This window comes from Tabrizicola soli, assembly GCF_015999335.1.
Lineage (GTDB): Bacteria > Pseudomonadota > Alphaproteobacteria > Rhodobacterales > Rhodobacteraceae > Tabrizicola > Tabrizicola soli.
Map to the genome: position 1 here is coordinate 1 of NZ_JAEACP010000025.1, position 54,496 is coordinate 54,496.

General features: G+C 67.3%; 60 protein-coding genes and 1 pseudogene (1 of these 61 cut by a window edge). 40 read left to right on the top strand and 21 right to left on the bottom strand.

The window, feature by feature from the left end; all coding sequences use genetic code 11:
• On the top strand, window positions 1–132 hold a 132-nt coding region (locus tag I7S92_RS23550), incomplete at its 5' end, for an integrase core domain-containing protein (protein WP_197641424.1).
• Here I7S92_RS23550 and I7S92_RS19635 read toward each other — a convergent pair.
• Window positions 129–938, bottom strand: a pseudogene (locus I7S92_RS19635) (IS5 family transposase). The gene I7S92_RS23550 and the pseudogene I7S92_RS19635 sit on opposite strands and share 4 nt — an antisense overlap.
• Window positions 939–1,195: 257 nt before the next feature.
• Between I7S92_RS19635 and smc the strand changes: the two are divergent.
• From smc to I7S92_RS19665, 7 genes are all read left to right on the top strand, one after another.
• Entirely contained in the window at window positions 1,196–4,651 is a 3,456-nt protein-coding gene (gene smc, locus I7S92_RS19640) for a chromosome segregation protein SMC (RefSeq protein ID WP_197647212.1), read from the top strand.
• A gap of 359 nt (window positions 4,652–5,010) precedes the next feature.
• Complete coding sequence (locus I7S92_RS23395; protein ID WP_277922984.1) at window positions 5,011–5,136, top strand: hypothetical protein; 126 nt, start codon at window positions 5,011–5,013, stop codon at window positions 5,134–5,136.
• Between the two features lie 84 nt (window positions 5,137–5,220).
• Window positions 5,221–6,471, top strand: a complete 1,251-nt coding sequence (locus I7S92_RS19645; protein WP_197647213.1) for a sarcosine oxidase subunit beta family protein — start codon at window positions 5,221–5,223, stop codon at window positions 6,469–6,471.
• 12 nt (window positions 6,472–6,483) lie between these two features.
• Window positions 6,484–6,768: a sarcosine oxidase subunit delta gene (locus I7S92_RS19650; protein WP_197647214.1), complete on the top strand. Its 285-nt coding sequence runs from the start codon at window positions 6,484–6,486 to the stop codon at window positions 6,766–6,768.
• Window positions 6,765–9,707: a sarcosine oxidase subunit alpha family protein gene (locus tag I7S92_RS19655; RefSeq protein ID WP_197647215.1), complete on the top strand. Its 2,943-nt coding sequence runs from the start codon at window positions 6,765–6,767 to the stop codon at window positions 9,705–9,707. Before I7S92_RS19650 ends, I7S92_RS19655 begins: the two co-directional genes overlap by 4 nt.
• Window positions 9,700–10,263 (top strand): sarcosine oxidase subunit gamma, encoded by a 564-nt coding sequence (locus I7S92_RS19660; RefSeq protein ID WP_197647216.1) that lies wholly within the window; start codon window positions 9,700–9,702, stop codon window positions 10,261–10,263. The genes I7S92_RS19655 and I7S92_RS19660 overlap by 8 nt, the downstream gene beginning before the upstream one ends.
• A gap of 71 nt (window positions 10,264–10,334) precedes the next feature.
• On the top strand, window positions 10,335–10,994 hold the full coding sequence (locus I7S92_RS19665) for a helix-turn-helix domain-containing protein (protein ID WP_242070300.1): 660 nt from the start codon (window positions 10,335–10,337) through the stop codon (window positions 10,992–10,994).
• 51 nt (window positions 10,995–11,045) lie between these two features.
• Here I7S92_RS19665 and I7S92_RS19670 read toward each other — a convergent pair whose 3' ends face one another.
• Genes I7S92_RS19670 through I7S92_RS19695 form a run of 6 tightly spaced genes read right to left on the bottom strand, consistent with a single transcriptional unit; the run spans window position 11,046 to window position 14,289 of the window.
• On the bottom strand, window positions 11,046–11,321 hold the full coding sequence (locus tag I7S92_RS19670; protein ID WP_197647217.1) for a hypothetical protein: 276 nt from the start codon (window positions 11,319–11,321) through the stop codon (window positions 11,046–11,048).
• Window positions 11,318–11,989, bottom strand: coding sequence for a hypothetical protein (locus tag I7S92_RS19675; RefSeq protein ID WP_197647218.1), 672 nt, complete (start codon window positions 11,987–11,989; stop codon window positions 11,318–11,320). Before I7S92_RS19675 ends, I7S92_RS19670 begins: the two co-directional genes overlap by 4 nt.
• Before the next feature lie 45 nt (window positions 11,990–12,034).
• Window positions 12,035–13,471 (bottom strand): APC family permease, encoded by a 1,437-nt coding sequence (locus I7S92_RS19680; RefSeq protein WP_242070301.1) that lies wholly within the window; start codon window positions 13,469–13,471, stop codon window positions 12,035–12,037.
• Window positions 13,471–13,641 carry a hypothetical protein gene (locus tag I7S92_RS19685; RefSeq protein WP_197647219.1) on the bottom strand — a complete coding sequence of 57 codons (171 nt, stop codon included), beginning with the start codon at window positions 13,639–13,641 and terminating at the stop codon, window positions 13,471–13,473. The genes I7S92_RS19680 and I7S92_RS19685 overlap by 1 nt, the downstream gene beginning before the upstream one ends.
• A gap of 9 nt (window positions 13,642–13,650) precedes the next feature.
• Window positions 13,651–14,028, bottom strand: a complete 378-nt coding sequence (locus I7S92_RS19690; RefSeq protein WP_197647220.1) for a hypothetical protein — start codon at window positions 14,026–14,028, stop codon at window positions 13,651–13,653.
• A gap of 3 nt (window positions 14,029–14,031) precedes the next feature.
• The gene (locus I7S92_RS19695; protein ID WP_197647221.1) at window positions 14,032–14,289 is read right to left on the bottom strand and encodes a hypothetical protein; all 258 of its coding nucleotides are present in this window, start codon (window positions 14,287–14,289) and stop codon (window positions 14,032–14,034) included.
• A 265-nt stretch (window positions 14,290–14,554) separates the two neighbouring features.
• On the opposite strand from I7S92_RS19695, the gene I7S92_RS19700 reads away from it, so the two are divergent.
• From I7S92_RS19700 to I7S92_RS19755, 12 genes are all read left to right on the top strand, one after another.
• The gene (locus I7S92_RS19700) at window positions 14,555–15,451 is read left to right on the top strand and encodes a class II glutamine amidotransferase (protein ID WP_197647222.1); all 897 of its coding nucleotides are present in this window, start codon (window positions 14,555–14,557) and stop codon (window positions 15,449–15,451) included.
• A 4-nt stretch (window positions 15,452–15,455) separates the two neighbouring features.
• Window positions 15,456–16,145 carry a GltB/FmdC/FwdC-like GXGXG domain-containing protein gene (locus I7S92_RS19705; protein ID WP_197647223.1) on the top strand — a complete coding sequence of 230 codons (690 nt, stop codon included), beginning with the start codon at window positions 15,456–15,458 and terminating at the stop codon, window positions 16,143–16,145.
• A gap of 8 nt (window positions 16,146–16,153) precedes the next feature.
• Window positions 16,154–17,482: an FMN-binding glutamate synthase family protein gene (locus tag I7S92_RS19710; protein WP_197647224.1), complete on the top strand. Its 1,329-nt coding sequence runs from the start codon at window positions 16,154–16,156 to the stop codon at window positions 17,480–17,482.
• A gap of 53 nt (window positions 17,483–17,535) precedes the next feature.
• Window positions 17,536–18,843, top strand: a complete 1,308-nt coding sequence (gene glnT / locus I7S92_RS19715; protein ID WP_197647225.1) for a type III glutamate--ammonia ligase — start codon at window positions 17,536–17,538, stop codon at window positions 18,841–18,843.
• 231 nt (window positions 18,844–19,074) lie between these two features.
• Complete coding sequence (locus tag I7S92_RS19720; protein ID WP_197647226.1) at window positions 19,075–19,488, top strand: universal stress protein; 414 nt, start codon at window positions 19,075–19,077, stop codon at window positions 19,486–19,488.
• A gap of 182 nt (window positions 19,489–19,670) precedes the next feature.
• Entirely contained in the window at window positions 19,671–21,014 is a 1,344-nt protein-coding gene (locus I7S92_RS19725; RefSeq protein WP_197647227.1) for a trimethylamine monooxygenase, read from the top strand.
• Between the two features lie 312 nt (window positions 21,015–21,326).
• On the top strand, window positions 21,327–23,111 hold the full coding sequence (locus I7S92_RS19730) for a trimethylamine N-oxide permease (protein ID WP_197647228.1): 1,785 nt from the start codon (window positions 21,327–21,329) through the stop codon (window positions 23,109–23,111).
• Between the two features lie 155 nt (window positions 23,112–23,266).
• Window positions 23,267–24,406, top strand: coding sequence for an aminomethyl transferase family protein (locus I7S92_RS19735; RefSeq protein ID WP_197647229.1), 1,140 nt, complete (start codon window positions 23,267–23,269; stop codon window positions 24,404–24,406).
• 58 nt (window positions 24,407–24,464) lie between these two features.
• Window positions 24,465–25,091 (top strand): dimethylamine monooxygenase subunit DmmA family protein, encoded by a 627-nt coding sequence (locus I7S92_RS19740; RefSeq protein WP_197647230.1) that lies wholly within the window; start codon window positions 24,465–24,467, stop codon window positions 25,089–25,091.
• Window positions 25,088–26,050 carry a PDR/VanB family oxidoreductase gene (locus tag I7S92_RS19745; protein WP_197647231.1) on the top strand — a complete coding sequence of 321 codons (963 nt, stop codon included), beginning with the start codon at window positions 25,088–25,090 and terminating at the stop codon, window positions 26,048–26,050. Before I7S92_RS19740 ends, I7S92_RS19745 begins: the two co-directional genes overlap by 4 nt.
• A gap of 9 nt (window positions 26,051–26,059) precedes the next feature.
• Window positions 26,060–27,124, top strand: a complete 1,065-nt coding sequence (locus I7S92_RS19750; RefSeq protein WP_197647232.1) for a heme-dependent oxidative N-demethylase family protein — start codon at window positions 26,060–26,062, stop codon at window positions 27,122–27,124.
• A complete protein-coding gene (locus I7S92_RS19755; RefSeq protein ID WP_197647233.1) occupies window positions 27,117–28,133 on the top strand; it encodes a GlxA family transcriptional regulator in 1,017 nt (338 codons plus the stop codon). Before I7S92_RS19750 ends, I7S92_RS19755 begins: the two co-directional genes overlap by 8 nt.
• Before the next feature lie 23 nt (window positions 28,134–28,156).
• On the opposite strand, the gene I7S92_RS19760 is transcribed toward I7S92_RS19755, so the two are convergent.
• On the bottom strand, window positions 28,157–29,029 hold the full coding sequence (locus tag I7S92_RS19760) for an EamA family transporter (protein ID WP_197647234.1): 873 nt from the start codon (window positions 29,027–29,029) through the stop codon (window positions 28,157–28,159).
• Between the two features lie 112 nt (window positions 29,030–29,141).
• On the opposite strand from I7S92_RS19760, the gene I7S92_RS19765 reads away from it, so the two are divergent.
• Entirely contained in the window at window positions 29,142–31,505 is a 2,364-nt protein-coding gene (locus I7S92_RS19765; protein ID WP_197647235.1) for a trimethylamine N-oxide demethylase, read from the top strand.
• Between the two features lie 13 nt (window positions 31,506–31,518).
• Window positions 31,519–31,899: a group II truncated hemoglobin gene (locus tag I7S92_RS19770; RefSeq protein WP_197647236.1), complete on the top strand. Its 381-nt coding sequence runs from the start codon at window positions 31,519–31,521 to the stop codon at window positions 31,897–31,899.
• Here the strand turns inward: I7S92_RS19770 and I7S92_RS19775 are convergent.
• Genes I7S92_RS19775 through cbiB form a run of 3 tightly spaced genes read right to left on the bottom strand, consistent with a single transcriptional unit; the run spans window position 31,896 to window position 34,876 of the window.
• Window positions 31,896–32,795 carry a glycosyltransferase family 2 protein gene (locus I7S92_RS19775; protein ID WP_197647237.1) on the bottom strand — a complete coding sequence of 300 codons (900 nt, stop codon included), beginning with the start codon at window positions 32,793–32,795 and terminating at the stop codon, window positions 31,896–31,898. The genes I7S92_RS19770 and I7S92_RS19775 overlap by 4 nt on opposite strands.
• Complete coding sequence (locus tag I7S92_RS19780; protein WP_197647238.1) at window positions 32,795–33,952, bottom strand: lytic murein transglycosylase; 1,158 nt, start codon at window positions 33,950–33,952, stop codon at window positions 32,795–32,797. Before I7S92_RS19780 ends, I7S92_RS19775 begins: the two co-directional genes overlap by 1 nt.
• Before the next feature lie 24 nt (window positions 33,953–33,976).
• A complete protein-coding gene (cbiB, locus tag I7S92_RS19785) occupies window positions 33,977–34,876 on the bottom strand; it encodes an adenosylcobinamide-phosphate synthase CbiB (RefSeq protein WP_197647239.1) in 900 nt (299 codons plus the stop codon).
• 209 nt (window positions 34,877–35,085) lie between these two features.
• Here cbiB and I7S92_RS19790 point away from each other — a divergent pair, with 209 nt between their 5' ends.
• Window positions 35,086–35,439 (top strand): hypothetical protein, encoded by a 354-nt coding sequence (locus I7S92_RS19790; RefSeq protein ID WP_197647240.1) that lies wholly within the window; start codon window positions 35,086–35,088, stop codon window positions 35,437–35,439.
• Between the two features lie 80 nt (window positions 35,440–35,519).
• Here the strand turns inward: I7S92_RS19790 and I7S92_RS19795 are convergent, their stop codons facing one another.
• Both I7S92_RS19795 and I7S92_RS19800 read right to left on the bottom strand, forming a co-directional pair.
• On the bottom strand, window positions 35,520–36,044 hold the full coding sequence (locus I7S92_RS19795) for a L,D-transpeptidase family protein (RefSeq protein ID WP_197647241.1): 525 nt from the start codon (window positions 36,042–36,044) through the stop codon (window positions 35,520–35,522).
• Window positions 36,041–37,213 carry a MalY/PatB family protein gene (locus I7S92_RS19800; RefSeq protein ID WP_197647242.1) on the bottom strand — a complete coding sequence of 391 codons (1,173 nt, stop codon included), beginning with the start codon at window positions 37,211–37,213 and terminating at the stop codon, window positions 36,041–36,043. Before I7S92_RS19800 ends, I7S92_RS19795 begins: the two co-directional genes overlap by 4 nt.
• A 206-nt stretch (window positions 37,214–37,419) precedes the next feature.
• On the opposite strand from I7S92_RS19800, the gene def (I7S92_RS19805) reads away from it, so the two are divergent.
• The 5 genes from def (I7S92_RS19805) to I7S92_RS19825 are packed head-to-tail and all read left to right on the top strand — an operon-like array spanning window position 37,420 to window position 40,113.
• The gene (def, locus tag I7S92_RS19805) at window positions 37,420–37,935 is read left to right on the top strand and encodes a peptide deformylase (protein WP_197647243.1); all 516 of its coding nucleotides are present in this window, start codon (window positions 37,420–37,422) and stop codon (window positions 37,933–37,935) included.
• 18 nt (window positions 37,936–37,953) lie between these two features.
• On the top strand, window positions 37,954–38,439 hold the full coding sequence (gene def / locus I7S92_RS19810) for a peptide deformylase (RefSeq protein ID WP_197647244.1): 486 nt from the start codon (window positions 37,954–37,956) through the stop codon (window positions 38,437–38,439).
• Window positions 38,436–38,939 (top strand): peptide deformylase, encoded by a 504-nt coding sequence (def, locus tag I7S92_RS19815; RefSeq protein WP_197647245.1) that lies wholly within the window; start codon window positions 38,436–38,438, stop codon window positions 38,937–38,939. Before def (I7S92_RS19810) ends, def (I7S92_RS19815) begins: the two co-directional genes overlap by 4 nt.
• Complete coding sequence (gene fmt, locus I7S92_RS19820) at window positions 38,936–39,829, top strand: methionyl-tRNA formyltransferase (RefSeq protein ID WP_197647246.1); 894 nt, start codon at window positions 38,936–38,938, stop codon at window positions 39,827–39,829. Before def (I7S92_RS19815) ends, fmt begins: the two co-directional genes overlap by 4 nt.
• Window positions 39,830–39,879: 50 nt before the next feature.
• The gene (locus I7S92_RS19825; protein WP_197647247.1) at window positions 39,880–40,113 is read left to right on the top strand and encodes a GlsB/YeaQ/YmgE family stress response membrane protein; all 234 of its coding nucleotides are present in this window, start codon (window positions 39,880–39,882) and stop codon (window positions 40,111–40,113) included.
• On the opposite strand, the gene I7S92_RS19830 is transcribed toward I7S92_RS19825, so the two are convergent.
• The 8 genes from I7S92_RS19830 to I7S92_RS19865 form a co-directional block, all read right to left on the bottom strand.
• On the bottom strand, window positions 40,106–40,606 hold the full coding sequence (locus I7S92_RS19830; protein WP_197647248.1) for a transcriptional regulator: 501 nt from the start codon (window positions 40,604–40,606) through the stop codon (window positions 40,106–40,108). The two genes, I7S92_RS19825 and I7S92_RS19830, sit on opposite strands and share 8 nt — an antisense overlap.
• Window positions 40,607–40,644: 38 nt before the next feature.
• A complete protein-coding gene (locus tag I7S92_RS19835; protein ID WP_386003988.1) occupies window positions 40,645–41,289 on the bottom strand; it encodes a trimeric intracellular cation channel family protein in 645 nt (214 codons plus the stop codon).
• On the bottom strand, window positions 41,289–41,759 hold the full coding sequence (gene rnhA, locus I7S92_RS19840; RefSeq protein WP_197647249.1) for a ribonuclease HI: 471 nt from the start codon (window positions 41,757–41,759) through the stop codon (window positions 41,289–41,291). The genes I7S92_RS19835 and rnhA overlap by 1 nt, the downstream gene beginning before the upstream one ends.
• 3 nt (window positions 41,760–41,762) lie before the next feature.
• A complete protein-coding gene (locus tag I7S92_RS19845) occupies window positions 41,763–42,224 on the bottom strand; it encodes a DUF3429 domain-containing protein (RefSeq protein ID WP_197647250.1) in 462 nt (153 codons plus the stop codon).
• A 41-nt stretch (window positions 42,225–42,265) separates the two neighbouring features.
• Entirely contained in the window at window positions 42,266–42,739 is a 474-nt protein-coding gene (locus tag I7S92_RS19850) for a hypothetical protein (protein ID WP_197647251.1), read from the bottom strand.
• 72 nt (window positions 42,740–42,811) lie between these two features.
• Window positions 42,812–43,765: a 4-hydroxy-3-methylbut-2-enyl diphosphate reductase gene (gene ispH / locus I7S92_RS19855; protein WP_197647279.1), complete on the bottom strand. Its 954-nt coding sequence runs from the start codon at window positions 43,763–43,765 to the stop codon at window positions 42,812–42,814.
• A gap of 381 nt (window positions 43,766–44,146) precedes the next feature.
• Window positions 44,147–44,575 (bottom strand): YqaA family protein, encoded by a 429-nt coding sequence (locus I7S92_RS19860; protein WP_197647252.1) that lies wholly within the window; start codon window positions 44,573–44,575, stop codon window positions 44,147–44,149.
• A 16-nt stretch (window positions 44,576–44,591) separates the two neighbouring features.
• A complete protein-coding gene (locus tag I7S92_RS19865) occupies window positions 44,592–45,167 on the bottom strand; it encodes a LabA-like NYN domain-containing protein (protein WP_197647253.1) in 576 nt (191 codons plus the stop codon).
• 144 nt (window positions 45,168–45,311) lie between these two features.
• Between I7S92_RS19865 and folK the strand changes: the two genes are divergently transcribed.
• From folK to I7S92_RS19925, 12 genes are all read left to right on the top strand, one after another.
• Window positions 45,312–45,884, top strand: a complete 573-nt coding sequence (gene folK / locus I7S92_RS19870; protein ID WP_197647254.1) for a 2-amino-4-hydroxy-6-hydroxymethyldihydropteridine diphosphokinase — start codon at window positions 45,312–45,314, stop codon at window positions 45,882–45,884.
• Window positions 45,885–45,968: 84 nt separating this feature from the next.
• Entirely contained in the window at window positions 45,969–46,322 is a 354-nt protein-coding gene (rpoZ, locus tag I7S92_RS19875; protein ID WP_197647255.1) for a DNA-directed RNA polymerase subunit omega, read from the top strand.
• Between the two features lie 27 nt (window positions 46,323–46,349).
• Window positions 46,350–48,467, top strand: a complete 2,118-nt coding sequence (locus tag I7S92_RS19880; protein WP_197647256.1) for a RelA/SpoT family protein — start codon at window positions 46,350–46,352, stop codon at window positions 48,465–48,467.
• 40 nt (window positions 48,468–48,507) lie between these two features.
• Window positions 48,508–49,218 carry a DUF2062 domain-containing protein gene (locus I7S92_RS19885; RefSeq protein ID WP_197647257.1) on the top strand — a complete coding sequence of 237 codons (711 nt, stop codon included), beginning with the start codon at window positions 48,508–48,510 and terminating at the stop codon, window positions 49,216–49,218.
• A gap of 25 nt (window positions 49,219–49,243) precedes the next feature.
• Window positions 49,244–50,005 (top strand): pyridoxine 5'-phosphate synthase, encoded by a 762-nt coding sequence (locus tag I7S92_RS19890; protein ID WP_242070302.1) that lies wholly within the window; start codon window positions 49,244–49,246, stop codon window positions 50,003–50,005.
• Between the two features lie 79 nt (window positions 50,006–50,084).
• Entirely contained in the window at window positions 50,085–50,516 is a 432-nt protein-coding gene (gene acpS, locus I7S92_RS19895) for a holo-ACP synthase (RefSeq protein WP_197647258.1), read from the top strand.
• Window positions 50,517–50,542: 26 nt separating this feature from the next.
• On the top strand, window positions 50,543–51,331 hold the full coding sequence (gene lepB, locus I7S92_RS23255; RefSeq protein WP_197647259.1) for a signal peptidase I: 789 nt from the start codon (window positions 50,543–50,545) through the stop codon (window positions 51,329–51,331).
• Window positions 51,328–52,017, top strand: coding sequence for a ribonuclease III (rnc, locus tag I7S92_RS19905; RefSeq protein WP_197647260.1), 690 nt, complete (start codon window positions 51,328–51,330; stop codon window positions 52,015–52,017). Before lepB ends, rnc begins: the two co-directional genes overlap by 4 nt.
• A gap of 157 nt (window positions 52,018–52,174) precedes the next feature.
• The gene (gene era / locus I7S92_RS19910) at window positions 52,175–53,086 is read left to right on the top strand and encodes a GTPase Era (protein WP_197647261.1); all 912 of its coding nucleotides are present in this window, start codon (window positions 52,175–52,177) and stop codon (window positions 53,084–53,086) included.
• 126 nt (window positions 53,087–53,212) lie between these two features.
• Window positions 53,213–53,548: a DUF1491 family protein gene (locus I7S92_RS19915; RefSeq protein WP_197647262.1), complete on the top strand. Its 336-nt coding sequence runs from the start codon at window positions 53,213–53,215 to the stop codon at window positions 53,546–53,548.
• A 36-nt stretch (window positions 53,549–53,584) separates the two neighbouring features.
• Entirely contained in the window at window positions 53,585–54,304 is a 720-nt protein-coding gene (recO, locus tag I7S92_RS19920) for a DNA repair protein RecO (RefSeq protein ID WP_197647263.1), read from the top strand.
• 62 nt (window positions 54,305–54,366) lie between these two features.
• Window positions 54,367–54,496: the start of an MFS transporter gene (locus I7S92_RS19925; RefSeq protein WP_197647264.1), read on the top strand. Its footprint extends 1,133 nt past the window's final position; only the first 130 of its 1,263 coding nucleotides appear in the window; it begins with the start codon at window positions 54,367–54,369; its stop codon lies beyond the right edge, outside the window.

Genomic DNA, 54,496 nt, shown 5'->3' on the forward strand with positions numbered 1-54,496 from the left:
CCCACATCCGACGCGAGAAACGCCGATCTGCCGCGCTGGCTTGACTGGTTCAACCGATCAAGACCACACTCCGCACTCAACCGAACGCCTCCCCTCTCAAAGGTGAACGACCTCGTAAGAACTCACAGCTAGGTCACCGACTCATAATCTCGCAACCAGGATACGGATTGAGGCGAGTCGGATGAGGTTGAGGAAGTTGTCGTCGTGCTTTTCGTAGCGTGTGGCGATGGCTCTGAACTGTTTGACCTTGCTGAAGAAACGTTCAATGTGGTTGCGCCTTTGGTAAGCCTTCGGGTCGAAGGCGGGGGTTGGGTTGCGGCGTGCCAGCGGCTTGATCTGGGCGATGGCCCCGCAGGCGGCGAGCTTTTCACGCAGGGCGTTCTGGTCGTAGCCGGCATCGGCGAGCAGGGTTTGTCCCGCTTGCAGGGTGCCGATCAGGCCAAGACCGGTGTTGCCGTCATGGGCCTGCCCGGCGGTCAGATGCAGCGTGACGGGTCGCCCCTTCGCGTCGGTGACGGCGTGCAGCTTGGTCGTCAGTCCGCCACGCGAACGCCCCAGTGCGCGGGCTCGAAGGTCAGCCACCGGGGCGGGGCCGGGGCCGTCCGCACCCCCCTTTTTGCGTTGCCACCATGCGGATGAACGCGGATCGTGGTGCTATCGATTGATTGCTCCGACCCGTCATAAGCCACTGATACAGCCTTGAATATCTTCTCCCAGACGCCAGCACGGCTCCAGCGGACGAACCGGTTGTAGCAGGTTGTGTGCGGCCCGTAGCGCTCGGGAATCTCGGCCCAGGGCGACCCAGTCCGCAGCCGCCAGTAGATCCCGTTCAGAACCCGCCGGTCATCCACCCGTGGCACCCCGCGAGGCTTGTTCGGCAAGAGCGGTTCGATGATCGACCACTCGAAATCCGTCAACTCATAGCGTCGCAGAGCCATGTAACCACCTCATGTCGAGGAAAGTGAATCACGACACCAGTTCCAGAGCTAGCAATTTATGAGTGCGTGGCCTAGGCTGGTCCGGGGCAATGGTGCGCTGTAGCGCACCCTACGGGGAAACGACGCGTGGGGATGGTGCGCAGCCTATGGGCAACATCTTGGGGGCAAGGGGCGGGGATCGGCCAGATGCTGGGGGGTCGGGTTGACTTTGGCCGGGTGGGGCGGGAACATCGGGCTTTGCGACTCGTGAGTGTGCCTTGCGCCTGACCCGCCTGCGCCTGAACGGCTTCAAGAGCTTTGTCGACCCCACGGATCTGCTGATCCACGAGGGGTTGACCGGCGTGGTCGGGCCCAATGGCTGCGGCAAGTCGAACCTGCTGGAGGCGCTGCGCTGGGTGATGGGGGAGAACCGCCCCTCGGCCATGCGGGGCGGGGGCATGGAGGACGTGATCTTCAACGGCGCGGCCACCCGGGGGGCGCGGCATTTCGCCGAAGTGGCGCTGGTGATCGACAACCAGGACCGGCTGGCGCCCTCGGGCTTCAACGACGCCGACCAGATCGAGATCGTGCGGCGGATCACGCGCGACGCGGGCTCGGCCTATCGCGCCAATGCCAAGGAGGTGCGGGCGCGCGATGTGCAGATGCTGTTCGCCGATGCCTCCACCGGCAGCCATTCCCCGGCGCTGGTGCGGCAGGGGCAGATTTCCGAGCTGATCAACGCCAAGCCCAAGGCGCGCAGGAGGGTGCTGGAGGAGGCGGCGGGGATCTCGGGCCTTTATGCGCGGCGGCACGAGGCGGAGCTGAAGCTGGCGGGGGCCGAGCAGAACCTCTTGCGCGTGGATGACGTGCTGGAGCAACTGGCGCAGCAGCTTTCGGTGCTGACCCGACAGGCGAAGCAGGCGGCGCGCTACCGCGAGATCTCGGAGGAGCTGCGGAAGGCCGAGGGGATGCTGCTCTGGCGGCGCTGGCGCGAGGCGGATGAGGCGCGCTCGGCGGCCGAGGGCGCGTTGCGCGAGCGGCTGATCGCGCAGGGCCAGGTCGAGGCGGCGTCGCGCGGCGCGGGCAAGGCGCGCGAGGCGGCGGAGGATGCGCTGCCGCCGAAGCGGGAGGAGGAGGCGATCGCCAGTGCGATCCTGCAGCGGCTGGTGTTGCAGCGCGATGCCCTGGGCGACCAGGAGGCGCGGGCGCTGGCGCAGATCGACGCCCTGCGCGGCCGGATCGAGCAGCTTTCCCGCGACATGGAGCGCGAGGCGGGGCTGAACCGCGATGCGGGCGAGGTGATCGGGCGGCTGGACTGGGAGATCGAACAACTCGCACGGGCGCATGACGGGCACGAGGAGAAGCTGGCCGAGGCAGTGGAAGCGGCGCGCGAGGCGGGGGCGGTGTTGTCCGAGCGCGAGACGATGTTGTCGGAGCTGACCGAGGACGCGGCGCGGCTGGCGGCGCGGCATCAGTCCTCGCAGCGGATGCTGGCGGATGCGCGCGCGGTGCTGGAGCGGGCCGAGGGGCAGGCAGCGGCGGCGCGCGAGGCGGTGGCGGGGGCTGCGGGCGCGCTGGAGGCGGCGGGCGAGGCCTTCGAGGCGGCCGAGGAGGCGCAGGAGGCCGCTGTCGCCGAGGGCGAGGCGACCGAGGCGGCGCTGGAGGCGGCCGAGGCGGCGCGGGCGGAGACGCAGGGGCGCGAGGCCGAGGCGCGGGCGGCGCGGTCCTCGGCCGAGGGCGAGGCCAATGCGCTGCGGGCCGAAGTCGCGGCGCTGGCGCGGCTGGTGGAGCGCGAGGCGCAGGCCGGGCACCAGCTCCTGGACCGGCTGGAGGTGGAGCCGGGCTACGAGAAGGCGCTGGGCGCGGCGCTGGCCGACGACCTGCGCGCGCCCGAGGTCGGAGCCGAGGCGCGGTCGGGCTGGGCGGTGCTGCCGGGTTATGCGGAAGTGCAGGGGCTGCCCCCGGGCGCGGAGCCGCTGGCGGCACGGGTGAAGGCGCCGGAGGTGCTGGCGCGGCGGCTGTCGCAGATCGGGCTGGTTGCCCGCGCGCAGGGCTTTGCCTTGCAGGCCGGGTTGCGGCCGGGGCAGCGGCTGGTTTCCGTCGAGGGCGACCTCTGGCGCTGGGACGGGTTCCGGGCCGGGGCGGAGGATGCCCCCAGTGCGGCGGCGCTGCGGTTGCAGCAGTTGAACCGGCTGGTGCAGTTGAAGCGCGACCTTGAGGAGGTGGCGGCGCGGGCCGATGGCGCGCGGCAGGCGCATGAGGCCTTGCAGGCGCGGCTGGCGGAGCTGGCGACGGCGGATGCGCGGGCGCGCGAGGCGCGGCGGGCGGCGGATGCGCGGCTGGCCGAGGCGAACCGGGCACTGGCACGGGCCGAGGCGGACCGTTCGATCGCCGGCGGCAAGCTGGAGGCGGCGAAGCTGGCGGTCGGGCGGTTCGAGGACGAGGCGATGGCGGCGCGGGCCCGGCTGAAGGAGGCCGAGGCGGCGGTGGCGGAGCTTGGCGACCTCGATGCGGCGCGGGGGGCGGTGGAGGGCGCGAAGATCACCGTCGAGGCGGCGCGGATCACGATGATGACCCGCCGCTCGGCCCAGGACGAGGTCCGGCGCGAGGGCGAGGCGCGGGTGCGGCGGCGGCAGGAGGCGATGAAGGAGCTGTCGGGCTGGAAGCACCGGCTGGAGACGGCCGCGCGCCGGACCGAGGAGCTGACGGAACGCCGGGCCGAGACCGAGGAGGAACTGGCCGAGGCGATGCTGGCGCCGGAGGAGATCGCGGCCCGCCGGGACGAGCTGGTGGAGGCGATTGCCGAGGCCGAGGAGCGGCGGCGCCGCGCGGCGGATGCGCTGGCCGCGGCCGAGGGCGCGCTGCGCGATGCGGCGATGGCCGAACGCGAGGCGGAACGGCTGGCGGGCGAGGCGCGGGAGGCGCGGGCGCGGGCCGAGGCGCGGCTGGATGCGGCGCGCGAAGGCGTGGCGCTGGCGGCGGAGCGGATCGCCGAGGACGGGGAGATGACGCCGGACGAGCTTCTGACCTCCTTGCGCACCGATCCCGACCGGATGCCGGATGCCGAGACCCTGGACCACGACGTGAGCCGGCTGAAGCGCCAGCGCGAGGCGCTGGGCGCGGTGAACCTGCGGGCCGAGGAGGATGCGCGCGCGGTCGAGGCGGAATACGACACTCTGGCCGGGGAAAAGACCGACCTCGAGGAGGCGATCAAGAAGCTGCGCGCCGGAATCGCCGGGCTGAACAAGGAGGGGCGCGAGCGGCTGCTGACGGCGTTCGAGCAGGTGAACGCGAACTTCTCGACCCTGTTCACCCATCTCTTCGGCGGTGGCGAGGCCCGGCTGGTGCTGGTGGAGTCGGACGATCCGCTGGAGGCGGGGCTGGAAATCCTGTGCCAGCCGCCGGGCAAGAAGCTGGCGACGCTGTCGCTTCTGTCGGGCGGCGAGCAGACCCTGACCGCGCTGGCGCTGATCTTCGGCGTGTTCCTGGCGAACCCCGCGCCGATCTGCGTGCTGGACGAGGTCGACGCGCCCTTGGACGATGCGAACGTCACCCGGTTCTGCGACCTGCTGGACGAGATGACCCGGCGCACCGAGACCCGTTTCCTGATCATCACCCACCACGCCGTGACCATGGCCCGGATGGACCGCCTGTTCGGCGTGACGATGCAGGAGCAGGGGGTGAGCCAGCTGGTTTCGGTGGACCTGAAGAAGGCCGAGGCTCTGGTCGCGTAAGGCCCGGTTAACCCTTCCTCACTACCCCTGTTCCCGCCGCAATCCCTTGCGGTGAACGGAGGTGAGGAAGCTGGAGGAAAGAAGCTACCGGAAGTGGATGGTGGCGATTGCGGCGGCAACGCTGCTGGTTGCGATCATCCGCCTTCTGATCGGGGGCTGACCCTGAAATGAAGGAGGCCCGGCGGAGTTACAGCTCCGCCGGGCCGTTTTCAAGGTGAGGACCCTGAAGGATCGTTGCTACCGATGCCAGAATAATGCGGAGTCCTTGCCAAACTGTAAAGGGGAATCCGCGCGGGTGGTTAATCGGTTGGCAAGCAGAATCGGGCAGAACGGGGCGTGAACAAAACCCGAGGCCCGCCATGCACTCCCTGCTCACCTCGCTTACCATCCTTGTCCTTGCCGGCATTGCCCAGGCCGAAGTCAACGACCGGCTGGCCGGTTGGGACCCTTTCGCCGCGATGACGGCCGGAGCGCCCGGGGACTGAGTCAGAAACGGATGATCCGATGGCGAAAACGGATGCGTTTTCGGCCCGGCCTGAGCCTAGAAGAGGGCAAACAGGAGGTCGGGCGTGCGCTATTCGGGATTTCGGGTCATTGCCGAGGCACTGACAGGCCACAAGGGGTGGAAGCCGGTCTGGCGCGACCCCGAGCCGCAGTCGGAATATGACTATATCATCGTGGGCGGCGGCGGGCATGGCCTGGCCACCGCCTATTACCTTGCCAAGGAATTCGGCCAGGCCCGCATCGCGGTGCTGGAGAAGGGCTATCTCGGCGGCGGCAACGTGGGCCGCAACACCACGATCATCCGCTCCAACTACCTGCTGGACGGGAACGAGCCGTTCTACGAGTTCAGCCTGAAGCTCTGGGAAGGGCTGGAGCAGGATTTCAACTACAACGCGATGGTCAGCCAGCGCGGGATCATGAACCTGATCCATACCGACGCGCAGCGCGACGCCTTCACCCGGCGCGGCAATGCGATGATCATGCACGGGGCCGGCGCGCGGCTTCTGAACCGCGACGAGGTCAGGGCGATGTACCCCTGGCTGAACTTCGACGACGCGCGATTCCCGATCAAGGGCGCGCTGGCGCAGCCGCGCGGCGGCACGGTGCGGCATGACGCGGTGGCCTGGGGCTATGCCCGCGGCGCGGACATGCGCGGGGTGGACCTGATCCAGAACTGCGAAGTGACGGGCATGCGGATCGAGAACGGCCGCATCAAGGGGGTCGAGACCAACCGCGGCTTCATCGGCGCGAAGAAGGTCGGCGTGGCGGTGGCGGGCTCTTCGTCCAAGGTCATGGCCCATGCCGGGATGCGGCTGCCGATCGAGAGCCATGTGTTGCAAGCCTTTGTTTCCGAAGGGCTGAAGCCGCTGATCGACGGCGTCATCACCTTCGGCGCCGGGCATTTCTACGTCAGCCAGTCGGACAAGGGCGGCCTGGTCTTCGGCGGCGACATCGACGGCTACAACTCCTACGCCCAACGCGGCAATCTGCCGGTGATCGAGGACGTGGCCGAGGGCGGCATGGCGCTGATGCCCGCCATCGGGCGGGTGCGGCTGTTGCGCACCTGGGGCGGGATCATGGACATGTCGATGGACGGCTCGCCGATCATCGACAGGACCCATGTCGAGGGGCTCTATTTCAACGGCGGCTGGTGCTACGGCGGCTTCAAGGCCACGCCGGCGAGCGGCTGGTGCTTCGCGCATCTGATGGCGAAGGACGCGCCGCATCCGACCGCCACGGCCTATCGCTTCGATCGTTTCCTGAAGGGCCGGATGATCGACGAAAAGGGCCAAGGCGCCCAACCGAACCTGCACTGAGGACGTAAGCGAATGATCATTCACCATCCGATCCTCGGACCGCGCGATGCGCAGGAATTCGTCTATCTGGGCGATGCAAGCCTGATGGACCGGCCCGACGGCATGACGGCGGGCATCGAGGAATTCCACGAATACCTCTACCAGCGCGGGAACCCGGCGGGGGAGCATCGCGAGCTTTGGTACCATGAGCAGGGCGACAGGTCCTGGCTGGTGGTGACGCGGAACACCGTGACGCACGAGATCACGAAAGTCGAACTCGCGCGGGATGTGGCAAGGGCCAAGGGGCGGTCGAAATGACGCAATCGCATCGGATCAGCGGCGGGCAGGTCGACCGCACGAAGACGGTCCGCTTCACCTTCGACGGCATCCCCTACCAGGGGCATCCGGGGGATACGCTGGCCTCGGCTCTCCTGGCGAACGGGGTGCGGCTGATGGGCCGCAGCTTCAAGTACCACCGGCCGCGCGGGCCGATCTCCTCCGGCTCGGAGGAGCCGAACGCGCTGGTCGAACTGCGCACCGGCGGGCGGCAGGAGCCGAACACCCGGGCCACGGTGGTGGAACTGTTCGAGGGGCTGGACGCCCGCAGCCAGAACCGCTGGCCCAGCCTGCGCTTCGACGCCATGGGGATCAACGACCGCTTCAGCACCTTCTTCGCGGCCGGCTTCTACTACAAGACCTTCATGTGGCCGAAGTCCTTCTGGGAGAAGATCTACGAGCCGATCATCCGCCGCGCGGCGGGCCTCGGCTCGGTCACGCGGCAGGAGGATCCGGACGAATACGACAAGGGCTTCCTGCATTGTGACCTCTTGGTGATCGGGGCCGGTCCTGCGGGCCTGATGGCGGCGCTGACCGCAGGCCGCGCGGGCAAGCGGGTGATCCTGGCGGATGAGGATTTCCGCCTGGGCGGCCGGCTGAACGCCGAGACCCATGCGGTCGGCCAGGCTTCGGGCGCAGACTGGGCCGTGGCGGCGGTGGCGGAACTGGCCGCGATGCCGAACGTGCGGCTGATGACGCGGACCACGGTCATGGGCGCCTTCGACCACGGCATCTATGGCGCGGTCGAGCGGGTGAGCGATCACCTGCCGGTGCCCGCGAAGGGCAAGCCGCGGCAGGTCCTGTGGCGCATCTACGCCGGGAAGGCGATCCTGGCGGGCGGCGCGACGGAACGTCCGATCGCCTTCGAGAACAACGACCGGCCCGGCGTCATGCTGGCGGGCGCGCTGCGCGCCTATGCCAACCGCTGGGGCGTCAAGGCGGGTGAGCGGGTCGCCGTCTTCACCAACAACGACGACGGGTTGCGCACGGCGACCGACCTTATGGCCAGGGGCGTTGACGTGGTCGCGGTGATCGACAGCCGCGAGGGCGGCGAGCTGATCCCCGGCGTCCGGCATCTGCGCGGGGCCGAGGTGATCGACAGCTCGGGCAAGCTGGGGCTGAAGACGATCACGGTGCGCCAGTCAAACGGCAAGACCGAGGACATCCGCGTCGATGCGCTGGGCGTCTCGGGCGGCTGGAACCCGAATGTGAACGTGCATTCGCATCATCGCTCGCGCCCGGTCTATGACGCCGGGATCGCGGCCTTCGTGCCGGGCGAGGACGGGCCTCCGGGCCTGTCGGTGACGGGTGCGGCGGCGGGTGTTCTCTCGACCCATGGCGCGCTGCGCACGGGCCGCGATGCGGCGATGGCGGCGCTGGGCCTGACCGGCGCGGCGCCGGACCTGCCCGAGGCCGAGGATGCGCCGGTGCGCGTCTCGCCGCTGTGGTTCGTCCATCACGGCAAGGGCCGGGCCTGGATCGACCAGCAGAACGACGTCACGGTCAAGGACGTCAAGCTGGCGCACAAGGAGAACTTCACCAGCGTCGAGCATCTGAAACGCTATACCACGCTGGGCATGGCGACCGACCAGGGCAAGACCGGCAACGTGCTCGGCCTCGCGGTGATGGCCGAGCTGACGGGGCGCTCCATCCCCGAGACCGGGACCACGATCTACCGCCCGCCCTATACTCCGGTTGCGATGGGCACGCTGGCGGGCCGGTCGCGCGGCAAGGAGTTCAAGCCCTTCCGCCTGACCCCCAGCCACCACTGGGCCAAGGAGCAGGGCGCGGTCTTCGTCGAGGTCGGCAACTGGCTGCGCACGCAATGGGTGCCGAAGGCCGGCGAGACCGAATGGCGGCAGTCGGTGGACCGCGAGGTGCTGGCGACGCGGAAGTCCGTCGGCATCTGCGACGTGACCACCCTCGGCAAGATCGACATCCAGGGCACCGATGCCGGGGAATTCCTGAACAGGGTCTATGCCAACACGTTCAGCACGCTTGCGGTCGGCAAGTGCCGCTACGGCCTGATGCTGCGCGAGGACGGGATCGTCTTCGACGACGGCACCACGGCGCGGATGGGCGAGAACGAATATGTCATGACCACCACCACCGCCAACGCGGTCACGGTGTTCCGGCATCTGGAATTCTGCCGCCAGGTGCTCTGGCCCGAGATGGATGTGCAGCTGATCTCCACCACCGAGGCCTGGGCGCAGTTCTCGGTCGCGGGACCGAATGCGCGGAAGCTCCTGGAAAAGGTCGTGGACCAGGACATCAGCGATGCTTCCTTCCCCTACATGGGGGCGGCGAACATCACCGTCTGCGGCGGCCTGCGGGCGCGGCTGTTCCGGATCAGCTTCTCGGGCGAACTTGCCTATGAGATCGCGGTCCCGACCCGTTATGGCGACGCGCTTCTGCGCGAGATGCTGGCGCGGGGGGCCGAGTTCGATCCCATCGTCTATGGCACCGAGGCCCTGGGCGTGATGCGGATCGAGAAGGGCCATGTCGCGGGCGGCGAGTTGAACGGCCAGTCCACGGCGCTGAACATGGGCCTGGGCAAGATGGTGTCGAAGAAGAAGGACTCCATCGGCATGGTGCTGAGCCAGCGCGAGGGGATGGTGCAGGAGGACGGCTATCGCCTGGTCGGCGTCAAGCCGGTCGATCCCAAGGCCGCGCTGACCGCCGGCAGCCATTTCCTGGAAAAGGGCGCGGCGGCGGTGGCGGCGAACGATGGCGGCTGGCTGACTTCGAAGGTCTATTCGCCGCATCTCGGCTGCGACATCGCGCTGGGCTATCTGAAGGGCGGCGACAAGAAGATCGGCCAGCGGATGCGGATCGTGAACCTGCTCGCCGGCCTGGATACCGAGGTCGAGATCATCTCGCCCCATATGTTCGACCCGGAAGGAGAACGTCTCCGTGGCTGACGCATTGAAAGCAATGACCGCCTTCGGCCTGCGCGAGCCGAAGCAGGTGAAGATCGGCGCCCTGTCGATCAAGGAGTTGACCGACGTGGCGCTGGCCTCGGTCGCGGCGCGCAAGGGCCGGATGGCGGATCTGTCGCGGGCGGCGGCGGCGGCGGGTTTGCCGCTGCCGGGGCCTTCGACGCATGCGCCGGGCGATCCCTACAGCAGCTTCTGGGTGGCGCCCGAGATGTGGCTGGTCGAGGCCCCCTTCGCCAGCCACGAGCTGATCGCCGACATGCTGCGCGCGGCACTGGGCGACGGGGCATCGGTCACCGAGCAGACGGATGCCTGGGTCGGCTTCGACCTGACGGCCGATGACCTCACCGCGCTGATGCAGCGGCTGTGCAACGTGGACTTCGCCATGGCCCCCGATGGCCATGCCACCCGCACGGTGATGGAGCATCTGGGGGTCTACCTGATCAAGCGGGGCAAGGGCGCGGCGCGGGTCTACGGGCCGCGATCCTCGGCCGAAAGCCTGCTGCATGCGGTGGAGGCGGCCGCAGTCGCATTGGCCTAGGTGATTTTCCCGTTGCGAAATGTGTTTCCTTGTAGTGAAATTATAAGTATCGGTTTCACCGGGAGGCGCAATTGTCCGACATCGACGCCAGCATCACCCTGCCACGCGGCAAGCCTGCCTTCGAGCAGGACCCGCACCGCATCCGCGAGATCAGCGAGCGCAACCTCGAGGCCGCCATCGGCCGCGAGGTGCGCAACTTCCGTCGCCAGCAGGGAATGACGGTGGCCGACCTGGCCACGGTCACCGGCCTGTCGATCGGGATGCTGTCGAAGATCGAGAACGGCAACACCTCGCCCAGCCTGACGACGCTGCAGGTGCTGAGCCATGCCTTTTCTGTCCCCGTGACGGCCTTCTTCCGCAGCTATGAGGAGCGCCGCGAGGCGCAGCATGTGAAGGCGGGCGAGCATCTGGAGATCGAGCGGCGGGGCACCCGGGCGGGGCACCAGTATCACCTGCTGGGCCATATCGGCTCGAACAACTCGGGCGTGGTGGTCGAGCCCTACATGATCACCCTGACCAAGGAGAGCGACACTTTCCCGACCTTCCAGCACGGCGGGCTTGAACTGCTGTTCATGCTGGAGGGCGAGGTGGATTATCGCCATGGCGAACAGGTCTATCCGCTGAGGCCGGGCGACAGCCTGTTCTTCGACGCGGATGCGCCGCATGGGCCGGAGGTGCTGGTCAAGCTGCCGGCGCGGTATCTGTCGGTGATCTCGTATCCGCAGGGGTAAGGGCTGCTCCTCGTGCGACTTCGTCTTCTCGTCGCGCGCCGGGGGACGACGTTATCGAGGAGCGTTGCCGTGATCCCAGACCGCGCGGCGGATGCGGGCGGTCTTGTAGGCGTCCAGCATTGCCATGGCCCAGACGAAAAGCCCGCCCGAGACCTTGCCCACGAAGCTTACATCCGGCGCGGCGGTCTTCAGGGTGAAGGCCCCCAAGAGGACCGCGAAGCAGACGAAGACCAGCCCGCGCACCGGCTGGCGGTTCAGGACCTGGCCCATGCCGGGCAGGATCAGCGCCACGGCCAGGACGAGGCGGGGGTTCAGCGGCTGTTTCATTCCTGGTCCTTGGTCAGGGCGATCACATCCCCGCGCAAGGCGGCGAGCCTGTCGAGCAGCGGGGCGATTCGGCGCGGGGAAAGCGGGGTGCGGCCCATCTCGGCCTCACGGAAGATGAGGAAGCGGCCGCGGTCGGCCTCTTCCCCCAGAAGCACGATGCGCAGGCCCCTGGGCGAAATCACCAGCTCCTTGACCTGGGGATCGTCGAAAAGGGTGGCGTGCCGGTCAAGCAGCTCGGCCGGGGGCGGGGCGCCCTCGGCCCGGATCGCCACCTCGGCGGGCAGGCCGGGCAGGGCGGGAAGCGAAGTGCGCAGTGCGGCGAACCGGGTGAAGGGCTCGTTCCCCGAGGGGCGGGCCATGAGGTCGATCGTGCCGGAGAGCGGCAGGGGCTCGGGCAGGGTGAGCATGACCCAGAGCGCGGGAAGCTTGCGGAAGGTCAGCGTGTCGGGGACGGCCTGGAGGTCGAAGGCGAGACCCTCCCGGCGGCCGGTCATGCGGGGAAAGCCGGTCGGCTGCACCCGTGTCTCGCCGCCCTCGAACAGGGGTTTCAGCGCGTCGAAATAGCCGGCGCGGCTGGCGGCGCGGAGACGGGATTCGATGATGAGGCGGTAGCCGAGCCAGAGGGCCAGCAGGGCGAAGGCAAGGCCGAGGGGAATGAGTGGGGACATCTGTCTGGAAATGGCCCGCGCCCCTGGGGGCGCGGGCCTTCTGCCTCAATAGCCCTTGGGCTTCGGCCAGGGCATGGTGAACTGCGCCCCACGGTTCACGAAGCGATAGCGCCAGAAGTGGAACCAGAGCGAGACGATGATGTAGAAGCCGATCATCGCCACCAGCTGGGTCCCGTAGCCCAGGAACACCGCGAAGAAGGTCACGCCGCAGATGCCCAGCAGCGTGAAGGCGGGGATCGGGTGGAACGGATGCTCATAACCGCGCTTGATCGTGTCCAGCGGCCACTTGCGGCGGAACAGGATGATGTTGAGCGGCATGAAGGTATAGCCCAGGAGGCCCGAGAGGATCGAGAAGGTGATCACCTGGTCCAGCGGCGCGCCAAGGGCGAAGATCAGCGCGATGGGAACCAGGAACACGATCGAGCGGTAGGGCGTGCGGTATTTCGGATGCACGGCGCCGAACCAGCCCGGAAGATACTTGTCGCGGCCCATGGCGAACCAGGCCCGCGAGGCGTCGTTGATGCAGCCGTTGGCCGAAGCCAGCGTCGCGAAGAGGGTGCCGAAGCCCAGAAGCCAGACGAGCGCCGTCGAGCCCGAGAGGCGCGCGGTGTCGAACAGCGGGGCGACCGAGCCCGAGACGCCGTCGCCAAGGTATTCCCAGGGCAGCACGCCCGAGCACATGAACCAGGTCAGGGTCGCGGCGATCAGCAGCGTCATGATCCCGGCCAGCGTGCCGAAGGGCAGCGAGCGGGCGGGCGAGCGCACTTCCTCGGCCGCCTGGGTCGTGCCCTCGATGCCAAGGTAGTACCACAGGCCGAAGTGCATCGCCGCCAGCACGCCGATCCAGCCATAGGGGAGTTCGTGGCCCTCGAAGAGCGCCGCATGCTCCATGATCCCGCCGCCCAGCACGCCGGAGGTCGAGAGGAACAGGGTGATGATCGCGATGAAGGCGATGGCGGTGATGACCAGGTTGAAGGTCAGCGTCGCCAGCACGCCGCGATAGTTCAGCCAGGCGAGGAAGGTGATGACCAGGATGATGAAGGGCCGTTGGTCAAGCTCGGCCTCGTGTCCGGTCATCGAGGCCACGACCGAGAACAGGTAGCCCGCGGTGATCGCGTTGGCGGCTTCCAGCATGGTATAGGCGAAGACGAGGTAGAGGCCGACGTTGAAGGCCATCAGCGGGCCGATGATGTGCTTGGCCTGGGTGTACTGGCCACCGGCCGAGGCGACGGTCGAGGTGACCTCGGAGTCGATCATTGCGACGCAGGAATAGAGGATGCCTGCGAACCAGCAGGCGATCAGCGCGGCAAAGGCGCCGCCCTTGCCCACCGAGAAGTTCCAGCCCATGTATTCGCCCACAAGGACGATTCCCACGCCGAGCGCCCAGACATGCGCCGGGCCGAGGACGCGCAAAAGGCCCACCTTGGTGCCGTGCGGCCCCATGCCGTCCATGGTTTGCGAGGTGATGTCGATGTCGGTCATCAGTGCACCTTGTGCTCTTCGGCCATGGCCTCAAGCTCGCCTTCGCGCGAGGAGGTCAGGACATCTTCGGAATAGGTGCTGTCGGTTCTCAGCCAGTCCACCAGGATGTGCAGGCCGAACAGGGCGGAAAGCCCCCAGGCCGCGTATTCGAGATAGCTCCACAGGTCCATGGTCGCCCCTTACTTGCCGAATTTTTCAGAGATGACCTCGCGATACTCGGATTCCGAGAACCGCAGGATCAGGAAGTAGTACAGCACGATGACCAGGATCATCACGAGCAGCGCGCCGACCGAGAAGCTGTAGTCGAAGCGCGCCAGGATCAGGTCGTGGGCGGTCTCGGGCGTGAAGCCGAGCGCCTCGTACTTGGCGGCCTGGGCGGCGTTCTGGCCGAGGGCTTCCCAGGTCGGGTTCTCGACCGGGCTGGCGACGGTCTTGGCCGCGCCGGCGAGGTTCAGCCAGAGCGGCACGAAGAGCGAGCCGACCGTCAGCACGACCAGGACGACGACGTCGAACAGCTGGCTGGCCTTGCCCTGTTTCGGTGGGATGTAATGTGCCATCCGTCAGCCCCTTCTGCCCTTGGCTTCGTCAAGGAACTTGATGTCGATGCCGTACATGAAGTCGCGGTCCTCGCGGTAATGGCGCAGCATGGCCAGGATGGCTGCGGTGTTGAACAGCAGCACGATCGCCCCGCCGATCAGCAGCAGCGTGCGCGCCGTGCTGTTCGGCGCCAGGTCCCAGGTGGCGATCGCGACGAAGATGACGGCAAACCAGAGGCCGACCACGAACGCCCATGCCACCAGCACGTCACGTTTGTGCATCGCCTCAATCCGTCGATTAAGGTCACTCACAGTTTCCTCCCTTTGGGCTGTTGGTTCGCCGCCCCCAGACGCAGCCCGACGTCGTCCCTGTGCGGCAAATTTGTTTTCCGAAGGGAAAGCCACCTGTGACAATCTGTCAAGAAAAACCGCAGGAATATGGGAGAGCCAGATCGTTTTCTCGTGACGTGAAAAAAAGTTTCTTACCAGTTGATGCGTGAGAGTCGTGGTGCTAGCGTCATCGTCATCACGCAGAGGAGACGAATCCATGTGCGGCATCGTAGGACTGTTCCTGAAGGACCCGAAGCTGGAGCCCAAGCTTGGCGAACTGCTGACGGACATGCTGATCACTATGACCGACCGCGGACCCGACAGCGCCGGGATCGCGATCTATGGCGGGGCGAAAGACGGGCTGGGAAAGATCACCGTCCAGTCGGCAACCCCCGACCAGGACTTCAAGAACCTGGACGGAGACCTGCATGACGCCATCGGCCAGCCGGTGGCGATGCTGGTGAAATCCACCCATGCGGTGCTGGAAGTGCCGCTGGACCAGCTTGACGCGGCGCGCTCGGCGCTGGCGCATCTGCGCCCCGGCATCAAGGTGATGAGCGCGGGCGACTCGATCGAGATCTTCAAGGAAGTCGGCCTGCCCAAGGACGTGGCGGCCCGCTTCGAAGTCGCGAAGATGCAGGGCACCCATGGCATCGGCCATACCCGCATGGCGACCGAATCGGCCGTGACCACCATGGGCGCGCATCCGTTCTCGACCGGGCCGGACCAGTGCCTGGTGCACAACGGCAGCCTCTCGAACCACAACGGCCTGCGCCGCGAGCTGGTCCGCAAGGGCATGACGTTCGAGACCCAGAACGACACCGAGGTCGCCGCCGCCTATGTCAGCCAGAAGCTGAAGGAAGGCGAGGACCTGGGCAAGGCGCTGGAATCGGGGCTCGAGGACCTGGACGGTTTCTACACCTTCGTCGTCGGCACCAAGAACGGCTTCGGCGTGGTGCGCGACCCGATCGCCTGCAAGCCTGCCGTCATGGCCGAGACCGACGAATATGTCGCCTTCGGTTCGGAATACCGGGCGCTGGTCAACCTGCCGGGCATCGAGAACGCCCGCGTCTGGGAACCGGAACCCGCCACCGTCTACTTCTGGGAGCGTTGAGAGAATGCAGAGCTTCGACCTGGGGAAGGAAGGCCTTCGCGCCCTCAACTCCTCGCTGCACGCCCTGAAGGGCCAGACCAACATGACCGACTGGGAGGTCATCAACCCCAAGGGCGCGCATGCCATCGCCGCCGGGGTCGACGCTCCGGTCGACATCACGGTGCGCGGCTCCACCGGCTATTACTGCGCCGGGATGAACAAGCAGGCCACGATCCGGATCAAGGGATCGGCCGGTCCGGGCGTGGCCGAGAACATGATGTCGGGCACCGTCATCGTGGACGGCGACGCCAGCCAGTATGCCGGCGCGACCGGCCGTGGCGGCCTGCTGGTCATCAAGGGCAACGCGGCGAGCCGCTGCGGCATCTCGATGAAGGGCATCGACATCGTGGTGCATGGCAACATCGGCCACATGTCCTGCTTCATGGCGCAGTCGGGCAACATCGTCGTCCTGGGCGACGCCGGTGACGCGCTGGGCGACAGCCTCTACGAGGCGCGGCTCTTCGTGCGCGGTTCGGTCAAGTCGCTGGGCGCCGACTGCATCGAGAAAGAGATGCGGGACGAGCACTACGCGATCCTGGAGGACCTGCTCCGTCGCGGCGAGGCCGACCACAAGGCCAAGCCCGAGGAGTTCCGCCGCTACGGCTCGGCCCGGAAGCTGTACAACTTCAACATCGACAACGCTGCGGCATACTGAGGCAAACGATGAGCGATTTTCCCCATACCCCGCCGCGCTACTCGGCCACCTTTACTCCGGCGATCAACGCCGAGATCCGCCGCGCGGCTGCCTCGGGCATCTACGACATCCGCGGCGGCGGCACCAAGCGGCACCTGCCGCATTTCGATGACCTGCTGTTCCTCGGCGCCTCGATCAGCCGCTATCCGCTGGAAGGCTACCGCGAGAAATGCGCGACCGACGTCTGGCTGGGCACCCGCTTCGCCAAGAAGCCGATCCACCTGGACATCCCGGTCACCATCGCGGGCATGAGCTTCGGCGCCCTCTCGGGCCCGGCGAAGGAAGCCCTGGGCCGCGGCGCCAGCGAGGCCGGCACCTCGACCACCACCGGCGACGGCGGGATGACCGAGGAAGAGCGCGGCCATTCCAAGACGCTGGTCTACCAGTATCTGCCCAGCCGCTACGGCATGAACCCCGATGACCTGCGTCGCGCCGATGCGATCGAGGTCGTGGTCGGCCAGGGCGCGAAGCCCGGCGGCGGCGGCATGCTTCTGGGCCAGAAGATCAGCGACCGCGTGGCGATGATGCGCAACCTGCCCAAGGGCATCGACCAGCGCTCGGCCTGCCGTCACCCGGACTGGACCGGCCCGGATGACCTGGAGATCAAGATCCACGAGATCCGCGAGATCACCGACTGGGAAAAGCCGATCTACGTCAAGGTCGGCGGCGCGCGTCCCTACTACGACACCGCGCTGGCGGTGAAGGCCGGGGCCGACGTCGTGGTTCTGGACGGCATGCAGGGCGGCACCGCGGCGACGCAGGACGTGTTCATCGAGCATGTCGGCATGCCGATCCTGGCCTGCATCCCGCAGGCGGTGAAGGCGCTGCAGGACCTGGGCATGCATCGCAAGGTGCAGCTGATCGTCTCGGGCGGCATCCGTACCGGCGCCGACGTGGCCAAGGCGATGGCGCTTGGCGCCGACGCGGTGGCGATCGGGACCGCGGCGCTGGTGGCGCTGGGCGACAACGATCCGAATCTGGAAGCCGAATACCAGAAGCTCCAGACCACGGCCGACGCCTATGACGACTGGCACGAGGGCAAGGACCCGGCCGGGATCACCACCCAGGACCCGGAGCTGTTCAAGCGCTTCGATCCGGTCCTCGGCGGTCGCCGGCTGAAGAACTACCTCAAGGTGATGACGCTGGAGGCGCAGACCATCGCGCGGGCCTGCGGCAAGAACCACCTGCACAACCTGGAACCCGAGGACCTGTGCTCGCTGACCATCGAGGCGGCGGCGATGGCGGGGGTTCCCCTGGCTGGCACCAGCTGGATACCGGGACGGAACGGCGGCTTTTAAGCCGCCGTTTCCTTTTCCCAAAATTAGAAAAGACGACAGGGAGTTGATCAGAAATGTCGAGAGACCTTGCCAAATGGGCCAAGGAAAAGGGCGTCAAGTATTTCATGGTATCCTTCACTGACCTTGCGGGGGCCCAGCGCGCGAAGCTGGTTCCCGCGGCAGTGATCAACAACGTGGTGGAGGGCGGCGCCGGCTTCGCCGGCTTCGCGGCGGGCTTCGTGGTCACGCCGGCCCACCCCGACACGCTGGGGATGCCGGACCCCGAGGGTGCGATCCAGTTGCCGTGGAAGCCCGAGGTGGCATGGGTTCCCGCCAACTGCACCATGGAGGGCGAGGAACTGGCCCAGGCGCCGCGCAACGTGCTGCGCCGCCTGGTTGCCGAGGCCGCCAAGGAGGGCATCCGAGTCAAGACCGGCGTCGAGCCCGAGTTCTTCCTGCTGGCCCCGGAAGGCGACAAGGTCGCCGACCCCTGGGACTGCGCGAAGAAGCCCTGCTACGACCAGCAGGCGATCATGCGCCGCTATGACATGATCGCGGAAGTCAGCAACTACATGCTCGACCTCGGCTGGGAGCCCTACCAGAGCGACCACGAGGATGCGAACGGCCAGTTCGAGATGAACTGGAAATACGACGACGCGCTTCAGACCGCCGACAAGCTGCAGTTCTTCAAGTTCATGTTGCGCTCGGTCGCCGAAAAGCACGGGCTGCGCGTGACCTTCATGCCGAAGCCCTTCCTGCAGCTGACCGGCTCGGGGATGCATGCGCATATCTCGGCCTGGAGCATGGACGGCAAGGAGAACGTCTTCTTCGATCCGAACGGCGAGCTGGGCCTGTCGCAGAAGGGCAAGCACTTCCTGGGCGGGATCATGAAGCATGCCAGCGCGCTGGCGGCGATCACCAACCCGACGGTCAACAGCTACAAGCGGATCAACGCGCCGCGCACCTCCTCGGGCTCGACCTGGGCGCCGAACACCGTCACCTGGTCGGGCGACAACCGCACCCATCTGGTGCGGGTGCCGGGCAAGGGACGGATCGAGCTGCGGCTGCCCGACGGGTCGGCCAACGCCTATCTGATGCAGGCGGTGATCGTGGCGGCGGGCCTGGACGGGATCCGCAGCAAGGCGGATCCGGGCAAGCGACTGGACATCGACATGTACCAGGAAGGCCACAAGGTGAAGAACGCGCCGAAGCTGCCGCTGAACCTGCTGGACGCGCTGCGCGCCTATGACAAGGACAGCACGCTGAAGTCGATGATGGGCGAGGATTTCTCGCGCGCCTATCTCGAGGTCAAGCAGCGCGAATGGGACGCCTACAGCTCGCACCTGTCGACCTGGGAAGTCGAGAACACGCTCGACTGCTGAGCCCGGCGTCCGCAGATCGGACCAGGGATCGGCGCGACCGACGCCGACCCGACGATGTTACCCCTGTCCGGCAACGGACCTTGACCCCCGACTGGCCCCGGAGAAATCCGGGGTCCCTGTTTTTAAAAGGCTTTTGCCGTAAACAAGAGGAGTGTTGATGCAGGTCAAGGCAAACCTGCCCGTTTGATGACATCATTCACACATGGAAAAGCGGAAGGAAGGGTGCAGGCGATGACGAAGAAGATCCTTTGCCCGGTCGATGGTTCCGACCATTCGGACGTCGGTCTGGTGCAGGCTGCGGAACTGGCCAAACTGACCGGGGCGCATCTGACGATCTGTGCGGTTAATCTGGCCGTGGGCGGCGCACGTGGCCCGACCATCAACCAATGGACCGACGAAGAGGCCGAGGCGCTTCTGGCCAAGGCCGAGGAGAAGGCGAGGGCGGCCGGGGCGACCGACATCGGCTCGGCGGTGGTGATCTCGCGCGCGGCCGGACAGGCGATCATCGCCTATGCCGAGGAGTTGGGCGCGGATCAGATCGTGATGGGGACCGGCGACAAGCGCGGCGTCAAGCGGCTGGTGCTGGGCTCGGTCGCGGCGGAAGTGGCCGGCCAGGCGGGTTGCACCGTTACCGTTGCGAGATAACGAGTGCCCTGCCAGAATTTCCGGCGGAAGGTATGAGTAGGACCCCGGAAGGCGAGAGCCTTCCGGGGTCTTGCCTTTTCACCTTCGGGAAGAAGATTTGACACACACGCAACTTTGCTTTTACGTTGCCGGCAAGACGGCGACGAATTGCCGCAGCCAATCCAACTTCCCGGAGGTATCACATGAAGAAGAGAGTCGCCGTCATCGGAGCGGGCCCGTCCGGGCTGGCGCAGCTGCGCGCGTTCCAGTCGGCAAAGGCGAAAGGCGAGGACATCCCCGAGATCGTCTGCTTCGAGAAGCAGTCGAACTGGGGCGGCTTGTGGAACTACACCTGGCGGACCGGCCTGGATGAGCATGGCGAGCCGGTGCACTGTTCCATGTACCGCTATCTCTGGTCCAACGGACCGAAAGAGGGCCTTGAGTTCGCCGACTACTCCTTCGAGGAACATTTCGGCAAGCAGATCGCCAGCTACCCGCCGCGGGCGGTGCTGTTCGATTATATCGAGGGCCGGGTGAACAAGGCCAAGGTACGCGACTGGATCCGCTTCTGCACCACCGTCCGCATGGTCAACTACAACGAGGACAAGGGCAATTTCACCGTCACGGTGCATGACCTGAAGGCCGACCGGATGTATTCCGAGGAGTTCGACAACGTGATCGTGGCCTCCGGCCATTTCTCGGTGCCGAACGTCCCCGAATACCCCGGCTTCGACAAGTTCAACGGCCGTGTCCTGCATGCGCACGACTTCCGTGACGCACGCGAGTTTGCGGGCAAGGACCTGCTGTTGCTCGGCTCGTCCTACTCGGCCGAGGACATCGGGTCGCAGTGCTGGAAATACGGCGCGAACTCGATCACCGTGGCCTACCGCAACGCGCCGATGGGCTTCAAATGGCCCGACAACTGGAAGGAAGTGCCGAAGCTGGAGCGGGTGGACGAGACCACCGCCTATTTCGCGGACGGAACGTCCAGGAAGGTGGATGCGATCATCCTGTGCACCGGCTACAAGCACCATTTCCCGTTCCTGCCGGACGACCTGCGGCTGAAGACGGCGAACCGGCTGGCGACGGCGGACCTCTACAAGGGCGTGGCCTGGGTCCATAATCCGAAGCTGTTCTACGTCGGCATGCAGGACCAGTGGTTCACCTTCAACATGTTCGACGCCCAGGCCTGGTGGGTGCGCGATGCGATCATGGGCAAGATCGAGATCCCGACCGACAAGGCGGTTCTCTTGAAGGATGTCGAGGACCGGGTGGCGGGCGAGGACGCGGGCGAGGACGCGCATGACGCGATCCACTACCAGGGCGACTATGTGAAGGAGCTGATCGCCGAGACGGACTATCCGTCCTTCGACGTGGATGGCGCCTGCGAAGCCTTCTTCGAATGGAAGGACCACAAGAAGCAGGACATCATGGCCTTCCGCAACGATGCCTACCGCTCGGTCATCACCGGGACGATGGCCCCGATCCACCACACGCCCTGGAAGGACGCGCTGGAGGATTCGATGGAAAGCTATCTGCGCAACTGACGAAGCCGGCGCGCCGCGACCCTGCGGCGCGCCCCTTGCCCCCCTGCAGGCAGGCCCCGGAGCAGCGGCCAAACGCAGGGAAACAATTTTTCGTAGAATTAAAATATCTCTCGCCTTGAAGGCTGGACCGTGCTTTCCTTCCGCCATCGGGTCACGGGAAACGACCTGACCGCCCCCGGGACGAAGGAAAAACCGCGGATCTGCTGATCACGCACCACGTCCAGGCGGAACCGAAAACGCGAAGCGGACCATTGGGGCCATGCAGGAGGGCAGGGGCCGGATTCCTCCGCTTCTTCCAACAGGAGAGAGGGAATGACCACTGAAATAGGAACGGGCCAGATCGCCCGGGCGGCGGAACCCGGATCGGGCCAGATGGTCCGGGCGCTGAGCTGGCAGGGGGCCTTCTGGGTCGCCGCGGGCGTGCCGCCGCTGGTGCTGTTTTCGATTGGCGGGATCGCCGGGACCGTGGGGCAATATGCCTTCGTGGTCTGGATGCTGTCCATGCTCATGGGGTTTTCGCAAAGCTTCACCTATGCCGAGATGGCGGGGATGTTCGGCAACAAGTCGGGCGGCACCTCGGTCTATGGCGCGACGGCCTGGCTGCGCTACGGCAAGCTGATCGCGCCCCTGTCGGTCTGGTGCAACTGGTTCGCCTGGTCGCCGGTGCTGTCGCTCGGCTGCGCCATCGCGGCGGGCTACATCCTGAACGCGCTCTTCCCGATCCCCCTGGCCGAGAGCCAGCCGGTGCTGGACTGGGTGGCGGCGAACATCGCCAGCTACACCGCGGAAACGCAGTCGGTCGTCGACTACATGGCCGCGAATGCGGGCGTGACGGCCGAGGCGGCGATCCAGGCGGTTGCGGCATCGGACGGCGTTTCGGCGCTGACGCCCTGGTTCCGGGTCTACGAGGCGTTCCAGATCACCATCCCGGCGCTTGGCACGCTGCACTTCAACTCGACCTTCATCATCGGCGTCGCGCTGATGCTGATCATCCTGGCGATCCAGGAGCGCGGCATCGCCTCGACCGCCTCGGCGCAGAAATGGCTGGCGCTGGTCGTGCTGATTCCGCTGCTGCTGGTGGGTCTGGTCCCGATCCTGACCGGGTCGATCGACTGGATGAACGTCACCAACCTGACCCCGCCCAACGCGGGCGAGAATGGCGAGTGGAACATCGGCGGCTGGACCCTGTTCCTGGGCGGCATGTATATTGCGGCCTGGTCGACCTACGGCTTCGAGACCGCGGTCTGCTATACCCGCGAGCTGAAGGATCCCCGGCGCGACACCTTCCGGGCGATCTTCTACTCGGGCCTTCTCTGCATCGTGTTCTTCTTCCTGATTCCCTTCTCGTTCCAGGGCGTCATGGGCGAGACCGGGATGCAGGATCCGGGCATCGTCGAGGGCACCGGCGTCGGCGAGGCCCTGGGCAACATGATCGGCGGCGGGCCGGTGATCACCCAGATCTTCGTGATCCTGATGATCATCGCGCTGTTCCTGGCGATCATGACCGCGATGGCGGGCTCGTCGCGCACGCTCTACCAGGGATCGCGCGATGGCTGGCTGCCGAAGTTCCTCGGCACCGTCAACGAGCATGGCGCGCCGCGCAAGGCGATGTGGACGGATGTGGCGTTCAACATCTTCCTGCTGGCGCTGGCCTCGGATGCGGGGGGCTATTTCTATGTCCTCGCGATCTCGAACGTCGGCTATATCCTGTTCAACTTCCTGAACCTGAACGCCGGCTGGATCCACCGCCTCGACAGCGCCCATATGGACCGGCCGTGGAAGGCGCCGACCTGGCTGATCGGGCTGAACACCTGCCTGGCCTTCGTCAACGCCCTGTTCCTGGGCGCGGGCGCCAAGGTCTGGGGCTATGAGAACGCCCTGCTGTCGGGGGTGATCTTCGCCTCGTTCATCTTCCCGGTGTTCTGGTATCGCCACTACATCGTCGACGGCGGCAAGTTCCCGAAAGAGGCCTATGAGGATCTCGGCCTGCCCTATGGCGAGCTGGGTGAGCGCAAGGCGGGGATCCGGCCCTATCTGGCGCTGGTCGCCGGCGCCTGCGTCGTTCTCTGGGCGAACTGGTTCTTCGTCCTGCCGTGACGCTGCGCAAGAAGTGGGAAGGCCGCCCGGACCGGGCGGCCTTTTTCTTTCACGTTTGTTTTCCCATAAGAAATTTTGTTGCATTTCATTATTGATTTCTGGCGAGAATCGCCTGAAACTGGCGAAAAAACAAACATGCAAACGGGAGTAAACGCATGACCAATTCCTGGCGCTTCTCGACTCTGGGCGATCGTCACCGGGCCCTCGGCTCCAACCTGGAAGACTGGAGCGGGATGGGTACGGCCTGGTCCTATGAAAAGGGTGACCCGGATGCCGAATACATGGCGATCCGCACCAAGGCCGGGCTGATGGACGTCTCGGGCCTGAAGAAGGTCCACATCACCGGCCATGCCGCCAGCCATGTGATCGAGCGCGCCACGACGCGGAACGTCGAAAAGCTGATGCCGGGCCGCGCGGTCTATGCCTGCATGCTGAACGACGCCGGCAAGTTCGTCGACGACTGCGTGATCTACCGCATGGGGCCGAACAGCTTCATGGTCGTGCACGGCTCGGGCCAGGGTCATGAGCAGCTGACGATGGCGGCAACCGGCCGCGATGTCTCGATCCGCTTCGACGACAACCTGCACGATCTGTCGCTGCAGGGGCCGATGGCAGTCGACTTCCTGGAAAAGCACGTCCCCGGCGTGCGCGACCTGGCCTATTTCAGCCACATGCCGACCAGCCTGTTCGGCAAGCCGATCACGCTGTCGCGCACCGGCTATACCGGCGAGCGCGGCTACGAGATCTTCTGCCGTGGCCAGGATGCCGTGGAAATCTGGGACCGCATCCTGGAAGAGGGCAAGTCGATGGGGATCATCCCCTGCCGCTTCACCACGCTGGACATGCTGCGCAGCGAGAGCTACCTGCTGTTCTTCCCCTACGACAACTCGGAAATGTATCCGTTCGAGAACGAGGGTCCCGGCGACACGCTGTGGGAACTGGGCCTCGACTTCACCGTCTCGCCCGGCAAGACCGGCTTCCGCGGTGCCGAGGAGCATTACCGGCTGAAGGGCAAGGAGCGTTTCAAGATCTGGGGCCTGAAGCTCGAGGGCAAGAACGTCCCCGGCAACGGCGCGCCGGTCTTCTCGGACGGCAGACAGGTCGGGGTCGTGACCCAGGCGATGTACTCGCCGCTGAACGACTGGACGGTGGCGATCGCGCGGCTGCCGGTCGATCTGGCCGTCGATGGCAAGAAGGTCGTCGTGAACTGCGCCACCCATGGCAAGATCGCGGCCGAGACGCATTCGCTGCCGTTCTACGACGTCGAGAAGAAGCGGCGCAGCGCGAAGGGCTGATCTTTGCATCGGGGTCCGTCGCTTGCGGCGGACCCCATCCTCCAAGGAACCGGATCCCGTGACGACAACTCTCATCCCCGTGGGCGCACCTTCGATCACCAGCCGCCCGGTCTATGCGCCGCTCGAGCCGCGGCCCGCCAGCCAGCACCTGATCATCGCCGACGGCGAAGGGGCCGAGGCGGTGGTCGCGCTGTTCGGAAAGGCGAACGACCGTTCGGCAATGCTCGCCGCTGCGCAGGTCCTCTATACCCCCGGCCCGAACGGCACCGACCAGAGTGCGGCGCTCGAGGCGCTTGGCGTGGCGCAACTCTTCCGCGCGCCCACGATCCCGGCGCTCTTGCCGCGCCTTGCAAGGGTCCTCTCTGCCGCCCATATGGGCACGCAGTTCTACCTTGCCGGCACCGAGGGGCTGATTGGCCAGGCCGAGCGCGAGGTCATGAACACCGGCTTCCCGCATGCGTCGGTCCAGAAGGAACACCGGGGATCGACCGTGCGCCGGGTGCAATGCGTGCATTGCAAGGGCATTACCGAGAACGTGGCGACCGACCCGTTCAAATGCAGCCATTGCGGGCTGAACCTTTTCGTCCGCGATCATTACTCGCGCCGGATGGCGGCCTTTCAGGGCGTCAACATCGACGCGGAAGACCCCGGCCAGGTGCCGGAAAGCGTGGTGAGGTTCAAATGAGCGGGGGCGCGAAACTCCAGGTCCGGGTGGCCGAGGTCGTCGAGGTCAACGAGCTGATCAAGCGGTTCCGCTTCGTCGCCCGCGACGGGTCCGAGCTGCCGGCCTTTTCCGGCGGGGCGCATACGGTGGTCGAGATGGACGACCAGGGCACGCGCCGGCTGAATCCCTATTCGCTGATGTCCGACCCCGAGGACCGTTCGGGCTATGAGATCAGCGTGCGCCGCGATGAGGCGGGCCGCGGGGGCTCTCTGTTCATGCACCGGCATGTGGCGCCGGGGATGGAGATGGTGCTGTCGAACCCGGTGAACCTGTTCGCGCTGGACAACCGGGCGAAGAAGCACCTGATGATCGCGGGCGGGATCGGGATCACGCCCTTCCTGGCGCAGATCGCGCAGCTGACGCATTTCGGCGGCAAGTTCGAACTGCATTATTCGGCCCGGTCCAAGCCGCTGGGCGCCTACATGGACCGGCTGACGGCGGCGCATCCCGACCGGGTGCATTGCTACTTCGACGAGCTGGGCCAGCAGATCGACCTGAAGCGGGTCCTCGCCAATCAGCCGATCGGGACGCATCTCTACGTCTGCGGGCCGAAGGGCATGATCGCCTGGGTGCTGTCGACCGCCGAAAGCCTGGGCTGGCCGAAACAGGCGCTGCATTCCGAGGAGTTCCTGGCCCCCGGCACGGGTCTTCCGTTCCAGGTCGAGCTTGCGGCCAGCGGCAAGACCATCACCGTCGGGCCCACCCAGTCCCTGCTCGAGGCGATGGAGGCCAGCGGCGTCGACGCGCCCTACCTCTGCCGCGGCGGAGCCTGCGGGCAATGCGAAACGAATGTTCACAAATGCGACGGCACGATCCTGCACCGCGACCACTGGCTGACGCCGGAAGAACAGGCGTCGAACCAGAAGATCATGCCCTGCGTCAGCCGCTTCGAGGGCAAGACCCTCGTCATCGACCGATAGGAGACGACGATGAGCCTTGATTTCAAGACCGGAGCCTTCAACGACTTCTTCCGCGACGAGACCTTCCGCGGCGATTTCACCTATCGCAACTCGAACCCGCGCCGGTTCCCGTTCCCGTTCGACCGCGACGACTACATGTATTCGGTCAACATGGAGCCGCATGTGCCCGGCCGCCCCGGTTCGGTGTTCGAGCACATCTTCGACGTGGACGAACATTATGTCGCCGAGATGAAGGACCGCGCCAAGGTCCTGGCGGACGATCCGCTGCGCTGCCAGTCGCTGCCGCACATGACGCTGGCCGGCTGGGACACGCTGGAACTGGTCATGGAGGCCAAGGCCCGGGATTATCCGCAGTGGTTCAGCCTGACCAAGGACGGCAACCGCTGGCACTGGATCAACCGGCCGCTGGGTATCGAACAGTCGTTCACATTCCTGGACGAATCGACTCTGCCCTACGGGCCGTTCGAATACATCATGCGCCAGACCCAGGGCGACTGGACGCTGCAGGACGAGCGCGACGGGACGCTCTGGATGGATGCGGGGATCGCGACCAGCCAGGCGGACTGGTCGGTGGATTTCGACGTCGGCATGAACTTCCACGAATGGCATGCGCCGGTCCCGCTGGCGCATGAGAAGGGCGTCTTCGACCGGGCGCTGAAGTTCCTGCTCAAGCTGCAGCATGGCGCGCCGGTGCGGCGGTTCAACTGGACGATGACGGTGAACCCGCTGCTGGACACCGCGCCCGAGACCTATCCGAAATGGGGGCCGATGAAGGCGACCCTGACGCCCGAGAACCTGGGCCAGAAACAGCATCTGCGGGTGGAGTTGCAGACGCTTTACCGCCTGCCCCGGTCGAACGCGATCGCCTTCGACATCCGCTGCTACCTGGCCAGCTTCGACGAGATCGTGACCGTGCCGAAATGGGCCCGCCGCCTGCACCGGGTGATCCGCGACCTGCCCGAGGAACTGGCGACCTACAAGGGCTTCCTGCGCAACCGTCCGGCCATGGTGGAATGGCTGGCGAAACATGACGACGGGGCGCCGACCTCGCCCGGGTGGTGGCCCGATGACTGATCGCGCCCCGGCCACGCCCCCGCTGCGGCTGGGGTTCCTGCTGTTCCCCGGTTTCCCGATGGCCTGCCTGACCTCGGCCATCGAGCCCTTGCGCGCCGCGAACGAGATCCGGGGCCGCAAGGAATTCGTCTGGTCGCTGGTCGCCGAAAGCCCGGCGCCCGTGCGGTCGAGCGCCGACATCGGGTTTGATCCCGACGCGACGCTGCTGGAGGCCGAGGGGCTGGATCACCTCTACCTCCTCTCGCCACCCACGGCGGAATATGCCGATCCCCGCCGCTCGCCGGCCCGGCTGCGCTGGCTGGACCGGACCGGGGCAACGCTGGGCGCCTTCTCCGGCGGGATCTTTCCGCTGGCAAGGGCGGGGCTGATGGAGGGGCGGCCGTGCTCGGTCCACTGGTGCTATGAAGCGGCGTTCAAGTCCGACTTCCCCGGCATCGAGGCACGCGAGGCGGCGATCCTGATCGAGGGGCGGCGGATCACGGCCAGCGGCGCGGGGGCGGTGTTCGACCTGATGCTGCGCCTGATCGAGGACCGGCTCGGCCGCGACTGCATGACCGAGGTGGCCTGCTGGTTCCAGCACCCCTTCGTGCGCGATGCCAATGCCAGCCAGAAGGTCCCGGTGGCCCGCGCCGGCGGCACCACCGACACGCTGCCCGCTCCGATCCGCGAGGCGATCCGGCTGTTCGAGACCCATGTCGAGGACCCGTTGCGCATCCCCGACGTGGCAGCGGCGGTGGGCCTGTCGGGCCGGCATTTCGAGCGGACCTTCAAGCGCGAGACCGGGCAGAGCCCCTTGCGGTATTATCACCACCTGCGGCTGATGAAGGCCCGGCAGCGGGTGCTGTATTCCAACGACTCGCTGCGCGAGATCGCGGCTTCGGTGGGCTACATGACGTCAAGCCCGATGATCCGGCACTATACCGAGCTTTTCGGCGTGTCCCCACGGGACGAGCGACGGCTGACCCAGTCGATGCGCCGCGCGCCGGTTCGGGTGGAGGCGGCGGAGTAAGGGCGCAAGGGCAGGGCGGTGACTCACCCACCCTGCGCCAGGCTTTGCAGGCCCAGGCCGCCGATCCCGCTGAAGACGGTCAACACGCCCAGCCATTGCAGCGGCCGGACCCGCTCCCGCAGGATCCAGGCGGCCAGCACCACGGTCAGGACGCCGAACAGCGACGCGGCGACCGAGGCATATTCGGCGCGTGGCAATTGCCCGGCGGCGGTTACCAGCCCCAGCGCCAGCGCGTCGAAGGCCCCCATCAGCACCAGAAGCCAGGCCTGTCCCGGCGCCGGGGCAAGCCGGGCGCGTCGCAGCAGCGCAATGCCGAGGATCGCGGCGAGGGCGGCGACCCGCCCGATCAGCATGACCGGCAGTTCGGCCCCCTGGCGCGCCGCCTCCTGCCCGAGCGCGAAGCTCATGGCGAAGCCCGCCGCGCTGAGCCCGGCCCAGCCCATCGCCACCGCAGCGGGAGCGGCATAGCCTTCGGGCCCATCCTCGCGCGAGGCGGTGGCGACGATGGCGATGCCCAGGACGATCGCCACCACCGAAATCCAGTCTCCCGCCGTGACCGGCTGGCCCTGCGCGGCGGCGATGACCAGCGAGAGCATCGGGAAGGCCCCGATCACCGGCGAGACAAGCCGCACCGGCGCAAGGCTGAAGGCCCGATACAGCGCGCCGCCCGCCAACGCATAGGCCAGCCCATAGGCCAGCGCCACCGAGATGGCGCCATTGGTCATCGCCGTCCAGTCCCCGAGCGCCAGCGCGACCGGCGCCAGGGCAAGGCTTCCCGCACCGAAGACCACCAGCATGATCGGCAACAGCATCGCGCCTTGCGTCAGCTTCCGCGCCAGGAGGTCGTGGCCCGCCCAGACCAGGGCGGCGGTCAGGCCGAAACTCAATGCCAGCATTTTGCAGCTTTCCACACATCGATTGCTTGCGTCAAAATGACCCTGTCGCTATTCTTGGTGATGAACAAGTTTTATCCTCATTAAAGACGGCGTGCCGCCCACGGGGGAAACCATGCTCGACTATCCCGCCATTCTGCAAGGTCCGCCGCGCCCCAGCCGGATCCTGACGCCGCAAGGCTATTCGCGCCACGCCGGGCAGGAGCGTCATGTCGTTCCCGGCGGCGGGGCGCTGCTCATCCAGCTGATGACGGGCGACCGGCTGACGCTTGTCAACGACGAGGGCGGCCAACCCGTCGAACTGGTCGCGGCGGCGAAGGATGGGCGGATCGACGCGGCGATCCTGGGACAGGCGGCGAATTCCCCGGCCGAAGGGCTGAAGGCGATGCTTGCCTCGGGCGAGGAGAGCCTGGCCCGGCTGCGCAAGGGACTGGCGGCGCGGAAGATCGACCTTGGCAAGGCCGGGGGCCTTCGTCTGTTCGGGTCGGAAACTCTGGCCGGGGCCAGGGCCGAACTGACCGCGCTGGACGATGGCTGGCTGGTCGCCGCCGCCCCCGGCCTGCCGATGGCGCCCGAAGCGCAGGATACCGCGACGCAGGTCACCCTGCTGGTGCAAAGGGCCAGGCCCCGGATGGTCGGCCAGTATGACCTGCCCGACCCGCTGGCCGATCCGATCCTGGACCTGCGGGTGAAGTCGGCCACGGCCGAGAGCTATTTCGTCAAGGCCGGCGACTATATCCAAATCCTCGACGTCGACGGGCGGCAATGCACCGACTTCCAGTGCTTCGACGCCCGCAAGCTGGACAAGGGCATCCAGCACGCGCTGGACGTGACGACCAGCCGCACGTTGATGGGGCATGCCTATTCGATGCCCGGCCTGCATTCGAAATATTTCGACCAGGACTGGGTGCCGCTGGTCGAGGTGGTGCAGGATACCGTCGGCCGGCACGATGCCTTCGCCATGGCCTGCGCGTCGAAATATTATGACGACATCGGCTATCCGGGCCATGTCAACTGCTCGGACAATTTCAACAAGGCGCTGGCGCAGCATGGGGTGGACCCGCGGCCCGGCTGGATGGCGGTGAACCTGTTCTTCAATACGAACATCGATTCACATGGCGTCCTGATCAGCGACGAACCCTGGTCGCGGCCCGGCGACTATGTGCTGTTCCGGGCGCTGACCGACATCGTCTGCGTGAACTCGGCCTGCCCGGACGACACGTCGCCGGCGAATGGCTGGTATCTCTCGGACATCCATGTCCGCACCTATTCCGGGGCGGAGAAATTCTCCCGTTCCATCGCCTATCGCCCCACGCCCGCCTCGGAGCCGAAGATGACCAAGGAAACCGCCTTCCACGACCGGATCAGCCAGAAGACCCGCAACGTGGTGGAATACAAGGGCTACTGGCTGCCGCAGGTCTATTCGCAGAACGGTGCGCTGGAGGAATACTGGGCCTGCCGTCAGGCCGCCGTGGTGCTGGACCTGTCCCCCCTGCGCAAGTGGGAGGTGACCGGCCCGGACGCCGAGGCGCTGATGCAATGGGTGCTGACCCGCGACATGAAGAAGCTGAGCCAGGGCCAGGTGGTCTATTCCGCCATGTGCTATGAGCATGGCGGGATGATCGACGACGGCACCGTGTTCCGCCTGGGCCGCGACCAGTTCCGCTGGATCGGCGGCGACGAATATGGCGGGCACTGGATCCGGGAGCAGGCCGAAAAGCTGGGCCTGCAGGCGATGGTGCGGTCGTCCACGGACCAGTTGCACAACCTTGCCGTCCAGGGTCCGAACAGCCGCGAGATCATGAAGCGCATGATCTGGACCGCGCCGCACCAGCCGACGATCGAGGAGCTGGGCTGGTTCCGCTTCACCGTCGGCCGGATTGGCGGGCCGTCGGGCGCGCCGGTGGTGGTGTCGCGGACGGGCTACACGGGCGAGCTGGGCTTCGAGGTCTTCTGCCATCCGAAGGACGGTTCGGCGGTCTACGATGCGGTCTGGGCCAATGGCGCTGACCTGGGGCTGAAGCCGATGGGCCTGGCCGCGCTGGACATGGTGCGGATCGAGGCCGGGCTGATCTTTGCCGGCTACGATTTTTCCGACCAGACCGACCCGTTCGAGGCCGGGATCGGCTTTACCGTGCCGCTCAAGTCCAAGACCGACGATTTCGTCGGGCGTGATGCGCTGATCCGCCGGAAAGAGCATCCCAGCCGCAAGTTCGTCGGCCTCGACATCGATTCGAACGTCGACGTCGGCCACGGCGACTGCCTGCATGTCGGCCGGGCGCAGGTGGGCGAGGTGACCTCCTCGATCCGCTCGCCGATCCTGGGCAAGAACATCGCGCTGGCGCGGGTGGACGTGGCCCATGCCGAGGTGGGAACGGCGCTGGAAGTGGGCAAGCTGGACGGCCAGCAGAAGCGGCTGCCGGCGGTGATCGTGCCGCTGTCGCATTACGACCCGAAGAAGACCCGGCCGCAAAGCTGAGAGGAAGCCGCGCATGGACCCGATGATCGAGCGCATTGGCGGTGAGTCCAAGGTCCACTTGCTGGTGAACCATTTCTACGACTTGATCGAGACCCTGCCGCAGGGCAAGGCGATCATGGAGATGCACCTCAAGGGCCACGGTCTCGCCCATGTCCGCCCCGAACAGTTCGAATTCCTCTGCGGCTTCTTCGGCGGCCGGCGCTATTATCACGAGCGTCACGGCCACATGAACCTGCGCGAGATCCACGCCCATGTGGACATCCGCCTGCAGGACGCCGAGGACTGGCTGGCGCTGATGGACCGCGCCATGGTGGAGACCGGGGTTTCCGAAACCGAGCGGACGCAGATCATGGCCACTTTCCGCCGGGCCGCGCTGACGCTGGTGAATGTCTAGCCGAAGGCCCCCGCGCGGAGGCCGGCGACCTTTTCGCGCAGGGCCAGCCTGGCCGTGACCACCCGGCCGATCGCCTGCAATTCGCGCGAGACATCCATCGGCAGGATCTGGGTCCGGCGGTAGAAGGCGTCCACCTCGTCCGGCGTGGCCCCGGCAAGGAACTCTGCCAGCGCCGGGTTGAACTGATAGGCCCCGCGCAGCACGCGGAAGTTCAGCGCGGCCTCCCAGGCGGCGCGGTCCTGGGCGTGGAAGTGCAGAAGCCGCGCCTCGCGGCACCAGTCGGGGGCGGGCAGGCGCTTGCGGTGCAGCATCACGCTGTGCAGCCGGGGAGAAAGCCCCTTGATGCCGGTGCGGAACAGGACCTTGCCGACCGAATGGCTGAGGATGCCATTGCGGATCACGCGTTTGTAGGGACCCAGCGCGGGCATGCGGAAGCGCCAGACGTCGTGCGTCAGGGCGCCGCGGAACTCGGACGCCGTGTAGATGTCATCGGGCAGCATCGGGTCATGCATCGCCTCGAAGGGTTCCAGCTTGACCACAGGCCGGTCGGCCGGGGCCTCGCCCAGGATGTCGCCCAGCGGCCGGTCGGCCTGGATGAACTCGTCGACGTCGATATGGCCCAGCCAGTTGGTCCGGGCCTGCAGATAGGCGTCGCGGGCGTTGCGGGACTGCCGGTTCTGGTGCTGGTGGTGCCGGGTCTTGTCGGCCCAGTAGCCGGCGTCGCACAGGGTCGCCGTGATGCGCGGGTGCCCCTGCAGCGCGGCATGGGCCGGGTCGGAAGGGTCGTCGAAATAGACCCAGAGATGCCCCGCGCCGATCGACAGGTGATGTGCGACCCAGGCGAGAACTTTCTCCTCGCTCGCCTTGACCGTCGCGACGAGGCCCCAGCTGACCATCAGAGCGCGTCCAGGAGGTCTCGTGTCGGCCAGCCGTCGGCGGGCAGGCCCAGGCGAAGCTGTTCCTTCTGCACCGCCTTGCGGGTGCCGGCGCCGAGGATGCCGTCGATCTGGCCGACCTCATGGCCCAGCGCGGCAAGCTTCTCCTGCAGGGCGGTCATCTCTTCGGGCGAAAGTGCGGGGTCGGGCCCGCCCGCCGCGTAGGGGATCGCCCCTTCGATCCTTGTGGCGAAATAGGCGGCTGTGGTGACGTAGACGAAGCTCTTGTTCCATTCGAACAGGGTGCGATAGTTCGGATAGGCTAGGAAGGCCGGCCCTTTCCGCCCCTGCGGCAGCAGGATCGAGGCCGCAAGCCCCGGCGCCAGCGGCCCGTTCCGCGGCGCGACGCCAAGCGCCGCCCAGTCCTCGGTCACACGTTCCGTCTCCAGCCCGGACAGCGACCAGTCGAAGTCCCCGGGCAGGGTGACCTCGGCCAGCCAGGGCTGTCCCGCGCGCCAGCCGTGATGCTGCAGCATCCGCGCGCCGGAAAGGATCGCATCGGCCTCGGAGGATTTCAGCAGGATGAGCCCGTCGCCGTCCCCGTCCACCCCGCGCTCCAGGATGTCCTTCGGCAGCATCTGGACCATGCCGATCTCGCCCGCCCAGGCGCCGGTGGTGTCCAGGTCGAACTCGTCCAGCGCATGCAACTGCGCGGCGGCAAGGACCTGGGGCTGGAACAGCTCGGGCCGCCGGCAGTCGTGCGCAAGGGTCAGCAGCGCATTGCGGGTGTTGAAATTGCCCTGGACCTGGCCGAAATCGGTCTCGAAGGCCCAGAAGGCCAGCAGGATCCCGCGCGAGACGCCATATTCCGCCTCGGCCTGATCAAAGATCGTGTTCAGGCTTTCCGACCTGGACTTTGCGGTGGCAAGTCGCTGCTTCGAGATCAGCGATTGCGAGAAGTCGAGGAAGGTCTTGCGAAAGACGCCCTGGCTGCGGTCGGCCTTCAGGACCTTCTGGTCGATCCGGGCGCCCGTGAAGAACTCCCCGGCCTTGTCCGCGGGCACGCCGGCGGCGACGGCCTCGGCCTGCATCGCCGCGAGGAAGGTGCCGAAATCGCCGCCACAGGGGGCAGCCGCGGCCGGGGTGGCGAGGGTCAGGACGACGAGGGCGGCGCGCATGGGATCTCCGGCTTTGCGGAGAATCTAGGCCAGCGCCACCAGGACGGCAACGGCCAGCAGCGCGGCCCAGACCCGCCAGAGCGCATTGGCGGCGGCGTCGATGTCCTCGGGGCCGGGGTCGCGGCGGCCTTCGGGCCAGACCCAGGGATAATGCTTGCGGATGCCGTTGTAGCTGCGCGGGCCGGAAAGCGCGACGTTCAGCACCGGGGCCAGCGCGGATTCGGGCCAGCCGGCATTGGGGCTGCGGTGCTTGGGCGCATCGCGCAGGATCGGCGCGGGATCGACCCAGCCATGCGTCAGCGCGATCAGAAGCGCGGTCAGGCGGGCGGGGATCAGGTTCAGGAGGTCGTCCAGCCGCGCCGACGCCCAGCCGAATTCGCGATATTTCGGGGTCAGGTGGCCGATCATGCTGTCGGCGGTGTTGACCAGCTTGTAGGCCAGGATGCCGGGCAGGCCGAGGAGGAGATACCAGAAGATCGGCGCGACCACGCCGTCCGAGAGGTTCTCGGCCGCGCTTTCGATGGCGGCGCGGGCGATGTCGGGGCCGGTCATCTCGGTGGTGTCGCGGCCGACGATCATGGCAACGGCCTGCCGCCCCTCGACGACCGAGCGGCGCAGGGCACCGGCCACGGCGCGGACATGCTCGACCAGGCTTTTCTGCGCGATCAGGATGGCAAGGGTCAGGAGTTCCAGAAGGCCATGGTCCGGGATCGCGTGGATCAGCCAGCCGAGGACCAGGCCGGTGAAAAGCAGGCCGGCGGCCACGATGACGCCCTTGGCGCGCAAGGCGGCGCCCCGGTTGAAACGCCGGTCGCACCAGCCCACCAGCCGGCCCATCAGCACGGCCGGATGCGGCAGGCGGTCCCAGACCGCCTTCGGTTCGCCGAACAGGGCGTCAAGCGCCATCGCCAGGATCAGGATCATGCGCCGGTGGTTCCCGAAACCTTGCCGATTCGCAAGCGGCGTCAGGGTGTTGCGGCCTTTTGCCCAAGGCGGGGAAGGCCGCTCAACCGAAGGATGCAGGAAATTGCGGCTTTCAGGACATCTGGCGTTTACATTTCGCCACTATCCTTGGCGCAGCTTGATTTTTTCGGGCCCGGATCCAGACTGGAAGCAAGATGCAGGGGGCTGCCATGCTTGAGTTTCTGCCCAAGGAAGTGCGCGAGGGGCTGGAGGCCGCGCGCAAGAAGGATCTTCGCCGCAAGTCCCGGCTGCGGGTCCAGGTGGGCGATGCGGTCTTTCCGGTGCTGCGCTTCTGGGACCAGGGCTTTGCGCTGGACGCGGACCTGTCGCCGGGCAAGCTGCGCGGGTTGGTCGATGTCTACGACGGCTCGCGGCATGTGTTCCAGTGCCTGATCGTCGCCTCGGCGATCGAGAATGGCGAACTGGTCTGCGACTTCAAGCGTGCGACGGCGGTGTCGGACCGCGCGCCGCTCGACTTCTGGCGCGACGAGAACGCGCCGGTGGGTTATCTGCCAAGGACCTGAACGGGTCGCGGATCCCTCCTCGTTCGACTTCGTCTCCTCGTCGGCGCGCTTGCGAGGAGTGACGAAGTCATCGACGAGCGTCAGGGCCGGATTTCCACCCTGGTGCCGACGGGCGCGACCTGCCAGATCTCGCGCATCTCGGCATTGGTCAGGGCGACGCAGCCCGCCGTCCAGTCGCCGCCCAGCTTGAACCCCTCGGACAGGGCATTGGGCTGGCCGTGGATGAAGATGTCGCCGCCGGGATCGACTCCGGCCTTTGCGGCCTCGGCCCTGTCCCCGGCGCGCGGGTAGTCCAGCCCCAGCGACAGGTGAAAGGCGCTGCGGTCGTTGCGGCGGTCGATGGTGAACTCGCCCTCGGGCGTCTTGCCGTCGCCCTGGCGCCGCTTGTCCCCCTCGGGCGCGAAGCCCAGTGCGACCCGGTAGCTCCGCACCGTCTTGCCGTCCTGGATCAGCGACATGCGCCGCGCGGCCTTCTCGATCACGATCCGCTCCACCGTGCCGGTCAGGGGCGGCAAGGGGGCCGGCGCACGGAACAGCGGCGCCGCGAGCAGTCCAAGCGCGGCCGCCAGCGCCAACCAGGCCAGCCGCCGCGCGAGGCGCTTCATTGCAGGTCGGCGAAGGCGTGCTGCAGGCGTGCGACGGCCTCCGCCACCTGGGGGCGCGGACAGGCGAGGTTGAAGCGCAGGTAGGCCTCGCCCCCCTTGCCGAAGGCCGCGCCGTGGTTGGTCGCGATCTTCGCCTGCTTTTCCACCCGCTCGATCACCTCGGCCGGAGTCATCCCGGTGCCCGAGAAATCGACCCAGGCCAGATAGGTCGCCTCCAGCGGCGTCGAGCGCAGGCCGGGGATCCCGGCGATGCCTTCGTCGAACAACCGGCGGTTGCCGTCCAGATAGCGCATCAGGTCATCGACCCAGGCCGCGCCCTCGGGGCTGTAGGCGGCCGTCGCCATATGCATCCCGAAGGAATTGGGCGAGATGCCGAGCGCATTGATCGTATTGGCAAAGGTCTTGCGCAGCGCGGGATCGGCGATGATCACGTTGCCGATATGCGCGCCCGCGATGTTGAAGGTCTTGGTGCTGGCGGTCATCATCACCAGCCGGTCGGCGATGTCGGGCGCGGCCTTCGCCATCACCAGATGCTTCTGTCCCGGGAAGACCAGGTCATGGTGGATCTCGTCCGAGACCAGGATCAACCCGTGCTTCACGCAGAAATCGGCGATCCGGCGCAGCTCTTCCGCCGTCCAGACCCGCCCGCCCGGATTGTGCGGCGAGCAGAGGATCAGCATCTTCTCGCGGCCGGTCAGCAGCCCCTCCCAGGCGGCAAGGTCCAGCCGCGCGGTGCCGTCCTCCAGGGCCAGCGGACATTCCAGCACCTCGCGGCCCGCGGCTTTGATCACCCGGGCGAAGGCGTGGTAGACCGGCGTCATCAGGATCACCGCGTCGCCGGGCTGGGTGAAGCTGTGCACGCAAAGCGCGGTGCCGTTCACCAGGCCATGGGTGGTGAAGATCCACTCGGGCGCGACCTCCCAGCCGTGGCGGTTGGCCATCCACCAGCGGATCGCCGCCAGATAGGCGCTTTCGTCGCCGAAATAGCCGTAGACGCCATGGGCCAGCATCTTCTCCAGCGCGGCCTGCACGACCTGCGGCGGGCGGAACTCCATGTCCGCGACCCACATCGCCAGCCCCTCGCCGGGCGGCAGGCCATAGAGGGAGGGCATCATGTCCCATTTCGCGCAATGCGAGCCGGTGCGGTCGATCGGGGTGTCGAAGCTCATTCAGGCTGGTCCTTCTTGCGGAATTTTCATCCGATTATCTTTTTATGAATGGGAAGTCATTCTGATTATTCAGATCAGATTGGGAATATGTTCCTTGCTTGGCGATAGATGAATAACTTCGTCCCGCATCGCCGTCTTCCCTTTCCCGCATCCTTTTCCGCGCCTTCCCCTTGCCATGTCGCCCCGGCTTTCGTAGATCGCAACGCATGATCCGCCCCATCCTGATCCATCCCGATCCGCGCCTCAAGAAGGTCTGCGACCCGGTGGCCGAAATCACGCCCGAGTTGCGCCAGCTGGCCGGCGACATGCTGGAAACGATGTATGACGCGCCCGGCATCGGCCTTGCCGCGCCTCAGGTCGGCGTGACGAAACGGCTGATCGTGATGGACTGCATCAAGGACGGCCCGCCGGAACCGATTGCCCTGTTCAACCCGCAGGTCCTCTGGTCCTCCGAGGACCTGTCCACCTATGAGGAAGGCTGCCTCTCGATCCCCGACCAATATGCCGAGGTCAAGCGCCCGGCCGAGGTTCAGGTGCGCTGGACCGACCTGGACGGGCAAGAGCAGGAGCGTCAGTTCGCCGGGCTCTGGGCGACCTGCGTGCAGCATGAGATCGACCATCTGGATGGCAAGCTCTTCATCGACTACCTCGGCCCGCTGAAGCGCCAGATGATCACCCGCAAGATGGAAAAGCTGAAGCGGGAACGCGCGCGGGCGGTCTAGCCCGGAAGGAGGGTGCCGATGCTGCTGCCGATCCTGCGCTGGCCCGATCCGCGCCTGTCGCGGCTTTGCGCCCCGGCGGTGCTGGACGACGATTTGCGCGCCCTGGCCGCCGACATGCTGGAGACGATGTATGCCGCCCCCGGTCGCGGTCTTGCCGCGCCGCAGGTCGGGCGGCTGGTGCGCATGTTCGTGATGGATGTGGCCTGGAAGACCGGGGAGCCCGCGCCGATGGTGTTCGTGAACCCCGAGATCGAGCTTCTGGGCGCGCCGGTTCCTAGTCCTGAGGGCTGCCTGTCGATCCCCGGCCCGGTGACGCAGGTGGCGCGCGCGCCGCAGGTCCGGGCGCGCTGGACCGACCTGCAGGGCCAGCGGCACGAGGCGCTGCTGGACGGGTTCGCCGCCGTCTGCGTGCAGCATGAATACGACCATCTCGACGGCATCCTGACGCTGGACCGTCTTGCCCCGGACGCCCGCGCCAAGGCCGAGGCGGAGGTGCTGGCATGACCGTCCGCCGCTGCCTGCCCTGGCCCGACCCGATCCTGCGCAGGCCTGCCGCCGATGTCCCGGCGATCACAGATGAGGTCCGGGCGATCTGGGCCGACATGATCGACACGATAGAGGCGATGCCGGGCTACGGCCTCGCCGCCGTGCAGATCGGCGTGCCCTTGCGGCTGGCGGTGGTCGATGCCTCCGAGGCGCGGGGTCAGGCGGTGCGGATGGCCAATCCCGAGATCCTGCACGCCAGCGTCCAGCCGCGCGAGCATGAGGAGGCGAGCCCGAACCTGCCCGGCGTCTCGGCCGTGATCCAGCGTCCCCGCGCGGTGACGGTGCGCTTCCTGAACGAGGGCGGTGCGGTCGAGGAGCGGGATTTCGTCGGCCTCTGGGCGACCTCCGTGCAGCACCAGATCGACCATCTGGCGGGCAAGATGTATTTCGACCACCTCTCGCCGCTGAAGCGGAAGATGCTGATCGCCAGGGCGCAGAAACTGGGGCGGCGCGGATGAGGGTCGTCTTCATGGGCACGCCCGAGTTCAGCGTCCCGGTGCTCGAGGCTTTGCACCGCGAGCACCAGGTCGTCGCGGTCTATTGCCAGCCGCCCCGCCCCGCCGGACGCGGCAAGGCCGACCGTCCCAGCCCGGTGCAGCAACGGGCCGAGGCGCTTGGCCTGCCGGTGCGGTATCCGGTCTCGCTGCGCAGCGAAGATGCGGCGCGGGACTTTGCTGCACTGGCAGCGGATGTGGCGGTCGTCGTCGCCTATGGCCTGATCCTGCCCCGGCCGATACTGGACGCGCCGCGGCATGGCTGCCTGAACATCCACGCCTCGCTTCTGCCGCGCTGGCGCGGGGCCGCGCCGATCCACCGGGCGATCATGGCCGGCGACCGCGAGACCGGGGTCTGCATCATGCGGATGGAGGCGGGGCTGGACACCGGCCCGGTCCTTCTGCGCGAGGCCCTGCCGATCGGGCCGGAGGAGACCACGGCCGAACTCCACGACCGCCTGAGCACCCTGGGCGCGCGCCTGATCCTGCAGGCTCTGGACCGGCTGCCCACGCTGGTTCCCGAACCGCAACCGGCCGAGGGTGCGACCTATGCCGCCAAGATCGACAAGGCCGAGGCGCGGGTCGATTTCTCCCGCCCGGCGGTCGAGGTCGACCGGCTGATCCGCGGCCTTTCGCCCTTTCCGGGGGCATGGGTGATGGTGGGGGGCGAGAGGGTGAAGCTCCTGCGCTCGCGCCTGGCCGAGGGCGCGGGCGGTCCGGGGCAGGTGCTGCACGGCTTCACCATCGCCTGCGGCTCTGGCGCAGTCGAGATCACCGAGGCGCAGCGCGAGGGCAAGCGCCCCATGCCGGCCGCCGAGGTGCTGCGCGGCCTGGTCCTGCCGGAAAGACTGTAGCGCAACCGCCCCGGCATCCCCATATTCGGCAAGCAAAGGGGAGAGCGGACATGCCGTTCATCTGGCTACTGATCGTGGGCGCGGCGGCGGGCTTTCTGGCGACGCGTATCCTCAAGGTCGATCTCGACACCCCGACCACCATCGCGCTTGGCGTCTTCGGCGCATTGATCGGCGGGCTGGTCCTGCGCGGGCTGGTCTTGCTGACCGGGGCCGGGGCGGGCTTTGCCGGCGCGCTTCTCGGGGCGCTGGTGCTGGTCTGGGCCTGGAAATCCTGGTCTAGGTAAGCCGCTTGGCCGCGTCCTTCAGCCGGAAGCCAGGCGCGCCAAGGGCCGACCACAAGGTCTGACCCTGCCAGGCCGCGAACAGCAGCGCCGCGCTCTCCCGCGCCTTCTCTCCCGTACCCAGCCGCAGCGCCAGCGCCGATTCCACCGTCGCGCGCCAAGCGGCCGCACGCTGGATCAGTTCGGGATCGCGGAGATCGGCGGCCATCCCCTGCGGATCCACCGGGCCGATCGCCTTCAGCAGCCCCGGCGGCCCCTTCCCGGCGCTGGCCGCGATCGCCAGCACCGTGCGCGCCTCGAGCGCGTCCCAGGCGGCCAGCCGGGCGGCGCGGACCATGCCGTCGCGGCTGCCATACCTTTGCGCCAGCGTCGGCGCGGCCAGCCCGGTCGCGCCGGCCACGCTGCCGAAGGACACGGCCTTGTCCCCGCCCCGGTCCAGCAGGCGCTGGACGGCGGCAAAGACCTGTTCGTCGGGAATGGTACGGCTGCGCGGCATGGGGCGAGGATAGGCGAACGCCCGTTCACCCTGCAAGCCTAGCGTTTCGGCGCCCCCGGACTTGGCGGATGCGAGCGGTAGACCGGCAGCCGCCAGCCCAGCGCAATGCTGCCCGCGCGCAGGGTGAAGACGATTCCGGCGCAAAGGAGGAGCGAGAGCCCATGGCCCAGCCCCGCCAGCCCGCCCAGCACCGCGCCCAGCGACCCGGCCAGCGCGCAGGTCGCGTAAAGCTCGCCCTGTTTCAGGACCAGCGGCACCTCGTTGCAGACCACGTCGCGCAGCAGCCCGCCCATGCAGCCGGTGATCATCCCCATGACCAGGAGGATCGGCCAGCCCTGCCCCTCGGCCATCGCCACCGCGACCCCGGCCGGGACTGCGACCGACAGCGCGGCGGCGTCGAACCACAGAAGCGCGCGGTAGCGGCTTTCCAGGAGATGCGCGGTGAAGAAGACCGTGACGGCGGCGAAAGCGGCAACCGCCAGCACCACCGGATCGGCGACCCAGAACACCTCGCGGTTCAGGATCGCATCGCGCAGCGTGCCGCCGCCGGTGGCGGTCAGGCAGGCGATGAAGATGAATCCGACCACATCCAGTTGCGACCGGCTGGCCGCCAGCGCCCCGGTCAGCGCGAAGACCAGCACCGAGGCATAGTCCAGCCCGTCCTGAAGGGTGAAGGCGTCGATCACGCCGGGGCCTTGAAATTAGGCTTGAATGGGGCCATCCCGGCCCGGGCCAAGGCGTCCGCACGCTCGTTCTCGGCATGCCCGGCATGGCCCTTGATCCAGCGCCAGGTGACGCGGTGCCGCGCCTGCGCCGCATCAAGCCTTTGCCAAAGCTCGACATTCTTGACAGGAGGTCCCCCGGCCGTGCGCCAGCCCTTGCGCTTCCAGTTGTGGATCCACTCGGTCACGCCATTCTTCACATAGGCGCTGTCGGTGACGATGGTGATCTCGGACGGCCGCGCCAGCGCCTCCAGCGCCGAGATCGCGGCCATCAGTTCCATCCGGTTGTTGGTGGTCTGTGCCTCGCCGCCCATCAACTCGCGTTCCTTGATGACCACCCCGTCCTCGCGCGCCAGCATCAGCACGCCCCAGCCACCGGGGCCGGGATTGCCCGAGCAGGCACCATCGGTATAGGCGAAAAGCTGCGGCATGGCTCAGGCCTGCAACGGGATGGCGAGGCAGGCGAGCACGACGACGGTCAGCATCACCCGCAGCCGCAGCCACCAGACCGGCGCCAGGCCCCAGGCGGAATACATCGCATCGAGAAGGAGGAGGCCGACGAAGCCGGCGGCCAGGAAGATCGTGGAATTGGCGCTGGCATCGGTGACGGTGAAGAACACCCAGAGCGCCGGGATCACCGAAAGGGCATAGGCGGCCCCGGCCTCGCGCCCCTCGGCCTTCGTGGCAAAACCCCAGAGGACGCCGGACATGAAGGACAGGATCACCGTGCCATAGGTCAGCCCGACATAGGCCCCCAGGAACATCGGCGGCAGCCATTGCCCGGCCCATCCGGCCAGTGCCGGCGACAGGTGGGTGGCGGCCGACCAGAGGAAGGGGATCAGCCCGGCAAGGCCAAGCAGCAGGGCAGGGCGGGGGATGCGGCGGTCGTTGTCCATGGCCCTGATCTAGCCCGACGGGCGGCGCAAGGCCAGCCGGATCAGTCGGTCAGGAAGCGGTGCAGGCGCGCGGGAATGGCTGCCCGGATCGCGGCAAGCACGCCGGCGACGCGCCCGGCATCCTGTTCGCGGACCTGCGAAGGCAGGTCGATCTTCGTGCCGTCCAGCCAGACCGCCCCATAGACGGCCCCGCCGCCGACAGCGAGATCCTCGGGCGGGTGGGCCGGTTCCTCGCGCAGGTTGCTGGCAACGGCGGCGGCGCGGATCGCCTCCAGCGCAGCCTCGCCGACCTTGGCGCGGCGCGTCTTGCAGGCCGGCTCCTCGGTCTCGTAGCCCGTGCATCGCTTCAGGAACAACGTGCCGTTTTCATGGATGATGACGCTGGCCTCCCAGGCATATTCCGGCGGCAGGCTGCCCGAGTCGGCGCGGTATTCCGCCAGGACCGGGGCGTCCTCGGCCAAGGCGGCGGGGGCGAGCAGCATGAGAAGGGCGGCCAGGGCGGTCAGGCGGGGCATCACTGGTGTCCGGGCTATCGTTGCTGTCCAGCCCTCATAGCATCCCGGTCGAATAGCGGCCCAGTAAGGAATTCACGCCGGTTCGCGCAGGATGCGGGGGACCTTGAACTCGATGTCCTCGACTGCGGTCTCGACCTGTTCCACGGTTACGGCGAAACGGGTGCGGAAGGCGTCGATGACCTCGTTGACCAGCACTTCGGGCGCGCTGGCCCCGGCGGTCAGGCCGATGGCGCGGACACCCGTGAGGGCGCGCCAGTCGATGTCGGCGGCGCGCTGGATCAGCATCGAGTAGCCGCAGCCCGCCGCGCTGCCGACCTCGACCAGGCGGCGCGAGTTCGACGAGTTCGGCGCCCCGATCACCAGCAGCGCGTCGATCTTCGGGGCGACGGCCTTGACGGCGGCCTGGCGGTTGGTGGTGGCGTAGCAGATGTCGTCGTGGGCGGGGGCGTGGATCAGGGGGAAGCGGGCCTTCAGCGCGGCGGCGATCCCGGCGGTGTCGTCGACCGAGAGCGTGGTCTGGGTGATGAACGCGAGCTTTGCGGGGTCGCGGACCTGCAGGCGGGCGACATCCTCGACCGTCTCGACCAGCAGGACCTCGCCGGGGGGAAGCTGGCCCATGGTGCCCACCGTCTCGGGGTGGCCGGCGTGGCCGATGTAGATCATCTGGGTGCCGGCCTCGTGGTGCCGGGCGGCCTCGTTATGGACCTTGGTGACGAGGGGGCAGGTCGCGTCCACGGCGATCATCCGGCGGTCGGCGGCCTCGGCCGGGACGGATTTCGGGACGCCGTGGGCCGAGAAGACGACGGGGCGGTCGTCGGGGCATTCCGACAGCTCCTCGACGAAGACGGCGCCCTGGGCGCGGAGGGCGTCGACGACGAAGCGGTTGTGGACGATCTCGTGCCGGACGTAGACCGGGGGGCCCCATTTCTGCAGGGCCATCTCGACGATCTTGATGGCGCGATCCACCCCGGCGCAGAAGCCGCGGGGGGCGGCGAGGTAGAGGGTCAGGGGGGGAAGGTCGGGCATCGGGAAGGTCCGTGGCTGGTCGGGGCAGATGTAGGCGCTGCGGGGGGCGGCGTCCAGCGTGGTGGTGCCTGTCCGCGCGGGACAGCTACTCCAGCCAAGTGACTTCAATGGCTTGCCTGTTGGCATTAGCGGTTTGGCAAGATTTTCCGGCCGAATCCCGGATCCATTCCCGCCCCGAAGGCCGCCGCACCAAGCCGGGCCGGCGCGGCATGGCGGCGAGCGACGGGAACAGCGCCACAGGCACTCCGGCGTGGGCGACGCGCAGGCCCCTCCCGGCAGCCAGTCGAGCAGGGGAGCCCGGATGCCCCAGCGGGTCCGCCAGACTTCGGCTTGTCTGTGGATCAATGGCAAGACCTCCGGGGTGGCCCGCCGTATCCTTTCCTACCCCCCGAAGGCCGCAGCTCCGAGCCAGGCCAATGCGGCATAGCGGCCGGTCTTGGCCAGCGTGACAAGCAGCAGGAACAGGGCCACGGGCACGCGCAGCACGCCGGCGAGGGCGACGAACAGGTCCCCGCCCGGCAGCCAGCTGAGCAGGAGAGTCCAGACGCCCCAGCGGGCCTGCCAGGCCTCGGCCCGTGCCATCTGCGCAGGTTTCAGCGGGAACCAGCGGTGGTCGCGACGCCCACCCAGCCAGCGGCCGAGCGCATAGGTCACGCAGGAACCGAGCACATTCCCGACCGAGGCCACGAGGACCAGAGCCAGCGCGGGCCAGCCTGCGGCCTGCAGGCCGAGAAAGACGATCTCGGACTGGAAGGGGAGCGGGCTGGCGGCCAGGAGGGCCGCCAGAAACAGGCCGGAAAGCGCGATCACGCCGGACGCGCCGGGATCACTTCGCCCCGACCGGAACCTCGTCGGGGGTAACGGGGCGCGGCTCGCGCGGCGGGCGGCCGATGACTTCGCGCAACTCGTCCAGCTCGATGAAGTTGTCGGCCTGACGGCGCAGTTCGTCGGCGATCATCGGCGGCTGGCTGCGGATCGTCGAGACGACCGAGACGCGGACGCCCTGCCGCTGCAGGCTTTCCACCAGGGGACGGAAATCCCCGTCGCCCGAGAACAGGACCACATGGTCGATCCGGGGCGCGAGTTCCATCGCATCGACACAAAGCTCGATGTCCATGTTGCCCTTGACCTTCCGCCGCCCCTGGCTGTCGGTATATTCCTTCGCCGGCTTGGTGCGCATGGTGAAGCCGTTGTAGTGCAGCCAGTCCACCAGCGGCCGGATCGGGGAATATTCCTCGTTCTCGAGCAGCGCGGTGTAGTAGAACGCCCGAAGCAGCTTGCCGCGGCGCATGAATTCCATTCGCAGAAGCTTGTAGTCGATGTCGAAACCCAGCGCCTTCGCCGCAGCGTAAAGGTTCGAACCATCAATGAACAGCGCAAGCCGTTCGTCCTTGTAAAACATCTAGTGGTCCCCTCAAACCCGCCGGCTGGACGAACTTCCGTGTCCGAAGCGCATCGTGTAGTGAATTCCCAACAGCCGACTTCCGGTGATTATCAGTTTGCATCCTGTCGCGACAAGTCAACTCTGGGAACTTTAGGGTTAATCATGCGTGAATCCGATCATGCTTTGGTCGCACTCGGCGCAAATCTGCCATTCGGGGGCGAACCTCCGGAAGCGACCCTCAGCCATGCGTTGAGCGCCCTCGCCGATGAGGGTCTTCCCGTGCTGTCGGTCAGCCGGTTCTTTGCCACGCCCTGCTTTCCGGTGGGGGCGGGGCCGGACTATGTGAATGCGGCGGCAGTGGTCGATTGCCGTGCGGCCGGGGGGGCGGCCGGGATTCTGGCGCGGCTGCATGCGGTCGAGGCCCGCTTCGGGCGCGAACGGCTGCAACGCTGGGGGATGCGGACGCTGGACCTGGACCTGCTGGCGGTGGGTGATTCGGTGCTGCCGGACCCGGCGGTGCAGGATGGTTGGCGTAATCTGCCGGTGGCGGAGCAGGCCAGCGCCGCGCCGGACCGGCTGATCCTGCCGCATCCGCGGTTGCAGGACCGGGCCTTCGTGCTGGTTCCATTGGCCGATGTAGCCCCCGACTGGGTGCATCCGCGACTGGGCCTGACGGTGCGGCAGATGCTGGCGGTGCTGCCGCAGACGGATCGCGATGCGGTGAAACCGCTTTGATTTGCGGCGATTCCGCGCTTGTCAAGCCATGCCATTGCGCCTAAATAGGCCACTTCCAGCGAAGCTTCGGGATTGGAGTTGCTCATGGCCCGCGTGACGGTCGAAGATTGCGTTGACAAGGTGCCGAACAGGTTCGAGCTCGTGATGCTTGCTGCCCACCGGGCGCGCGAGATCCAGTCGGGCTCGCCCCTGACCATCGACCGCGACAACGACAAGAACCCGGTCGTCGCCCTGCGCGAGATCGCCGACGAGACCCAGTCGGCCGATGTCCTGCGCGAGCGGATGATCGAAAGCCACCAGACCCAGATCGAGGTGGACGAGCCCGAGGAAGACCAGATGGCGCTTCTGATGGGTGGCGAGATGGATCGTCCGATGGTGGACGACATGTCGGAAGAAAAGCTGCTGCGCGCGCTGATGGAAGCCCAGGGCGAAGTCTAAGGGTCTTGGCCCGCGGGTGGGGCGGTGATGATCGACGTCGATGACCTCATCGCCCTGGTTCGCAACTACAACCCGCGTTGCAATGTCGATCTGATCCGTCGGGCCTATGCCTATGGGCTGAAGATGCACGAGGGCCAGGTCCGCAAGTCGGGCGAGCCCTATTTCACCCATCCGGTCGCCGTCGCCGCCATCCTGACCGAGCAGCGGCTGGATGACGCGACCATCGTCACCGCCCTCCTGCACGACACGATCGAGGACACGCGCTCCACCTATTCCGAGGTGGCGGAGCTTTTCGGGGCCGAGGTCGCGGAACTGGTCGACGGGGTCACGAAGCTGACCAACCTGCAGCTCTCCAGCGCCGGCAGCCAGCAGGCCGAGAACTTCCGCAAGCTCTTCATGGCGATGAGCCGCGACCTGCGGGTGATCCTGGTCAAGCTGGCCGACCGTCTGCACAACATGCGGACGATCAAGTCGATGAAGCCGGAAAAGCAGGCCCAGAAGGCGCGCGAGACGATGGAGATCTTCGCTCCGCTCGCCGGGCGGATGGGGATGCAGTGGATGCGCGAGGAGCTGGAGGACCTGTCCTTCAAGGTCCTGAACCCCGAGGCGCGCAACTCGATCATGCGGCGCTTCCTGACGCTGCAGCGCGAAACGGGCGACGTGGTTCACAAGATCACCGGCGACATCCGGCACGAGCTGGAGAAGGCGCAGATCGAGGCCGATGTCTATGGCCGCGCGAAGAAGCCCTATTCGATCTGGCGCAAGATGCAGGAGAAGGACCTCGCCTTCTCCAGCCTGTCGGACATCTACGGCTTCCGGGTGATCTGCGGCAGCGTGGCGGACTGCTACCGTATCCTGGGCGTGATCCACCAGAGATGGCGCGCGGTGCCGGGGCGGTTCAAGGATTACATCAGCCAGCCGAAGAACAACGGCTATCGCTCGATCCACACCACGGTCTCGGGGCGCGACGGCAAGCGGGTCGAGGTGCAGATCCGCACGCGCGAGATGCACGAGGTGGCCGAGGCGGGCGTCGCGGCGCACTGGTCCTACCGCGAGGGCGTGCGCGCCCCGAACCCGTTCGCGGTCGATCCGGCGAAGTGGATCGCCACGCTGACCGAGCGGCTGGACGAAGGCGACACCGACGAGTTTCTCGAGAACGTGAAGCTCGAGATGTATTCCGACCAGGTGTTCTGCTTCACGCCGAAGGGTGACGTGATCCAGCTGCCGCGCGGGGCGACGCCGCTGGATTATGCCTATGCGATCCATACGCGGATCGGGAACTCCTGCGTTTCCGCCAAGATCGACGGGATCCGGGTGCCCTTGTGGACCCGGCTGAAGAACGGCCAGTCGGTCGAGATCCTCACCGCCGAGGGCCAGCGCCCGCAGGCGAGCTGGATCGACATCGTCACCACCGGCCGGGCGAAGGCCGCGATCCGGCGCAGCCTGCGCGAGGAGGACCGGGGCCGCTTCGTCAAGCTGGGCCAGGAACTGGCGCGGGCGGCTTTCGAGCATGTCGGCAAGAAGGCCAGCGAGAAGGCGCTGCGCACGGCGGCCAAGATGCTGGGGCTGGCGGACGAGAACGATCTTCTGGCGCGCCTCGGCTCGGCCGAGATGCCGGCGCGGCGGGTGGTGGAAACCCTGTATCCCGAGCTTGCCATGGCCGTGGCCGAGGAGGTGGACGCGAAACGCCCGGTGGTGGGCCTGACCGCCGACCAGAGCTTCCGCCGCGCCCAGTGCTGCCAGCCGGTGCCGGGCGAGCGGATCGTCGGCATCACCTATCGCGGCCAGGGCGTCGTGGTCCATGCCATCGACTGCCGCGCGCTGGAGGAGTTCGAGGACCAGACCTCGCGCTGGGTGGACCTGCACTGGCATTCCGGGCGGCACGCGCCGGCCTATACGGTATCGCTCGACATCACGATCTCGAACGACGCCGGGGTGCTGGGGCGGATCTGCACCTTGATCGGCGAGCAGAAGGCCAATATCTCCGACCTCAGGTTCACTGATCGTAAACCGGATTTTTACCGGCTTATCATTGACGTCGACCTGCGCGACGTCGAACATCTGCACACGGTCATGACCGCGCTTGAAGCCGACACGGATGTGGCGCAGATCTCGCGGCACCGCGATCTGACGCGGCGGCCGTAACGGGAATTGACGGGCTGGTCCCGGGTGAAGAGGCAGGGAAGTGGTCTTCAAACGCAGGGAACCGTTGGGCTGGGGCGCGTGGCTGCGCGAGCAGGTCTATCCGCGCGGCGGCTTCAAGCGGGCGATCCGCTATGTCGTCCACCGGATGCGCCGCCTGCCCGACCAGCCGCACCGGGTGGCGCGCGGGGTCTTCGCCGGTTCGGTGATCGGATTCCTTCCCTTGCCGGGGCTGCAGTTCGTCGCCGCCTGGGGCGCGGCCCGGCTGGCGCGCGGCAATGTGCTGGCCGCGCTCCTGGCCACCTTCAACACCAATCCGGTGACGACGCCGTTCTTCGCGGTCCTGGCGATGACGCTGGGGCACTGGATCCTGGGGATCGAGGCCCCGCTCAATGCGGAATACATCGGCAAGGCCTTCGCCAATGCCGGCGCCGACCTGTGGTACAACTTCCTTGCGATCTTCGGCCCGGAGCGCACGCGCTGGGACGGGCTGATCCAGTTCTGGCACGAGATCTACTGGCCCTATTTCATCGGCGCGCTTGGACCTGCCCTGCTGATCAGCGCCGTGGCCTATTACGTCACGATCCCGCTGGTCGCGGCCTATCAGAAGTCCCGCGCCGCCACCGCGCATGAGCGCAGCGAGCGGCGGCGCGCGATCCGGGCCAAGCTGGCCGAGGCCGCGACCAAGCTGAAGCGGCGGGGCGAGGACGGGCAGGACGTGCCCGAGGATGACGACGGGCCGGGAACCCCCTGACCCGAACAGGAACGGAGAGCATGCGATGGCAAGGACGATGGGCAGGCTTCGGCTGGGGGTCAACATCGACCATGTGGCGACGGTGCGCAATGCGCGCGGCTCGGCCTGGCCCGATCCGCTGCGCGCGGCCCTTCTGGCCGAGACGGCGGGGGCCGACGGGATCACCGCGCATCTGCGCGAGGACCGCCGCCACATCCGCGACGGCGATATAGAGGCGCTGATGGCGGCGATCTCGATTCCGCTGAACTTCGAATGTGCCGCCACGGCTGAAATGCAGGCCATCGCGCTGCGGCACAAGCCGCATGCCGTCTGCCTGGTGCCGGAAAAGCGCGAGGAGCGGACGACCGAGGGGGGCCTCGACGTCGCGGGCGATGTTCCGCGCCTGACCGACTATATCGCGCCCCTGCGCGAGGCCGGGGCCAGGGTCAGCATGTTCATCGGCCATGATCCCCGCCAGATCGAGGCCAGCGCCCGGATCGGGGCGGCGGTGGTCGAGCTGCACACCGGGCTTTATTCCGACCTTCTGGCCGAGGGCCATGCCGAACTGGCCGAGCGCGAGCTGGAGGCCCTGCGCAAGGGGGCGGAACTGGCGGCCGAAGCGGGGCTGGAGGTCCATGCCGGCCACGGGCTGACCTATGACAATGTGGAGCCGATCGCGGCGATCCCGGAACTGGCGGAGCTGAACATCGGTCACTTCCTCGTGGGCGAGGCGATCTTCCGCGGCCTCGGTCCTGCGATCGAGGAGATGCGGCGGCGGATGGACCTGGCGCGCGGGCCGGTGCTGTGACGGCGGGGGCGCCGGAATTCGTGACGAATTCCGAGACGATTTCCGGATCGGAAATCGGCGTTGCGCGGGGAGGCTGGTGGTGATCCTGGGGATCGGCACGGATCTCGCGAACATCGAGCGGATCGAGGGTGTCCTGGCGCGTCACGGCGACCGTTTCCGCGACAGGGTGTTCACCGAAGCCGAGCAACGCAAGGCCGAAGGCCGAAAGCGCGCCATCGCCGCGACCTATGCCAAGCGCTGGGCCGCGAAGGAGGCCTGTTCCAAGGCCCTGGGCACCGGGTTGCGGATGGGGATTTCCTGGAAGGACATGGCGGTGACGAACCTGCGCTCGGGCCAGCCGGTGATGCATGTCACGGGCTGGGCGGCCGACCGGCTGCGGGCGATGACGCCTGCGGGACACGAGGCGGTGATCCATGTGACGCTGACCGACGACCACCCCTGGGCGCAGGCCTTCGTGGTGATCGAGGCCCGGCCGCTGTCCTTGACACCGTCTCCCTCGCCGCGCATGTAGCGGCGGTTATCGCAAGGCAGGGCATCATGGCAAAATCCGGCAAGGCCGACGGCGGGATCCTCGAGACGATCAGGACGGTATTCTGGGCCCTGGTGATCGCGGGCGTGTTCCGCACCCTGTTCTTCCAGCCGTTCTGGATCCCGTCGGAATCGATGAAGGACACGCTGTTGATCGGCGACTTCCTCTTCGTCAACAAGATGGCCTATGGCTATTCGAAATATTCCTGCCCCTTCGCGATGTGCCCGTTCTCGGGCCGCATCCTCGCCTCCGAGCCCGAGCGGGGCGATGTGGTGGTCTTCCGCCATCCGGTCGCGGGGACCGATTACATCAAGCGGCTGATCGGCCTGCCGGGCGACAAGATCCAGATGAAGGCGGGGGTGCTGTATATCAACGGCGTCGCCGCGCCGCAGGAGCCGGCCGGGACCTTCCAGGAGGTCTATGAGCCGCAGGGCCCGATGCGCAACATCCCGCAATGCGAGAACGGCGCGGTGGGGGCGGGCGGGACCTGCACGAAAAGCCGCTTCGTCGAGACCCTGCCCGAGGGCCAGAAGCACAACATCCTGAACATCCGCGACAATGGTCCGGGCGACGACACGCCGGTCTTCACCGTGCCCGAGGGGCATTACTTCTTCATGGGCGACAACCGCGACAATTCGACCGACAGCCGCTACGACCCCCGTGCCGGTGGGGTGGGGATGCTGCCGGCGGAATACCTGATCGGCCGGGCGGACCGGGTGATCTTCTCCTCGGCCGGGTCGCGGATGGTGTATTTCTGGACCTGGCGGTCCGACCGTTTCTTCAAGGCGATCGAGTGAGGCTTTCGGCCGAACTCCTGGCCTTCCAGGGCCGGCTCGGACACCAGTTCCGCAAGCCGGACCTTCTGACGCGGGCGGTCACCCATGCCTCGATCGGGACGGCGACGCGGCCGGACAACCAACGGCTGGAATTCCTGGGCGACCGGGTGCTGGGTCTGGTGATGGCCGAGGCCCTGCTGGCTGCCGATCCCGGCGCGCGCGAGGGGCAGCTCGCGCCGCGCTTCAACGCGCTGGTGCGCAAGGAGACCTGCGCCGCCGTCGCGCGCGAGATCGGGCTGGGCGATGTGCTGAAGCTGGGCCGCTCCGAGATGCTGACCGGCGGGCGGCGGAAAGAGGCGCTTCTGGGCGATGCGATGGAGGCGGTGATCGCCTCGGTCTACCAGGATGCGGGCTTCGAGGCGGCGAGGGCGCTGGTCCTGCGGCTGTGGGGCGACCGGATCGCCCGGGTGGAGCCGGATGCCCGCGACGCCAAGACCGCGCTGCAGGAATGGGCCCAGGCAAGGGCGATGCCGCCGCCGGCCTATGAGGAGGCGGGCCGCTCGGGCCCGGATCATGCGCCGATGTTCACGGTCCGGGTCACGCTGGCAAATGGCGCCTCGGCCGAGGCGGCGGCAGGGTCGAAGCGGGTGGCGGAACAGGCCGCGGCGCGGATGCTGCTGGAGCGGATGGAAGGCGCGGGCCTTTAGGCGACGGCTCGTCGGGCACTTCGTGCACTCCTCGCAAGGATGCCGCCGACGAGTGCACGAAGTGCTCGAGGAGGTCTGCTTCTTTCCCGGACGGAATGTGAACTGGTCTTCCGTGCCGCTTTCGCCTATGGGTCGGACAAGGAAAGGTAGCCACCCCATGACCACGCGCGCGGGCTTCGTCGCCCTGATCGGAGAGCCGAATGCCGGCAAGTCCACGCTTCTGAACCGGATGGTGGGGGCGAAGGTCTCCATCGTCACGCACAAGGTGCAGACGACGCGGACGCGGATCCGGGGCGTGTGCATGGAGGGCGAGAGCCAGATCGTCTTCGTCGATACGCCGGGCATCTTCCGGCCACGGCGGCGGCTGGATCGCAGCATGGTCAAGGCGGCCTGGGGCGGGGCCTCGGATGCCGACATCATCGTCCTTCTGATCGAGGCGCATCGCGGGTTGACCGAGGGCGCGCAGGCGATCATCGGGCGGCTGAAGGACGAGATGCCCAGGGGCAAGCCGGTGGCGCTGGCGATCAACAAGATCGACCGGGTGAAGGCCGAGACCCTGCTGGCGCTGGCCGAGGAGGCGAACAAGGCGTTTCCCTTCGCCAGGACCTTCATGATCAGCGCCGAGCGCGGCCACGGGGTGCAGGACCTGCGGGAATGGCTGGCCGCCGAGCTGCCGGAGGGGCCCTGGTTCTATCCCGAGGACCAGATCGCCGACCTGCCGATGCGGATGATCGCGGCCGAGATGACGCGCGAGAAGCTGACGCTGCGCCTGCATGAGGAATTGCCCTACCAACTCACGGTCGAGACCGAGAAATGGGAGGACAAGCCTGACGGCACCACCCGGATCGACCAGATCGTCTATGTCGCGCGGGACGGGCACAAGGGGATCGTGCTGGGCAACCGGGGCGAGACGATCAAGGCCATCGGCCAGGCGGCGCGGGCGGAGATTTCCGAGTTCCTGGGGCGGACGGTGCACCTGTTCCTGCAGGTGAAGGTGCGGCCGAACTGGCTGGACGAGCCCGAGCGCTATTCCGAGATGGGGCTGGATTTCAAGGACGGGGATGCCTGAGGGCGCCGAATTCCTTGAAGAATTCGGGAAAATTCCTTTGAAGGAATTTGGTCCGGTCCTGCACCCTTGGCGTGGATTGTCATGGCGGGGCCTCCGGCGGGAGTATTTTTGCCAAGAGGAAGCTGCATGACGGCGCGGCTGGCGGCGGGGCTCTGGGTCTCGGCCTACCTCACGCGGCTGCGGCTGGCGGATATCCCGGCCTATGTCACCGCGAAGGGCGATGCAGAAGCGGGGGCGGTGGTGGTGAAGGTGGCGCTGCTGGACGGGACGGCGCGGGCCTTCGAGCGCCGGTCGGACATCCTGAGCGGGGCACGGGCCTGGATCCTGCTGGCCGAGGGCGAGGAGCGGGAGGTGGACGCGCTGCTGGCGCGGACGCGGGCGCGGGACCCCGACCTCTGGGTGATCGAGCTGGAGGACCGGCAGGGGCGGACGCTCCTGGATCAGGACGGGTTGTCGGATTGAGTTGCGCCCCCGGCGGCGGCGCGGGATAGTCCCGGCATGGACTGGCGCGACCAAGGGATCCTTCTGTCGATGCGGCCGCATGGCGAGACTTCGGCCATCATCGAGGTGCTGACGGCGGCGCATGGGCGGCATATGGGCGTGGTGCGGGGCGGGGCTTCGCGCCGGATGGCGGCGGCGTTGCAGCCGGGATCCGGGCTCATGCTGGACTGGCGGGCGCGACTGCAGGACCAGCTGGGGGCCTTTACCGTCGAGCCGTTGCAGAGCCGGGCGCATCTTCTGGGCGACCGGCTGGCGCTGGCGGGGCTCTTGTCCGTCTGCGCGCTCTTGCATGCCGCCCTGCCGGAGCGCGAGCCGCATCCACGTCTCTGGACCGCGACGCGGGGGCTCCTGGACCTTCTGGGGGGCGAGGGGTGGACCTCGGCCTATCTGCGCTGGGAGCTGCTGCTGCTGGACGAACTGGGCTTCGGTCTGGACCTGGGCGCTTGCGCGGTGACGGGGGCGACGGAGGGCCTGGCCTATGTCAGCCCGCGGACCGGCCGCGCGGTCACGAGGGCCGGGGCGGGGGATTGGGCGGACCGGCTCCTTCCCTTGCCCGAGGGGCTGGCGGGCGAGGCCGCCTTGCCGCCCGGGGCGGTGGCGCAGGGGCTGCGGCTGACCGGGCATTTCCTGGACCGGGGGTTGCGGCCCGTGCTGGGCGACCGGCTCTTGCCCGAGGCGCGGGCGAGGCTGCTGGACCTTCTGGCGCGACCGGCGTGATGCGACACCGGATGTCGCGGGCGTGACAGACGGAACCCGGCTTCCGCCGTCGAACTCGCCGCATGGCCAACCGTTACCTGCCCCTGGCGCTGAAGCATTCCCCCACCCCCCGGATCGAGCATTTCGCGCTTCTGGCCGGGCTGGACGCGACGATCCGCGGGACGCTGGTCTCGACCATGCCGCTGGTGGTCT

What these genes read in the sequence shown, in the direction of transcription:
- I7S92_RS23395 (WP_277922984.1), top strand. Translation starts at nt 5,011, where the DNA reads ATGCACTCCCTGCTCACCTCGCTTACCATCCTTGTCCTTGCCGGCATT.
- I7S92_RS19650 (WP_197647214.1), top strand. Translation starts at nt 6,484, where the DNA reads ATGATCATTCACCATCCGATCCTCGGACCGCGCGATGCGCAGGAATTC.
- I7S92_RS19655 (WP_197647215.1), top strand. Translation starts at nt 6,765, where the DNA reads ATGACGCAATCGCATCGGATCAGCGGCGGGCAGGTCGACCGCACGAAG.
- I7S92_RS19670 (WP_197647217.1), bottom strand. Translation starts at nt 11,321, where the DNA reads ATGAAACAGCCGCTGAACCCCCGCCTCGTCCTGGCCGTGGCGCTGATC.
- I7S92_RS19675 (WP_197647218.1), bottom strand. Translation starts at nt 11,989, where the DNA reads ATGTCCCCACTCATTCCCCTCGGCCTTGCCTTCGCCCTGCTGGCCCTC.
- I7S92_RS19680 (WP_242070301.1), bottom strand. Translation starts at nt 13,471, where the DNA reads ATGACCGACATCGACATCACCTCGCAAACCATGGACGGCATGGGGCCG.
- I7S92_RS19685 (WP_197647219.1), bottom strand. Translation starts at nt 13,641, where the DNA reads ATGGACCTGTGGAGCTATCTCGAATACGCGGCCTGGGGGCTTTCCGCC.
- I7S92_RS19690 (WP_197647220.1), bottom strand. Translation starts at nt 14,028, where the DNA reads ATGGCACATTACATCCCACCGAAACAGGGCAAGGCCAGCCAGCTGTTC.
- I7S92_RS19695 (WP_197647221.1), bottom strand. Translation starts at nt 14,289, where the DNA reads ATGCACAAACGTGACGTGCTGGTGGCATGGGCGTTCGTGGTCGGCCTC.
- I7S92_RS19700 (WP_197647222.1), top strand. Translation starts at nt 14,555, where the DNA reads ATGTGCGGCATCGTAGGACTGTTCCTGAAGGACCCGAAGCTGGAGCCC.
- I7S92_RS19705 (WP_197647223.1), top strand. Translation starts at nt 15,456, where the DNA reads ATGCAGAGCTTCGACCTGGGGAAGGAAGGCCTTCGCGCCCTCAACTCC.
- I7S92_RS19710 (WP_197647224.1), top strand. Translation starts at nt 16,154, where the DNA reads ATGAGCGATTTTCCCCATACCCCGCCGCGCTACTCGGCCACCTTTACT.
- glnT (WP_197647225.1), top strand. Translation starts at nt 17,536, where the DNA reads ATGTCGAGAGACCTTGCCAAATGGGCCAAGGAAAAGGGCGTCAAGTAT.
- I7S92_RS19720 (WP_197647226.1), top strand. Translation starts at nt 19,075, where the DNA reads ATGACGAAGAAGATCCTTTGCCCGGTCGATGGTTCCGACCATTCGGAC.
- I7S92_RS19725 (WP_197647227.1), top strand. Translation starts at nt 19,671, where the DNA reads ATGAAGAAGAGAGTCGCCGTCATCGGAGCGGGCCCGTCCGGGCTGGCG.
- I7S92_RS19730 (WP_197647228.1), top strand. Translation starts at nt 21,327, where the DNA reads ATGACCACTGAAATAGGAACGGGCCAGATCGCCCGGGCGGCGGAACCC.
- I7S92_RS19735 (WP_197647229.1), top strand. Translation starts at nt 23,267, where the DNA reads ATGACCAATTCCTGGCGCTTCTCGACTCTGGGCGATCGTCACCGGGCC.
- I7S92_RS19745 (WP_197647231.1), top strand. Translation starts at nt 25,088, where the DNA reads ATGAGCGGGGGCGCGAAACTCCAGGTCCGGGTGGCCGAGGTCGTCGAG.
- I7S92_RS19750 (WP_197647232.1), top strand. Translation starts at nt 26,060, where the DNA reads ATGAGCCTTGATTTCAAGACCGGAGCCTTCAACGACTTCTTCCGCGAC.
- I7S92_RS19755 (WP_197647233.1), top strand. Translation starts at nt 27,117, where the DNA reads ATGACTGATCGCGCCCCGGCCACGCCCCCGCTGCGGCTGGGGTTCCTG.
- I7S92_RS19760 (WP_197647234.1), bottom strand. Translation starts at nt 29,029, where the DNA reads ATGCTGGCATTGAGTTTCGGCCTGACCGCCGCCCTGGTCTGGGCGGGC.
- I7S92_RS19765 (WP_197647235.1), top strand. Translation starts at nt 29,142, where the DNA reads ATGCTCGACTATCCCGCCATTCTGCAAGGTCCGCCGCGCCCCAGCCGG.
- I7S92_RS19770 (WP_197647236.1), top strand. Translation starts at nt 31,519, where the DNA reads ATGGACCCGATGATCGAGCGCATTGGCGGTGAGTCCAAGGTCCACTTG.
- I7S92_RS19775 (WP_197647237.1), bottom strand. Translation starts at nt 32,795, where the DNA reads ATGGTCAGCTGGGGCCTCGTCGCGACGGTCAAGGCGAGCGAGGAGAAA.
- I7S92_RS19780 (WP_197647238.1), bottom strand. Translation starts at nt 33,952, where the DNA reads ATGCGCGCCGCCCTCGTCGTCCTGACCCTCGCCACCCCGGCCGCGGCT.
- cbiB (WP_197647239.1), bottom strand. Translation starts at nt 34,876, where the DNA reads ATGATCCTGATCCTGGCGATGGCGCTTGACGCCCTGTTCGGCGAACCG.
- I7S92_RS19790 (WP_197647240.1), top strand. Translation starts at nt 35,086, where the DNA reads ATGCTTGAGTTTCTGCCCAAGGAAGTGCGCGAGGGGCTGGAGGCCGCG.
- I7S92_RS19795 (WP_197647241.1), bottom strand. Translation starts at nt 36,044, where the DNA reads ATGAAGCGCCTCGCGCGGCGGCTGGCCTGGTTGGCGCTGGCGGCCGCG.
- I7S92_RS19800 (WP_197647242.1), bottom strand. Translation starts at nt 37,213, where the DNA reads ATGAGCTTCGACACCCCGATCGACCGCACCGGCTCGCATTGCGCGAAA.
- def (WP_197647243.1), top strand. Translation starts at nt 37,420, where the DNA reads ATGATCCGCCCCATCCTGATCCATCCCGATCCGCGCCTCAAGAAGGTC.
- def (WP_197647244.1), top strand. Translation starts at nt 37,954, where the DNA reads ATGCTGCTGCCGATCCTGCGCTGGCCCGATCCGCGCCTGTCGCGGCTT.
- def (WP_197647245.1), top strand. Translation starts at nt 38,436, where the DNA reads ATGACCGTCCGCCGCTGCCTGCCCTGGCCCGACCCGATCCTGCGCAGG.
- fmt (WP_197647246.1), top strand. Translation starts at nt 38,936, where the DNA reads ATGAGGGTCGTCTTCATGGGCACGCCCGAGTTCAGCGTCCCGGTGCTC.
- I7S92_RS19825 (WP_197647247.1), top strand. Translation starts at nt 39,880, where the DNA reads ATGCCGTTCATCTGGCTACTGATCGTGGGCGCGGCGGCGGGCTTTCTG.
- I7S92_RS19830 (WP_197647248.1), bottom strand. Translation starts at nt 40,606, where the DNA reads ATGCCGCGCAGCCGTACCATTCCCGACGAACAGGTCTTTGCCGCCGTC.
- rnhA (WP_197647249.1), bottom strand. Translation starts at nt 41,759, where the DNA reads ATGCCGCAGCTTTTCGCCTATACCGATGGTGCCTGCTCGGGCAATCCC.
- I7S92_RS19845 (WP_197647250.1), bottom strand. Translation starts at nt 42,224, where the DNA reads ATGGACAACGACCGCCGCATCCCCCGCCCTGCCCTGCTGCTTGGCCTT.
- I7S92_RS19850 (WP_197647251.1), bottom strand. Translation starts at nt 42,739, where the DNA reads ATGCCCCGCCTGACCGCCCTGGCCGCCCTTCTCATGCTGCTCGCCCCC.
- ispH (WP_197647279.1), bottom strand. Translation starts at nt 43,765, where the DNA reads ATGCCCGACCTTCCCCCCCTGACCCTCTACCTCGCCGCCCCCCGCGGC.
- I7S92_RS19865 (WP_197647253.1), bottom strand. Translation starts at nt 45,167, where the DNA reads ATGTTTTACAAGGACGAACGGCTTGCGCTGTTCATTGATGGTTCGAAC.
- folK (WP_197647254.1), top strand. Translation starts at nt 45,312, where the DNA reads ATGCGTGAATCCGATCATGCTTTGGTCGCACTCGGCGCAAATCTGCCA.
- rpoZ (WP_197647255.1), top strand. Translation starts at nt 45,969, where the DNA reads ATGGCCCGCGTGACGGTCGAAGATTGCGTTGACAAGGTGCCGAACAGG.
- I7S92_RS19880 (WP_197647256.1), top strand. Translation starts at nt 46,350, where the DNA reads ATGATCGACGTCGATGACCTCATCGCCCTGGTTCGCAACTACAACCCG.
- I7S92_RS19890 (WP_242070302.1), top strand. Translation starts at nt 49,244, where the DNA reads ATGGCAAGGACGATGGGCAGGCTTCGGCTGGGGGTCAACATCGACCAT.
- lepB (WP_197647259.1), top strand. Translation starts at nt 50,543, where the DNA reads ATGGCAAAATCCGGCAAGGCCGACGGCGGGATCCTCGAGACGATCAGG.
- era (WP_197647261.1), top strand. Translation starts at nt 52,175, where the DNA reads ATGACCACGCGCGCGGGCTTCGTCGCCCTGATCGGAGAGCCGAATGCC.
- I7S92_RS19915 (WP_197647262.1), top strand. Translation starts at nt 53,213, where the DNA reads ATGACGGCGCGGCTGGCGGCGGGGCTCTGGGTCTCGGCCTACCTCACG.
- recO (WP_197647263.1), top strand. Translation starts at nt 53,585, where the DNA reads ATGGACTGGCGCGACCAAGGGATCCTTCTGTCGATGCGGCCGCATGGC.